Below are 56,923 nucleotides of genomic sequence, written 5' to 3'. Positions count from 1 at the left end.
GCAGTGTCGATTCAACCACCAAGACCACGAAGATCACGAAGGCGCTGCAGATGAGCTGAGCGCGGCGCGCTTCCCGGACCTCTTCGTGGTCTTCGTGATCTTCGTGGTGGGAATCAGGGGCGCCTGCGGCGCACGCTGCGCTTAGCGGATCGGCATCGGGGCGAGGACGGTCCCGTGGCCCTGGCCGCGCAGCCTGGCCTCGGCCACGCGGTCCAGCACGCCCTGCGCCCGCGGGTCGCCGAAGATCCAGGCGGCCGCGGCCAACGTCCGCGCCGACTGGGCCGAGACGCCCAGCATGTTCTGCAGCGCCTCGAACGCGCCTTCGGTCGGGGTCATCCGGCGGATCGGGATGTCGCCCGTGAGGCTGGCGAGCTGCTTGGCCTTGTCGATGGCCTGGTAGAAGCCCCCGACCTCGTCGACGAGGCCGAGGCCCCTGGCCTGGGCGCCGGTCCAGACGCGGCCCCTGGCGATCTCGCGCACGCGGTCGGGCGACAGCTTCCGGCCCGCCGCCACGCGGGCGACGAACTCGCCGTAGATGCGGTCCATCCAGCCGGCGAAGGCCGCGCGCTGGGCCGGCGTGAACGGCTGGCCCAGGCCGAACGCGCCGGCGTAGTCGCCGCCCACGCCCACCGGCCGCAGGTCGACGCCGAACCGCGACGCCGCCTCGCCCACGGCGAACTTGCCGCCGAACACCCCGATGGAGCCGGTGAGCGTCGTCGGCTGGGCCACGATGGCGGAGGCCTCCGAGGCGATCCAGTAGCCGCCCGAGGCGCCGTAGGTGCTCATGGAGACCACCACCGGCTTGCCCTTGGACTTGGCGAAGCGGACCGCGTCGAGGATCTGCTCCGAGGCCGTGTCGGAGCCGCCGGGCGAATTCACGCGCAGGACGATGGCCTTGACCGAGTCGGCCTTGCCGGCCCGCACGATCGCGTCGGCCAGGTCGTCGGAATAGATGGTGGAGCCGCGGGTGAAGGGGTTCGAGCCCTGGTCCCTGCCGGTGACGATCGGCCCCTCGGCTTCGATCAGGGCGATCGCGTTCCCGACCGGCTTGGCGTTCATCTTGCGGTCGTCGGCATAGTCGTCGAAGTCGACCGCGCGGGCGCCGTCCCCGGCCTTGTCGAGCAGCGCCTGCTCGGCCTCGCGCACTTGGCCGATCCGGTCGATCAGCTTCAGCTTCAGGGCGTCGTCGGCGAGGTGGGGGCCGGCCTCCAGCGCCGCCTTCAATGCGGTCGGATCGGCCTTGCGGTCGGCGGCCGCGAAGGCCAGGTTCGAGGCGTAGACCGACCCCATCCACGACAGCGTCGATTCCCGGTGCGCCGGGGTGAAGTCGGAATGGAGATAGCCGTTGACGGCGTTCTTGTACTCGTAGCGCTGCTCGTACTGCGGGTTCACCCCGTACTTGTCGAAGAAGCGCTTGAAGAAGATCTCCTCGGTGGCGATCCCGGTCACCTGCAGCGAGGCGCCCGGCTGCATCCAGAACTGGTCGGACGCGCGGCCCAGCATGTAGGTCGTGGTCACGATGCCGGCGGGATAGATGCCCTGGCTGTGGGCGTAGACGGGCTTGCCGGCGGCGCGGAAGTGGGCCAGCGCCAGGCGGATCTCGTCGGCCATGCCCGGCTCCAGCCCGCCCTCGGGCAGGCGCACCAGCAGGCCCTTGATGCGCCCGTCGCCCTCCGCGCGGCGCAGGGTCTCGATGATCGACATCACCGAGGTGGAGTTGCGGCCCAGGCCCCAGAGCGGGTTGCGCGGCGACTGGTCGGTGAGCGACTGGCGCAGGTCGAGCTCCAGCACCGTCCTGGCCGGGATCGGCGCCGGGGCGGCGGCGCCCAGCGCCATGCTGACCAGCACGACCGGGACGCCCACGAGGAAGATCACCAGGCCCGCGAAGACCCCGGCGGCCGTGATCAGGAACTGCTTCATTTCTAGCCCTAGTGTCGCAAACGTGCGCCCGCGCCCCGAGTGCGGCTGTCGCACACATTGGGACGCTGCGGAAGCGGCGCGGCCCTAGGTGTCGAAGTCCATGCCGCTCGTCCCGGCGAATGCCGGGACCCAGATGGCATGGCGCAAGAGGAGGGGTTCCGGGGGCTGCGAGGTCCTCCCATCAGCCTCCGCGAGCGTGGATCTGGGTCCCGGCATTCGCCGGGATGAGCGGAAGTCATTGAATTCCCTCAGAGAGATCGAGTCTGGACCCTAGGTGTCGAACTCCGCGACGAGATGCCCGGGCGCCACTTCCCGGAGCGCCGGCGGCAGGACCGGCGTCGAGCCGTCGGCGGGCAGGCGCGAAGGCGCGAAGCGGAAGGCCGCCCTGGGGTCCATCGGGCTGGGCGGCTCGCCGGCCAGGCGCAGCCGCTTGCGGGTGCGCTCGACCGCCGGGTCCGGGATCGGCGCGGCCGAGAGCAGGGCCTTGGTGTAGGGGTGCTGCGGCGCCTGCCAGATGCGGTCGCGGTCGGCGATCTCCATGACGCGGCCGAGGTAGAGCACCAGCACCCGGTGGCTGATCTCGCGCACGACGGCCAGGTCGTGGCTGATGAAGATCATCGAGAGCCCCATCTCCTTCTGGAGCTGGATCAGCAGGTCGATGATCTGGGCGCGGACGCCGACGTCGAGGGCCGAGACCGCCTCGTCGCAGATGACCAGGCGGGGCCGCAGGATCATGGCGCGGGCGATGCCGACGCGCTGGTTCTGGCCGCCGGAAAGCTCGTGCGGGTAGCGGTTGATGAGGCCGGGATCGAGCTCGACCTTGCGCATCATCGCGCGGACCTCGTCCTCGCGGGCGGCCGCATCGAGGTCGGGGCGGAAGGCGGTCAGGGGCTCGGCGATGGAGGTCCCGACGGTCATCCGCGGGTCGAGGCTGGCCAGCGGGTCCTGGAAGACGATTTGAAGATCCTTGCGGGCCGCGCGCATGGCGTCGCGGTCGGCATGGGTGATGTCGCGGCCGAGCAGGGTGACGGCGCCTTCGTTGGCGGGCCACAGGTTCAGCACCGCCCGGGCCAGGGTGGACTTGCCCGAGCCGCTCTCGCCGACGATGCCCAGCGTCTCGCCGCGGCGCACGGCGAACGACACGCCGTCGACGGCGCGCAGGGTCTTCGTCGCGCCCAGCAGGCCCTCGCGGATCGGGAAGTGGACCTTCACCTCGCGGCCCTCGACGATCGGCTCGGCGTCATCCGGCACGGGCGCGATCTCGGGACGGCCGCCGCGGTCGGCGCGGTCGAGGCGGGGGATCGCGGCCAGGAGGGCGCGGGTGTAGTCGGTGGCCGGCGCGGCGAAGATCTGGCCCACCGGACCCGCCTCGACATAGGCGCCGTCCTTCATCACGCAGACGCGGTCGGCGAGGCGGGCGATGACGCCCATGTCGTGGGTGATCAGCACCAGCGCGGTCCCCGTCTCGCGCTGCAACTCGGCCATCAGGTCGAGGATCTCCGCCTGCACGGTGACGTCCAGCGCCGTGGTGGGCTCGTCGGCGATCAGCAGCTCGGGCCCCGGCGCCATGGCCGCGGCGATCATCACCCGCTGGCGCATGCCGCCCGAGAGCTCGTGCGGATACTGGCGCAGGCGGCGCGCCGCGTCGGGGATGCGCACGCGGTCCAGCCACTCGCGGGCGCGCGTCTCCGCGTCGCCGGCCGACAGGCCGAGATGCAGGCGCAGCGGCTCGGCGATCTGCTCGCCGATCCGCACATGCGGCGTCAGCGCCGTCAGCGGGTCCTGGAAGATCATGGTCATCTTCGAGCCGCGGACCTTGTTCAGCTCGCGGGGCTTCAGGGCCAGCAGCTCCTGGCCGTGCAGCTTCGCCGAGCCCGAGGCGCGGCCGTTGCGGGCGAGCAGGCCCATGACGGCCATGAAGGTCTGGCTCTTGCCCGAACCGCTCTCGCCGACCACGCCCAGCGTCTCGCCCCGCGCCACGTCCAGCGAGACGCCGCGGACGGCGTGGACCGCGCCGTCATGGGTGTCGAAGTCGACGGTCAGGTTCGAGAGGGTGAGCACGGAGCCGGTCGCCATCCGCCGACCATAGCCGCCCGCCGCCGACCGCAAAACTCTTCCGGACGCCAGTCGGAACTGGACTGACGCAGCGCGAGGGGCGCCGTAAATGAGCTTTTCTGCTGCAGACGGGAGCTGGCGTGAACCTCGAGCTCAGTGAATCCGACGAAGCCTTCCGGGCGATGGTCCGCGCCTACTTCGCGACGGAATACCCACAGGACATCCTGGCCAAGCTGGCCAACGGCCAGGTGCTGGAGAAGGCCGACCTGGTCGCCTCCGAGCGCGCCATGAGCGCGAAGGGCTGGCTCGCGCCCGGCTGGCCGATGGCCTACGGCGGCACCGGCTGGACGGTGGCCGAGCGCTTCATCTTCGACGAGGAGCTGGAGCGCGCCGGCGCGCCCAACGTCTCGCCGATGGGCCTGCTCTACGTGGCGCCGGTGATCTACACCTTCGGGACCCAGGCGCAGAAGGACCGCTGGCTGGACGACATCCTGCACGCGCGGACGTTCTGGGCGCAGGGCTATTCCGAACCCGATTCCGGCTCCGATCTCGCATCGCTGCGCACCCGCGCCGTGCGCGACGGCGACCACTACATCGTCGACGGGGTGAAGACCTGGACCAGCAACGGCCACTACGCCGACTGGATCTTCTGCCTCGTGCGCACCTCGGACGAGGGCAAGAAGCAGGCGGGCATCACCTTCCTCTGCATGGACATGGCGACGCCCGGCATCGAGGTGACGCCGATCGTCACCATCGACGGCGGCCACCACCTGAACACCGTGACCTTCACCGGCGTGCGGGTCCCGGTCGAGAACCGGATCGGCGACGAGGGGCTGGGCTGGACCTACGCCCGCCACCTGCTGAACCATGAGCGCACTTCCTACGCGCACGTGGCCGGCAAGCGGCGTCAACTGGAGGCGCTGCGCCGCGCCTCGGCCGATGCGCCCTGGGGCGACGAACTGACCGCGGACGGCTCTGCGCTCCGCCGCCGCACGGCCGAGGCGGAGATCGACCTGCTGGGGCTGGAGATGACGACGCTGCGGGCGCTGGCGCCGCTCTCCAACGGCGAGGCTCCGGGCGACGAGGCCTCGATCATCAAGATCGCCGCCACCGAGACGGCGCAGACGATCACCGAGCGCTATCTGGAACTGGCCGGCCCCTACGCCCAGCCGTTCTTCGCCGACCGGCGCGGCGCGGACTGGCGCGAGGGGCTGGAGGACATCCCGGCCTTCGCCGCGCCGGGGACGGCGAGCTATTTCTTCACGCGCGCCCAGACGATCTACGGCGGCACGACCGAGATCCAGAAGAACATCATCGCCCGCCAGCTCGGCCTCTGAGGCCGGCTGGGCCCCATCGGCGCCTCCAGAGCGCGTTCCGAAAAGGCCCTCAGTACTGCCAGGAGGGGATGCCCGCGGCGGCCTGTTCGCGGCGCTTGAAGTATTTGAGCGGGCCTTCGTCGGTCCAGCCGTAGGCGAGATCGGCGCCCAGGAGGCGCGCCAGCCGGTCGTCCTGGCCGGGCTCGAGGAACCCTTCCGGCACGGTGTAGCGATAGTTCTCCTGCGGCTGGATGTACTCGCGGCAGAAGTAGTTCGAGAGGTTGATGCGCAGGCCGGGGTTCTTGCGGGGGAACGAGCCGTGCCAGGTGTTGCCGTGCCAGATCACCGCTGAGCCGGCCTTCACCTCGACCGGGATCACATGCTCGTAGCGCTCGTTGCCGTCCAGGCCGCGCTCGTACTGGGTCGGCTGGCGGAAGTGGCGGTGGCTGCCGGGCACCATGGCGAGCGCGCCGTTCGCCTCGGTGTAGTCGGTCAGGGCGTAGTTGCAGTTCGCCACGTGGCTGTAGGGCGAGAACGGGTCGGGAATCCCGTTGCTGGTGTCGCTGTGCAGCAGCAGGCCCTTGCCGCCCGGGCCCTTCAGATGGCAGCCGAGGCTCGACAGGATGCAGTGCTTGCCGAGCAGATAGGTGATGAGCGCCAGGGTCTTCGGGTTCGTCACCGATTCCTTGAACCGCTTGTCCTTGTAGAGCAGGAACGGGATGAACTCCGTTTCCACATGCTCGGTCTCGTTCTCGAGGTCGAGCTTGGAGCCCTTGCGCTCCTCCGCGATCTCGAGGATGCGGCCGCGGAAGTGCTGCACCTGCTCGTCGCTCAGGGCGTCCTCCACCACCGTGAAGCCGAACGCCTCGAGTTCCGCCAGGTTGGACTCCAGCCCGAGCTCGCGGATGTCGCGGTAGATGTCGTTGAGGTCGGGCGTCGCCGACCACTTGCCAATTTCCATCCCGCCGTCTCCGTCAAGCCTCGTGCCTGATCCATCGAACAATTGGTGTCACTCAGTGTCAAGTGGAGTGAGGTGACATATGGATCCCAATCGTCGATTGACAAATGCGTCCGACGCCACTTTGTCACTGAGTGACATTATAAGCGCGCCGCACGCCCTGAAGCGGACGACCCCGGGGCGTGCTCGAAAAAAGGATGGATATGATGAAGTACGCATTCGCCAGCCCGGGCTGGATGGCCTTCATGCATGGCCTGATCGTCGAGCGCGTGCAGCGTCTGAAGGTCGAGGCGCCGGGGGTCGGCTGGTCGATGTGCGAGGTCTTCACCGACCCGCCGCGCGACCTGTCGCCCGACGGCTCGCCGCTCTGCTGGCACGTGGTGGTGAAGGATGGCGAGGTGCGGTTCGGCGCCTACGAGATCGACGACGTCGAGTTCAAGGTGATCGTGGACTACGCCGCGTGCGTCCCCCTGGGCCGCTATGACACGCGTGGGGATCCCGCGCGCCGCGCCGAACTCACGGGCATGAGCGCTGTGCTCCGCGAGGCGGGGAAGATGCGGATCGTCGGCGACCGGTCGAACCGCGACCCGCGCATCGGCGACTTCCACGACATCATCGCCCGCGTGACCGCCTAGGCGAGGAGGGTGTCGCGCACCAGGCTGATGACCTGCACCTCGGCGTCTTCGAGCTCGTCGTACGCCTCGCGGCTGAAGATCATCGCGCCCACGGCGTAGTTGCCGGCCACCAGCGCGGAGGCCGCGACCCGGGCGAGGATCTCGCAGTTCTCCCGGCCGGCGAGGTCGACCAGGAGGCCGCCGAGCACCAGGGCCTGGTACTTGGCCTGGATCGACAGATAGGCGCCTTCCAGCGCGGGCTCGGTGCGGGCGATCTTCCGGACGTTGGCCAGGGGGCCGCGTCGCGCCATGCGGCGCGCACTGGACTCCACATGCGCCTGCCAGACCTCGACCGTCGGCGTGTCGCCGCGCGCCTCCATCTGCGTCCGGAACTGCTCCAGCGAGCTGTGATAGCCGTGCAGCACCAGGTGCGATTTCGATGGGAAGTAGCGGAGCAGGGTTCGCTTATGCACCTCTGCCCGGTCGGCGACCTCCTCCAGCGTCGTCGCGTCGTAGCCGCGTTCCAGGAACAGGTGCAGGGCGGCCTCCGCGATCTGATCGCGGGTCCGCGCCATTTTCCTCGCCCGAAGGCCCACGTCGTTCATCACAACCTCGAACCCACAGAACAACCACCTTGACAGGGAACGCGCAACCCCGCCTCGTGCCACCGAGTGGCGATTGTCACTCGAAACTGCAAGGCGCGGAAAGACGCCTGGGGAAGGGAGGTGACGATCATGGCGACCGAGGCGGTTTCCCTGGACCTTGCGGCCCGGCCGGCGCCGCACGCCGCGCTGCCGCTGCGCATCAAGCTGTTCTACGGGCTGGGCGAGGCCGGGGAAGGCGTGAAGACCGCGGCGCTCGAGACCTTCCTGTTCTTCTTCTACGCCCAGGTGGTCGGGCTCTCAGGGGCGCTCACCGGCCTGGCGCTGTTCGTGGCCCTGCTGTTCGACGGCGTCGTCGATCCGATGGTCGGCGCCTGGTCCGACCGCACGCGCACCCGACTCGGCCGCCGCCACCCGTTTCTCTACGCCGCGCCCGTGCCGCTCGCGATCGCCCTGTGGTTCCTGTTCACGCCGCCCGCGCTGCCGCAGGTCGGGCTGTTCATCTGGCTCACGGCCTTCGCGATCGCCGCGCGTTTCGCGATGACCCTCTATTTCGTGCCGCACATGGCGCTGGGCGCCGAGCTCAGCCGTGACTTCGCCGAGCGGGTCTCCGTGGGCGGCTACCGGGTCCTGTTCGGCTACGTCGGGCGCATCATCGCGCTGGCGCTGGCCTTCTCGGTCTTCTTCGCGCAGCGGCCCGGCTTCGGGAACGGACAACTCGACCCGGCGGCCTATCCCGGCTTCGCGATCGCCGCGGGCGTCCTGGTCGTCGCGTTCGTGATCGTCTCGGCGCTCGGCACCCAGAAGGCGACCCTCGCGCTGCCGTCGAACACGTCCACCCGTCCGGAGCTGCACAGCGGCGTCCTGCGCACCCTGGGACAGGCGATGCGGCTCCCGTCGTTCCGTGCGCTCTTCGTCGCCCTGCTGGTCATGTACCTCTACAACGGCGTCCAGTTCGCGCTGGCGCTGCACATGAACACCTACTTCTGGCAGTTGCCGCCGGAGCAGGTGCAACTGGTCTTCTACGGCAACATGCTGGGGTTCATCGTCGGCATCCCGCTGGCCCGCCCGGCGGCGGCGCGCTTCGACAAGAAGGCCGCCTACATGTTCGGCGTGGCCGCCTCCTGCATCTGCAGCTCCGCGCCCACCGTCCTGCGATTGCTGGATCTCGCGCCGGCGAACGGCTCCGACGCGCTGCTGCCCTTCCTGCTGACGCTGAACGTCGCGTCGGGCCTGCTCGGTTCGCTGCCCGTGGTGCTGGCCGCGGCCATGCTCGCCGACGCGTCCGACGAGTACGACCTGGCCTACGGGGGACGGGCCGAGGGTCTCTTCTTCGGCGCCAACGCCTTCTGCCGGAAGGCCTCCCTCGGGCTCGGGGGCGCATTCGCGGGCATCGTGATCGACGTCATCCGCTTCCCGGCCAAGACCGAGCCCGGCGCGGTCCCGGCCGAAGCGCTGGTCCGCCTGGGCGTGACCTATGGTCCGGTGATGCTGGCCGTCCTGTTCGCGGGGCTCGCCATCATGATCCCCTACAACTTGCACCGGGCGCGGCATGCGGAGATCGCCGCGGCCCTCGCGCGCCGGGAGGGCGGCGGGACGCCGATCTGAAGCCGGCCCGCCGAGGCCCTCGTCCGCAGGCTACGACGCGGCGGCCGCCTTGACGCCCGACCGGGCCGCCCGTGTCTTCGTGGTCTTCGACCGGCCCGACCACCTGGCCGGCATCGCCTCGCGGCGCAGCGTCGCGGCGAGGTCGATGAGGCTGTCGCCGGCGTCCGGCACCTGATCGTCCATCCCCTTGCTGATCAGCCCGCGCGCCACGTCGGTGTTGCCGAACACGAGCAGGCTTGCGAGCCCGCGGGCGAACACATCGGTCTCCGGCTCGACGCCGGCTTCCTCCGACAGCGCCGCCGCCAGGGTGTCGCGGTAGCGTTCGTTGAGCCGTAGCTGGTAGGCGTAGAGCCGGTCGTCGGTCGCGAGGAACGCGAACCAGGCGCCGAGGGCCTTCGACTTCATGGCCGGTCCCGCGACCGACCTGATGTAGTCGCGCCAGTATTCCAGCACCGTCCCGGTCCGCGTCTCCAGCCCGTCGCGGAACGCCTCGTAGATCCGGACGCGCCAGGCGAAGGCGATTTCCTCCTTGGTCTTATAGTAGCGCAGCACCGTCTGCCGGTGGACATCGACCGCGTCGGCGATCTGGTCGAGTGTGGTGGCGTCGAAGCCCTGTCGCTGGAAGAGTTCGGCGGCCGCCGTTGCTATGGCCCGCCAGGTCTTCTGCTTCTTGCGCTCTCTCAGGGACGTGGTCATCAGCGGCGAGACCCAGACTTCGGAAGGCGGGAACGATACAGTCCAACTTCAGGATGCTCCATCCTGCTAACCCGCAGCCGGCACGTCGTCGCCGCAGACGCCGGCGGCCAGGAGTTCGTCCAGCGTCGCTTCCGGAACGCCCAGCCGCTCGCACAGGATGAGCCGGTTGTGCTGGCCCAGCGTCGGGGCCGGGCGCACGATCGGATACACCGCGCCTCGCTCCCGGAAAGGCGCGCTGGGCATTAGCTGGGGCCCGGTCCAGGCCCGGTCGACCTCCTGCCAATAGCCTCGCGCGTGGAGGTGCGGATCGTCGTAGATCTCGCTCGGCCGGGTGGCGACGCCCGCGGGCACGCCGGCCGCTTGCAGCGCATGCATCGCCTCGCCGGGCGGCCGCCCGGCCGTCCAGGCCGAGACCGCGGCGTGGAGTTCGTCCGCGGCTGCGCGGCGGCCCCGGGCGGTGGCCAGTTCGGGCCTGGCCGCCAGGTCGTCGCGGCCCAGCGCCACGCAGAGCGCCGGCCAATGGCGGTCGTCGGTGACGGTGACGACGATCCACGCGTCGTCACCCCGGCTGCGGAACACGCCGTGTGGCGCATGCAGCGGATGATGTGCGCCGTGTCGTGTGACGGCGCCGGTGAGCGACTGCTCGATCATGGCGTTCGCCGCCAGCGGCAGCATGGCCTGGACCTGGGAGAGGTCGATGTGCTGGCCCTGGCCCGTGTGCTTCTGATGGAAGAGTGCGGCGACCAGGGCCGCCGCGCCGTTGAGCCCGCCGTTGGGATCGCCGTAGGCGGTGTGCGACAGCATGGGCGGCTCGCCCGGCCCGCCCGCGACGAGCGGCAGACCCGAGGCGTGTTCCAGGGTCGTGCCGTAGGCGCGCACCGACCTCCACGCGCTGTGACCGCTGAAGGCCGGCATCGACAGCATCACGACACGGGGGTTCAGCCGCCGGACCTCGTCGTACGACAGGCCGAGCTTGGGCATCACGTCGGCGGCGAAGTTCTCGACGACGGCGTCCACGCGCCGGATCGCGTCGCGGATCACCGCGATCCCCTCGGCCCGGTACATGTCGACGGCGGCCGCCAGCTTGCCGCGGTTCATCACCGCGAACGGCGGGTTCTGTTCGTGCGGCCGCGGCTTGTCGGTGAGACTGGGCCGGAACCAGTCGGGATAGGCGCAGGCCTCGATCTTCAGCACCTCGGCGCCGAGGTCGGCGAGCTGCCGTGTCGCGAGCGGTCCGGCCCAGCCCATTGAGAGGTCCAGCACCGTGACGCCGGCCAGGGGACGCGTCTCGGCGGACGGGGCGGACAGGGGCGGCCGGCGCGCCGGCGCGTCGGGCGGCGGCAGGGGTCGGAGGCCCGGCGCGCGTCCACGGCGCAGCGGCGGCGTCAGGCTCAACCGCAGCGGCGTGGCGGGGGCCTGGAACGAGGCGTCCCCCGCCTCGATCTCAGCGAACGCACCCGTCTCGCGGTGGGCGGCCTGGCTCAGGAGCTCGCCCATCGTGGGCGTGACCACGATCGGCAAGCGCCGGGCGCGCGTGATCTCGAACCACTCGGCGGCGGTCTTCTCCTTCACCCGCGCGGCGATGCGCCGGTCCATCTCGGCCATGCGTGCGATCCGATTGACGCGTAGCTCCAGCTCGGGGTCGGCCGCCCAGTCGTGGAAGCCGAAGACGTCGCAGAAGGCGCGCCACATCTTGAGGTTGCCCACCGACAGGCCGAGCCAGCCGTCGCGGCAGGGGTAGACGCCGAGCGGGTAGAGATGGGGTGACTTGTCGGCGCCGATGCGCCGCTCCACGCCGCCCCGGTAGCGCGCGTCGGACGCCGGATGCTGCTGCAGGACCGCGGCCGCCTCGAAGACGCTGACCTCGAATTCGCGCTCCGGCCTTTCCGAGATCAGGCCCGCGACCGCGGCCGTGAAGGCGCAGAGCCCGGCATGGACGCTCGCTTGGTGGTCCGGCAGCATCCCGGGCGGCCCCTCGACCGGACCGGCGAGCTTCACGAGGCCTGCGAGGGCGCGGCAGACGGCGTCGGAGCCCTGGAAGCTGGCGTAGGGGCCGGATCGCCCGAACCAGCTCATCGACACCACCAGCAGGTGGGGATGGGCGGCGCGCAGGCGTTCGGCCCCGGCGGGATCGCTCGCACGGGCGTCCAGCAGCACGTCGGCCCAGGCCAGGGCCTTGGCGAGGTACGCCGCTTGCGCGGCCGGGTCCTGCGGCAGGACGGCCGCCTGCTTGCCCGCGTTCAGCCAGGCGAAATGGGCGCTGCCGCCGCTGGCCGCGATCAGCGGCGGGCTCCGGCGCAGCGGATCGCCCTCGGCGGGTTCGAGCTTCAGGACCTCCGCGCCCATGTCGCGGAACAGCTTTGCGCAGTAGCTCGTGGCCTCGAGGCTGCCGATCTCGACAACGCGGATGCCCGCCAGGGCCGAGGGCGGCGCGGCGTCGCCGAACGGCGTGTCGTCTGTTCGCATGGGGCCGCTCAGGGCCGGATGCCGACCGACATCGGGCCAGTCTTCCGCAGCTTCGCAGCGAAGTTGGCGAACTCGCACAGCACCTCGCGGGTGGCGCGCGGATCGATGATCTCCTCGATCATGAAGTGCTCGGCCGTGCGTAGCGGCGACCTGAGCTGGTTGAGGTTGTCCTCGATCTCCTTCAGCCGGGCGGCCGGATCGGCCGCGGCGGCGATGTCGGCGCGATATGCGGCCTCGATGCCGCCTTCCATCGGCATTGACCCCCAGTCGCCCGACGGCCACGCATAGCGGTACTGTAGCTTGGCGTGGTCGGCGTGGGCGCCGCCGGCGACGCCGAAGCACTTGCGCAGGATGATCGTGCAGGCCGGACCCTGGGCCTGGCTGACGGCGGCCATCGCCCGGCAACCGGCGCGGATTGTGCCGGCCTTCTCGGCCTCCACGCCGATCACGAAGCCCGGGACGTCGACCAGGTTGACCAGCGGCAGGTGGAACAGGTTCGCAAGATCGACGAAGCGCATCGCCTTCTCGGACGTGTCGGCCGTCCAGCCCCCGCCGTAGATGTGCGGGTTGCTGACCATGACGGCCACGGGCCATCCATCGAGCCGCGCGAAGGCGGTGATCAGAGACCCGCCGAACTGCCGGCCGATCTCGAAGAACGAATCCTTGTCGAAGTGGGCCTTGGCGACCTTGCGGGCGTCGTAGACCTTGCGGCGATCCCGGGGGATAGCCGAGATCAGCCAGTCCTCGCGCCGGGTGACGGGATCGTCGCAGGCGGCCCGGGGCGGCAGTTCGTCGACCGACGCCGGGAGGTACGACAGGAAGCGGCGCGTGCGCTCGAAGGCCTCTTCCTCGCTATCGACGACGTCGTCGACATTGCCGGCGCGGGCCTGCAGGTCGGCTCCGCCGAGTTCCTCCTTGGTGACGGTCTGGCCGAGCCGGGCGACGACCGGCGGTCCGGCCATGAACATGAAGGACCGCTCGCGGACCATCATCGAATAGTGGCTCGTGGCCAGCTTCACCACGTTGTAGCCGGCGACGATGCCCAGCCCCAGCGCCACGACGGGCGCCCTGTTGAGGTTCTCGAGCAGCGTGTTGAACCCGGGGTTGTTGGGGATGTAGGTGCGCCCCAGCCGCTCGATGGTCCGCACGTTGCCGCCGACGCCGTCGATCAGGCGCACGAGCGGCAGGCCCAGTTGGCCGGCCATGCGCTCGAGGTAGGCGGACTTCTCGCTGCCCCCCGGGTCTTGTCCACGCGGCCCGATGGTGAAGTCGTTCCCGCCCACGACGACGGGCCGGCCGTCGATCCGGGCGCGGCCGAAGATGAATTGAGACGGCGTGTAGCGAACCCGCTCGCCGGCTTCGTCGTACTCGACCGAGCCGGAGATCGAGCCGATCTCATGGAACGAGTCGGGGTCGATCAGGCCGTCGATCCGCTCGCGGATGGTGAGCTTGCCGTCGGCGTGATGTCGCGCCACGCGTTCGGGTTCGCCCATCTGCCGGGCGATCGCGCGTCGGCGTTCGATTTCGTCGATCTCGGGTTGCCAGGACATCGTCGGCGGCCTTCCGTCAGTTCGGGTTCGATGGCGTCGACGCCAGGGCGTCGTCGTGCGCGGGCCTGGCGTGCGCGACGAGCGGCTCGCCGAACCTCTCCAGGAACGACGTGTCGACGTCGCCGGCCCGGAAGGCCGGGTGGATGGCGACGGCGTGCAGCAGGTCCAGATTGGTGGCGACGCCTTGGATGCGGCAGGCCTCCAGCGCGCGCGCCATCGCCTCGGTCGCCTCCAGCCGTGTCGGCGCGGACACGATCAGCTTCGCCAACAGGGAATCGTAGAAGGGCGTCACCTCGTCCCCGGCCGTCACACCCGTGTCCACGCGTGCGCCGCTGGAGGGGAACGTGACGCGGGACAGGCGGCCGGGTGAGGGGAAGTACTTCTTGCGCGGGTTCTCGGCGCAGATCCGCGCCTCCAGGGCATGGCCGTTCAGCGCCAGCTCCGACTGCCGGCGGGGCAACGGCTGGCCGGCCGCGATCCGGAGCTGCCACTCCACCAGGTCGACGCCGAGCACGGCTTCGGTGACGGGGTGCTCGACCTGCAGGCGGGTGTTCATCTCCATGAACCAGAAGCGGTCCGCCCGCAGGCCTTCGGAGACGTCGGCGATGAACTCGACCGTGCCGGCGCCGCGGTAGGCGATGCGACGGGCGACGGCGACGGCCGCCTGGGTCACCGCCTCGCGCATCTCCGGCGAAAGTCCGGGGGCGGGGCATTCCTCGAACACCTTCTGGTGGCGTCGCTGGATCGAGCAGTCGCGCTCGAAGAGATGCACGACCTCGCCGGCGCCGTCGCCGAACACCTGCACTTCGATGTGCCGCGGGCGCGTCAGGAACTTCTCCACCAGGACGCGGTCGTCGCCGAAGGCCGCCAGCGCCTCGCGCCGCGCGCCGGCCAGCGCCGCCATGAACAGGTCCGCGGCGTCGGCGCGCCGCATGCCGCGGCCGCCGCCGCCGGCGATCGCCTTGATCAGCACCGGGAATCCCACGGCCTCGGCCGCGGCCAGCAGAGCCGCATCGGACTCTGCGGGTTCGCCCTCGCCCAGCACGGGGACGCCGGCGTCGCGGGCGATGCGCTTGCCGGCGTCCTTCAGCGCCATCTGGCGGATCGTCTCGGGGCGCGGCCCGATGAAGGTGAGGCCGGCCGCCTCGCAGGCCTGGGCGAAGTCGGCGTTCTCGGAGAGGAAGCCGTAGCCGGGATGGACCGCGTCGGCGCCGGCCGCGATCGCCGCGCCCACCACGCGCTCGATGGAGAGGTAGCTTTCCCGCGGCGGAGGCTCGCCGATGCGGATCGCCTCGTCGGCGGCCTGGACGTGCTGGGCCCGGGCGTCGGCGTCGGAATAGATGGCCGCCGTGGCGATGCCCATCCTGCGGCAGGTGCGGATGACGCGGCAGGCGATCTCGCCGCGGTTGGCGATCAGGACCTTGCGGAAGAGCGGCCGCGCCATCCCCTCAACGCTCGAGGATCGCGACGATCTGGCCCTCGGCGACCGACTGGCCCTCTTCGACATCGATCGCCGCGACGACGCCGGCGCATGGCGCCGCGACCGGGATCTCCATCTTCATGGACTCGAAGATCATCAGGGTGTCGTCGACCTCGACCTTGTCGCCGACGGCGACTTCGACCTTCCAGACATTGGCGGCCAGTTCGGACCTGACGACTTGTTGAGCCACGTGCGACGATCCCTGTGCCTGCTCGCTCGCCGATCAACGAGATCGAGTCACATTTCCATAGAAGTATCGGATGGGCCGGTGACCGTCCGGAGCGCCTGCGCGCGGAATGGTGCGCGCCGGTCGCCTGGCCACACCGTCATGTCGCGCCACCCCTTCGGTCAGGTCGGGATCAGTCGAAAATGCCGACGGGCGCCATCCTGGCTCCGGAGTTGTCGGGCCCTTCCTCTCGCCAGCCGTTGTAGGTGTTCTCGCCCAGCAACTGGGCGAACCGCGGCTCGTTGGAGTAGCGGTTGAAGACCTCGGGATAGCGGTCGTCGCCCTTGCGTTCCTGGGGCAGCATGTGCTGGCGGCACATGTAGGTGGCCAGGTTCATGCGCACGCCCGGCAGCTCGCGCCGCCAGCCGCCGTGCCAGGTGTTGCCGTGCCAGATGACCGCGTCGCCCGGCTTGAGGTCCAGGGTCACGGCGCCGGGCGGGCACTGCCAGTCCAGCGCGTCGATCTCTTCCTCGGACAGGTTCTGCGAGATGACCTCGGCCATCGTGCGGTCGCCGACCATCCAGTTCTCGTGCGCCGTCGGCTGCCGTTCCGCGAGGTGGCTGCGCGGCACGATCGCCAGCGCGCCGGCCTCGCGGCTGTACGGCGTCAGCGCGTAGTTGCAGTTGGCGACCATCGAGGTCTTCGACATCAGGCCGGTCGCCGAGCCGTCGGCGTGGAAGGCCAGCGGCAGGCCGCCGGGGCCCCTGAAGTGGCTGCCCATCGACGAGAGGACGCAGCTCTCGCCCAGGAGGTAGGTCATGAGCGCCAGCGGCCGCGGCTCCATCAGGATCTCCTGGAAGACCGGGTCTTCGAAGAGCAGGTAGTGCTGATAGGCCATGCCGGCGAAGTCGTCCGACGTCGCGGTCTGCGGGTCGATCGGCCGGCCAAGCTTGCTCTCGACGCGGCGAAGGATGGCCGCCTTGGCGCGGTCGATGCGGTCCTGCGACAGCACCCCCGGCACGACCGTGTAGCCCACCGACAGCAACTCGAGCAGGTTCTCGTTCAGCCCGAGCTCGGCGATGTTGTCCATGATGCGCTGGAAGGCCGCCTCGTCGCTTCTTCCAAGTCGGCGGGAGACCACCGAGAGCGGAGTCCGCTGCCTGGTCGCCGGTCGGGTGAGGGTCTCAGACATCGGTCTCTCCGAGCAGAATTACGAGTATGTCCGAGAATTATGTCACTCGGTCTCACTCGATGTCGAGTCTCAAAATCGTCTCGGGTCCGCCGGGCTTCGGGTCCGGGCCTGCCCGGTTACTTCGCGGTCGGGCGCGGCCTGCGCGCGGCCTTGGCCGGCTTGGCGGGCGGGATGGTCTCGCGGCGAAGCGTCTGGGCCAGGTCGATGACCTGGACGACGTTGTGGGCCACATCCTTGTCGCGGCCGCCGCGGATCGTCATCCGCGCGACGTCGGCGTTGCCGCCGACCAGCATGGCGGCGATGGCGTGCGCGAAGACGTCGCTGTCGGGATCTGTCCCCGCCTCGACGGCGAGGGCGTCGGCCAGGACGTCCTGGTAGCGCTGGTTCAGGCGCAACTGGTAGGCGTAGAGGCGATCGTCGGGGCCGATGAAGTCCAGCCACTTGCGCAGCGCATTGGTCTTGCTGGCGTATTTCGACGTCTCTTCGATGTAGCCGCGCCAGTAGTCGAGGACGCCGCCCTGCCGCCCCTCGAGCCCGCGAACGAAGTCGTCGAACAGGCGGTTGCGGTGCGCGAACGCGATGTCTTCCTTCGTCTTGAAGTAGCGCAGCACCGTCTGCTTGTGGATGTCGGCCACCTCGGCGATCTGCTCGAGGGTGGTCGCGTCGAAGCCCTGGGCGTCGAACAGCTCTGAAGCGGCCTTCTCGATGGCCTGGGCCGTCCTGACCTTCTTCCGCTCGCGCAGAGGCAGCTTCATTCCCGAACCCATGCCCACCGACCTTCGCTCAGACGTCACATAGCGAGAGTCGGTGGCGCGGCTAAATCCGTTCGGGCGGACCTGGCCAACGCCGCGCGGCGCGCCGGGGGGAGGGGCGCGCCGCGGGCGGCTACGCCTCAGTTGCCGAAGGCGTAGCGGACTTCCAGGCCGTAGGTGCGAGGCTCACCGTAGATGACGGTGCCGGTGCCCAGCGAGTGGAGCTGCGTGATGGCCGTCAGCTTGTAGTTCGCATCGGTCAGGTTGTTGACGAAGGCGCCGGCGCTCCAGGTCGTGCCGCGGATGTTCTTCCAGTCGGCGCGAAGGTTGATCCGGCTGAAGCCGCCCTGCGAGAGCGCGCCCAGCACGCCCGGCCCGTACTGCTCCAGGTTCCGCGCCCCCGCGTCGCTGAAGTAGCGGCGCGACTGGGCGTAGAGCGTGCCCTGGACGGACGCCTGGCCCTGGTCGTCGGCGAGGGGCAGGGCGTACTTCACCGTCACGCTGCCCTGGTGCTTGGAGATGTTCGGGAACGGGTTGTTCGACAGGTCGATCAGGCAGAGCGACGCCGTCGACGGCGGGATGCAGCGCGCGTTGCCGGGCGTGATGAGCGCCAGCGGGTCGGCGCCGACCCAGTCGGTGAACTTCGCGTCGGCGTAGGCGTAGGTTCCCGAGACGCTCCAGTCGCCGAACACCACCTGGCCCTGGAACTCGGCGCCCTTGATGACGGCGGCCGAGGCGTTCACGACGTAGGTGGTGGTCACGCCGGCCACGGCCGCGTTGAACGTGCGCTGGATGTTGGAATACTCGGTCCGATAGAGCGCCGCGTTCAGGCGCGCGCGGGCGTCGGCGACGTGGAAGTCCCACTTCGCGCCGAGCTCGTAGTCGCGGACCGTCTCGGGATCGTACTCGGGCTTGAAGTTGGGCAGGCCCGCCGAGTTCAGCACGAGGTTGAGGCCGCCCGGGCGGTAGCCCTTGCGGGTGGCGCCGTACACCAGCAGATCCGGCGTCACCTGGCCGTCGAGCGAGAGCGTGGTGTTCACGCCGTCGCTCTTCGTGAACGACCGGTTGCGCGCGGCCCCGGGCACGTAGCGGCCCGAGGGCAGTTCGGTCACCACGGGGCGGGTGAACAGCTCCGCCTTGTCCCAGGACTTGCGGTACCCGTAGGTGAAGTGCAGCGCCTCGATGAACGGCGCGACGAACGAGACGTCCGCCGTGCCCTGGGCGTAGACCGCGCGCTGCGTGGTCTGGCCCCCGTCCGAGAACGGGAAGGACGGGTTGTAGCCGAGCGTGGCGAGGCCGATGCCGGAGTTGGTGCGGCTGATGTTCCGGACGCCCTCCAGGTTATGGGGGTTCGGGTTCTTCTGGTAGTAGCCGCCCATGCTCCAGACGAGCAGGCCGTCCTTGACCGAGCCGCGGAGCTGCGTCTCGTTGGTGTAGACCTTCTGATAGGGCCCGACGCCCACCAGCCCGATGTTGCCCTGCTGCTGCGCCGCCACCGAGAAGGCGTAGGCGGTGAGCTGTCCGACAGAGACGGACGACTGTATCAGGCCGCCCATGCCGTCGGTGTCCCAGCCCGTGGCGCCGCGGGCCGCCTGGTAGCTGAAGATGTTCCGCAGGCTGACGGTGGTGAAGTCGAAGAGCGTGCCGAAGTCGATGGCGCTCTGGTTGACGAACGTCCACTTGCGCAGCAGCTCGGCCTGCTCGAGCGACGTGTCGCCGGGCGTGCTGCGGACCGCGTCGTGGCCGCCGTTGCGGATCCGCTCGTACTCGGCGATCAGCGCCGGCTTGAGGGTCGCCGCGATCCGCAGCCGCTGGTCGATGCAGGCATTGAGGTTCGGCGACAGGCCGGCCGCGACGGCCTGGGCGCAGGGGGCGCCGAAGCGCTGCGTGCCGATGGTGAGGCCGTTCGGCGCATCGATGGACGCCGGCAGGTTCAGGAGCGCCACGTTCGGATTGATGGCCGCGAGCGTGACCCCGGACGCCGCCTGGTCGACGTCGTAGTAGTCGAGCACCGAATAGCTGGTGAAGCGGTCGTTGAACGCCTTGAAGTTGACGCTGAAGCGGGCCTCCTGCGAGTTGCTGCTGGAGAGGCGGCCGATGTCGGGGAAGGTTTTGACGTAGCCGTCCAGGTGGTCCTTATGCACCGCCAGGCGCACGGCCAGCATGTCGGGGATCACCGGGACGTTCACGATGCCGGTGGCGCGGAACAGGTCCAGGTTGCCGTAGGCCGCTTCGACGCTGCCGTAGAACCGGTCGAACTCGGGCTTGGCCGGTTCGACGAGGACGGCGCCGGCGGTGTTGGCGCGGCCGAACAGCGTGCCCTGCGGGCCGTTCAGCACCTGGACGGACGCGATGTCGTAGAACGGCGCGGCGCTTTCGGTCGGCCCGCCGGGCACTTCGGCGAAGTAGGTCTGGGTGCCGTTCGCCAGTCCGCGCACGCTGAAGGCGCCCGACAGGCGGCCGAACGTCGTGGTCATCTGGACGGACGGTGCGGCGAACATCACGTCGGTGGTGCTGACGATGCCGCGTTCCTTGACGGCCTCGCCGCTGATGGCGGTGACGGCCACGGGAACCTCCTGCAGGTTCTCCGCGACCCGTCGGGCGGTCACCACGACCTCGTCGAGCTGCGCCTCGCCGCGCGCCTGCGCGTTCGACGCCGCCTCCTGGGCGCCGGCCGCGGACGCGATGGCCGCCAGAGCCACCCCACAAAACAAGGACGCATGGCTGCGCGACTGCCGAATTGGCATGCTGGTCACCCTCCCTCTCCGGCGGCTCGGCCGCTTCTGTGATCTAGTCACAAATTCACTAGCGGCCGCATGCGTGTCAATAAGGAAACTCAGAACAAAATGACACTTAGGTGCATATCTTGGCCCGGGGCGCAGCGTTGTGGCGAACACGCCGCGAAAACGCCCGTTCCGCCGGCGGCGCGGTGGCCGGTCCGGCGCCGCCCTGCCGGCCTATTCGAAGTTGGTCCGGCCGCCCGACGTCATGCCGCCGTCGACGACGAGGTCGTGGCAATTGATGTAGGCGCCCTCGTCCGAAGCCAGGAACAGGGCCGCGGTCGCGATGTCGTGCGGCAGGCCCGAACGACGCAGCGGGGTCGCCTTCGCCAGGTTGTCCGTCAGCTTCCGAAGCTTCGCGTCGGCGTGGGCCGCGTCCAGTTCGGCCGCCGCCTTCGACCCGCCGAAGAAGATCGGCGTGGCGATCGCGCCCGGCGAGATGCAGTTCACGGTGACGCCGTACGCGCCGAGCTCCAGCCCCGCCATCTCGGTGGCGCGCTTCACCCCCGCCTTGGCGACGGAATAGAGATAGCCGCCCATGTGGCCGCGTAGCGCGGCGACCGACGAGTTGTTGATGATCGCGCCGCGGCCCTGGGCCTTCATGATCGGCGCGGCGTGGCGGATCCCGAACAGCACGCTGCCCAGCAACAGGTCCATGGCGTGGCGGTAGTCGTCCCAGGTGATGGTGTCCGCCCGGCCGGCGGAGGGGCCGCCCGCGTTGCTGAACAGGCAGTCGAGGCGGCCGAAAGCGTCGACCGTGGCCTCGATCGCCGCCTTGATGTCGGCTTCGCGCGAGACGTCGGTCTGGACGAAGCGGGCGTTCGCGCCCAGGCGCTCGACCATCTGGGCGCCCTTGCCGCCGTTGCGGCCGGCGATCGCCACCTTGCAGCCCTCCGCCAGGAAGAGCTCGACGGTGGCCTCCCCGATCCCGCTCGTGCCACCCGTGATCAGGGCGACTTTCCCATCGAGGCGTCCCGGCATCTTCCTGCTCCTTGCTGGCGCGCCGGGAAGGTCCCCGGGCGCGCATGAATGTTGGGTCCCGAAACGACAGGCCGACGGCTTCAGCCGCCGCCCGCCGCGTCGCGCCCGGCCAGTTGGCTGGCGATGGCGGCGTGCTTCTCGCGGGTCAGGTCGTAGCGGAACATGATCGACAGCCCGGCGAGCAGGATCACCAGCAGCACGGGCCCGTACACGATTCCGAGGTGGGTCACGATCTCGGGCGACGGCGGCGACGTGTCGGGCGGCCGCGGGAAGCGGATGATGTCCAGCAGCACGCCGGCGATCGCGCCGCCCAGGCCGATCGACGCCTTGCTCGAGAAGGCGATGGCGCCGAAGAACAGGCCCTCGGCGCGGGTGTTGTGGCGCAGGTCGTACTCGTCGGCCACGTCGGCCAGCATGGCGGCCGAGAACACGCCGGAGTTGGCGCCCAGCAGCCCGAAGCCGAGGTTGCCCAGCACCGCGCCCATCAGCGCCGGGGTCTGGCCGTCACCCGGCAGCACGCCCGCCAGGTTCAGCACGATCGGCAGGGTCATCGCCACGCAGGACGAGCCGACGCAGAAGCAGTAGGCCCACTTCTTGTCGAGCCGCGCGGCCAGCGGCCGGCCGAAGGGCAGGCCGGCGATGAAGCCGAAGATCTGGGCGTAGAAGGCGAACTGGCTCTGCTGGGGCGTCAGGCCCCAGAAGTAGGTGTTCATATGCACGGCCAGGACGTTCTGGGTGCCCGAGAACAGATACATGATCAGCAGGGCGACGAAGTAGCGACGGAAGTTCTTGAGCCGTAGCGCCTGGATGAACGAGGTCAGGATGTCGGCCGGCGCGTGCGCCGACGGACCGCTGGGCGCACGCGCCGCGCCCAGCACGCGGCGCTGCGTGCCCAGCGCCGAGGCCAGCACGAAGATCGCCACGCACACGCCGCAGAAGATCGAGAACCCCAGATAGGCGTCCGGATTGAGCTGGCCGTTGGGGCGCCCGGCCGAGGGCGTGAAGAACAGGCCGAAGGCGCCGGCGAGGCACACGATCCGGCCCACCTGGGTGAACAGCATGCGGTAGGTGCTCAGCGACAGGCGTTCATTGAAGTCGCGGCTGAGTTCGGCGCTGAGCGCCATGTGCGGCACATAGTAGAGGCTCATCGAGACGCGCGCGCACAGGCTGAAGAACAGCAGCCAGGCGAAGAGCGCGCCCTGCGAGCCTCCGACGGGCGGCGAGAACAGCAACCAGATGCTGATCCCCAGCGGCAGCGGGGCGGTGTAGAGGAACGGATGGCGACGCCCGATCCGCGTGCGCACGCGGTCCGACCACGCGCCGATCGCCGGGTCGGTGACGCCGTCGATCACAAGGGCGAGAAGCAGCGCCAGGCCGCACAGGGCGCCCGACATCCCCACCACCTGGACGTAGTAGAAGAGCAGAAAGGTCTGCAGGGCGGTGTTCTTGACGCCCTCGCCGCCCTCGCCGAAGCCGTACAGGATGCGTTCGCGGAGGCGGAGCGGAGCGGCGGCGGCCACGAGGCCGTCGCGTGACGTGGTCACAGATCCCGCTGATGGGTCAGTAGACCTGATACTCACGCCCATTTCCAACTGTGTCGATTTTGTTTCGCAGTATCATGTTTGCGTGCGCGCGCAGGTCAAGGCGCATTCGTCGCCCGCGGCGTTCGCTGGCCGCCGCCGCGTCAGGCGGGCTGTGCGGTCGGCGGCGCGGGAGGGATGGTGGCTCTGTGGCCCTGCACGACCCGCACGAGGTCTTCGCGCCCGAGGCCGGTGACGGCCTTCGGCCTATAGGGACGCTCGAGCGTATCGATCTCTTCGCGGCTCAGCGGCAAGTCGAGCGCGGCCAGCGCATCCTGCAGGTGCCCGGGCTTGTTCGCCCCGATCACGGGAGCCGTCACCGCCGGGTTGGTCATCATCCAGGCCAGCGCGACCGCCGCCGGCGTGGCCCCGCGCGCCTGGGCCACCGAAGCCAGGGCCTCGGCCACGTCGAAGTCAGCGTCGCCGTAGGCGCCGCGCCCGACGGTCTGATTGTGCAGGTCCCGAGCCGAGCCGGCCCGTCCGTCGCGGGTGTAGCGGCCCGTCAGGAACCCGCCGGCGAGGGGGCCCCAGGGAATGACGCCGACGCCCTCGTCGAGGCAGAGCGGCAGCATCTCGCGCTCCTCCTCGCGGTGGATCAGGCTGTACTGCGGCTGCATCGAGACGAACCGCGCCCAGCCGTTGCGGCGCGAGGCGTGGATCATCTTGCTGAACTGCCAGGCCCGCATCGACGAGGCGCCGATGTAGCGGACCTTGCCGGCGCGCACGACGTCGTTCAACGCCTCGAGCGTCTCCTCGATCGGGGTGTCGTAGTCGAACCGGTGGATCTGGTAGAGGTCGATGTAGTCCGTGCCCAGGTTGCGCAGGGAGCGGTCCACCGCCTTCATGATGTGCTTGCGTGACAGGCCGCCTTCGCCCGGCGCATGGGTCTGGGGGAAGAAGACCTTCGAGGCGATGACGATCTCGTCCCGCGGGACCATCTCCCCCAGCACGCGGCCGACGACCTGCTCCCCGACGCCGAGCGAATACATGTCGGCCGTGTCGAAGAAGGTGACGCCGGCCTCGACGGCCGCCTTCAGGACGGGGCGGCTGGCGGCCTCGTCGAGGATCCAGGGCATCCAGTCCGGCGATCCGAACCCCAGGCAGCCCAGGCAGACGCGCGAGACGGTGAGGCCGGTCGCGCCGAGCTTGACGTAGTCCATTCCCGCTCCGCTGCGCCGACCCCGATAATGTGGGATCGAAGTGGGAATGCTACTGAGTGTCAAGTGTTTCGCATGCGCATTGAGGGTCGGCGCCACATCCCGGCATTCGCCGGGATGAGCGGAAGTCATTGAATTCCCTCAGAGGGTATTGCGCGCGGACCCTAGTCGAGCTTCAGTTGCGTGGCGACATCGGCCCAGGAGACGAACTTGAAGTTCTGGTTCTCGGAGGGGCTGACGTTGTAGCCGTCCTGCGTCACCAGCAGGCCGCGCGGGAAGCCCGGGAGGGGCGCGCTCACCACGTCGAGGCCGTCGGTCTCGGACACGCCGTCGATCCCGCTGGCCGGGTCGGGCGCGATCGCGAACGAGCCGCGGTAGCGGTTGCGGCCGCCGCGGTCGAACACGGCGTAGGTGTTGTCGCCCTGGCTCGACACGACGATGTAGCCGCGGCCGCCCTTGCCCGCCCAGAGGCCGACGCCCTCGAAGTCGGCCTTCCACATCGGGTTGTCCTTGATGGCGGCGACCAGGCGGCGCCTGTCGCCGGCGTTCGGCGCGGCGCCGAAGCGCCAGAGGCCCACGTCCTCCTCGCCGATGTAGAGCGCGCCGGTCTCGTCGTCGGCGACGCAGCCTTCCACCTGGCTGTTCAGGGCGAACGAACGGACCACCTCGGCGCGGACCTTCCCGGCCGGCGTCGCCACGAGCCGCCACTGGCGCACCAGCCCGGTGGGATCGTTCACGAACACATAGGTCTCGCCGCCCTTGCGGTCGCGGTACATGCACAGGCCGTAGGGGTCCGAGAGGTCGGACTCCTGGACGCCGTCGGCGACGTCGGCGAGCTGGCGGGTCTCCGGGTCGAGCGTCAGGATGGCGATGGCCTTGTTCGTCCGGTCGCTGGCCGTCACCAGCACCACCTCGCGGCCGCCCAGCCTGAAGCCCGCGCGCAGGTCGACGTTGTTCATCCGGCCGTTGGCCAGGAACTGCAGCGGCTTGCCCGCGAGGTCGTAGACGTAGAGCCCGCCCTTCTTGTCCGTGCCGATCACGGCGCTGAGGGCCGGGTCCTTCGGGTTCACCCAGATCGCCGGGTCGTCGGCGGCGTCTCCCGCGCGGGCCACGGGCGCGGTCTCCACCCTGGCCACGACGGTGGGCGTCCCCTCGGGGAACGGCAGGTCGTGCGTCGGCGCCACCTCGGCCGCGCCGGCCGCCCCGCTCAGGATCATGGCGGCGGCCGCGGCCGCGAGGGTCGGGAAACGGGCGGGCGTCATCGGGGTGTCATCTCCCTATGCAATTGCCGCCCGACTGTCGTTCGAGCGTCGCCTTGAAACTAGTCGGCCATCCGGTCCTTGCAAGAGAAATTCCATTTCACTTGAAACTTGGAATTTTTGTTCGTATCGTGGCCATGCTGGCGTTCGATAGACTCGCATTTTGTCTGCGGCGGGGACGCCAAGGGGGAGACGACGATGAAGGTTGAGGCCGCGACGCTTCGCAGGGCTTGCCTGCTTGGAACCAGCGCCCTGGCGCTGAGCGTGGGGATCGGCGTGGGCGCCGCCCAGGCGCAGGCCCGGGCCACGCCGTCCGACGTGGAGGAGATCGTCGTCACCGGCCAGCGGGCCGCCGACAAGAAGGCGCTGGACACCAAGCTCAACTCCGACGCCCTGGTCGAGAGCCTGTTCGCCGACGACGTCGGCAAGCTGCCCGACCAGAACGTCGCCGAGGCGGTGAAGCGGCTGCCGGGCATCTCGGTGGCGAACGACCAGGGCGAGGGCCGCTACGTCATCATCCGCGGCGTCAGTCCCGACCTGGCGAACGTGACGCTGAACGGCCAGACCGCCGCGGCCCCCGAGCCCGGCAGCCGTCAGGTCAAGCTGGACGACATCCCCTCGTCCCTGATCGGCAACGTCGAGGTGGTGAAGAGCCTGACGCCGGACCGCGACGCCAACGCCATCGCCGGCCAGGTGGACATCAACACCCTGACCGCCTTCGACCGCAACCGCACCTTCGCCAACGCGCGCGTCGCCTACGGCCAGTACAACATCAACGACAAGCACCCGCGGTCCGGCGACGTCACGGCCGGCACGGTCTTCGGGCCCGACAGGCAGTTCGGCGTCGTGCTGTCGGCCAGCTACGACAAGCGCCCGATCGAATCGCAGAACACCCAGGGGGCGTCGAACTACCGCACGATCGGCGGCTTCAGCGGCGTGCCGGACGACTTCCGGATCCGCGACTACAACCTGGTGCGCAAGCGCGAAGGCTATGTCGCCAACTTCGACTGGCGGCCCACCGACGACGCCACGCTGTTCCTGCGCAACACCTACTCGAAGTTCGGCGACAACGAGAGCCGCGACCAGGTCCGCTACGAGATCCCCACGGCGATCACGAACCAGACGGCGACGTCGGGCACGTTCAACACCCGCGCCTCGCGGCTGATCCGCCGCCGGATCGAGGACGACCACACCTATTCGATCTCCGGCGGCGGCGACTTCAAGCTGTGGGACGGCGACCTGAAGGCGGTGGCCACCTACACCCGCGCGGTGAAGGAGGACCCGCTGCGCAGCGAGTTCAACTTCCGCACCGCCAACAACGCCTTCTCGGCGAGCTACGACCTCTCGGGCGATCCGTTCATCGTGACCCCGGCGGCGGCGGCGTTCGATCCCACGCGGTACGTGGCCAACACGGTCAACTACGACCAGCGCAAGGCGCAGGAGGACCTCTACCAGGTCGCGGTCGACTACAAGCATCCGATCGCGTTCGGCGACGACGGCAGCTACGTGAAGTTCGGCGCCAAGTACCTGAAGCGCGACAAGACCAACCGGCGCGACTTCCAGCAGTACAGCCTGTCCGGCTTCACCCTGGCCGAGGCCTCCTACCTCGGCAAGGAGGCCACCTTCGACGGCCGCTACGTGTTCGGGCCGCGCATCGACTACGACCGCGCCCAGGCCTACGTCGTGGGCCACCCCGCCCAGGCGGTGTTCAACCTGGCGGGCTCACGCGTGAACTCGCTGGCGAACGACTACCGGGTCCACGAGAAGATCACCGCCGCCTATGTGATGGGGAGCTTCAAGACCGGCGCGCTGACGGTGATCCCCGGCGTCCGCCTCGAGCACACCTCGGAGGACTTCGCGGCCAAGACGATCACCGCGGCCTCTCCGCTGGACATGGACTTCAACACCTTCGACAGCCGTTCCTACACCGACATCTTCCCGGGCGTGAACGTCCGCTACGACATCACGCCCACGTTCGTCGCCCGCGCGGCGGCGACCACGGCGATCGGGCGGCCCAACTACGCCGACCTGCCGCCGTTCATCTCGGTGGACGCGGCCGGCAACTCGGTCTCGCGCGGCAACCCCGACCTGAAGCCGCTCAAGTCGGTGAACCTGGACGCGTCGCTGGAATATTATCTGCCGACCCAGGGCGTGCTCTCCGTGGGCGTCTTCTACAAGACCATCGACAACCCGATCTATTCCGAGGCCGTGACGCAGTCGGGGACGTTCGGCGGGATCGCGCTCACGAACGCCCTGGTCACCACGCCCCGCAACGCCGACAAGGCGGTGGTGAAGGGCATCGAGTTCAACGCCCAGAGCTACTTCACCTTCCTGCCCGGCTGGATGAGCGGCTTCGGCGCGGCGGCCAACCTCACCTTCGTCGACTCCGAGGAATCCGGCCTCGCCGGCCGCCCCGACAAGATCCGCTTCACGCTCCAGTCCAAGCGCGTCGGCTCGCTGCAGCTCTTCTACGAGAAGTACGGCCTGCAGGCGCGCGTGGCCTACTCGTACCGCTCGCCCTACCTCGACCTGGTGGGGACCGATCCCACGACCGACCAGTTCACCGACAAGAACGGGTCCTGGGACGTCCACGTGAGCTACGAGGTGAACGAGCGCTTCGAGGTGTTCGCCGAGGGGACCAACCTCAACGACGAGCCCTGGCGGCGCTACATCGGCAGCAAGAACCAACTCGTCGAGATCGAACGCTACGACTGGTCCGCGAAGGTCGGCTTCCAGTTCAAGTACTAGAGGGGCGGAGCCGATGACACGACGGGTCCTGATCGCGCCGATCGCGGCGCTCGCCCTGCTCGGCGGGCCGGCTGGCGCGGCCCCCGCTGCGGGGCCGCCGCTGAAGCTCGAGCGGGTGGTCATGCTGATGCGCCACAGCGTGCGGCCGCCGACCAAGGCGGCCGTCACCCCGCCGGGGTGGGCGGCCCAGCCCTGGGGCGCCTGGACGACGCCGTTCGGCGAGCTCACCCCCCACGGCGCCGCCGGCGCCCGGCTGATGGGGCAATACGACCGCGTCGCCTTCGGCGCCCGGGGGCTGCTGCCGGCGCAGGGTTGCCCGGCGCCCGGGGACGTCGCCGTCTGGGCCAGCGGCAAGAGCCGCGCGATCGAGACGGCGCAGAACTACGCCGAGGGCATGTTCCCCGGCTGCGACGTGGCCGTCGATCACCCCGCCGACGAGAACAACGACCCGGTCTTCCACCCGCTCGATTCCGGCGCGGCCATCGACGGCGCGCGGGCGATGGCCGCAGCGCAGGCCCGGCTCCCGCGGGGCGGCCTGAAGGCGGTGCAGGCGAAGCACGCGGCGGACTTCGCCGTGCTGCAGCGCATCCTCGGCAAGCCCGAGGCCTGCGCCGTCCCGAGCTGCCGGCTCGCCGACGTCCCGTCGGCGCTGGAGCCGCAGGCGCACGACGGCCCCGATCTGGGCGGCGCCCTCGGCGTGGCCTCCACGGCGGGCCAGTCGATCATGCTGGAGTACGTCGAAGGCAAGCCGATGGAGCAGGTCGGCTGGGGCCGGGCCGCCAAGGCCGACCTGACCAGGCTGCTGCGCTTCCACTCGACCAAGTTCTACTACGAGGCGCGCACGCCCTACGTCGCCGAGCGGGCGGCCGCGCCGATCGCGCAACGCATCCTGGCGGCGCTCGGCGGCGAGGCGGGCGCGGGGCGGCTCACGCTCCTGGTGGGCCACGACACCAACATCGCGCAGTTGGGCGGCATGCTCGACCTGCACTGGCGGATCGCCGAATACCCGGCCGACGATCCGCCGCCGGGCGGCGCGCTGGGCTTCGAGCTGCTCTCCGACGCCGGCGGCCGGTCGTTCGTGCGCGCCTTCTACCAGGCCCAGTCGATGGACCAGCTCCGCAACCTGGCGCCGCTGACCGCGGACGCCCCGCCGGCGCACGCCTACCTGCCCATCCCGGGCTGTACGACCTCGGCCTCGGACCCGTGCCCGCTCGCCCGGTTCCAGGCCATCGTCCAGCGCAAGCTGGACCACCCCGCGCCCTGAGCAACCCCGAAATACACGAAAGAGCACCGCGCCTTTCCCACGAGCCTTCGCGCCAGCGGAGGCTCAGTCATTTCGAACCACAGAAGGACACAGAAAACACAGAAGTCGGCGGCGGCCCCTTCTGTGATCTTCTGTGTTTTCTGTGGCTTATCGAATCGGAAGTCGCCGCTTCGCGGCCTCTCCGAACAGGCCCGCCTTTTGTGTATTTCGTGGTTCAAAAGAGCACGCGCGCCGCGCAGCTCCGCTGCTACAGCAGGCTGACGGGTTTGCCCGAGGCCAGCGACCGGGCGGCGGCTTCGGCCAGGGCGAGGGCCGCGACGCCGTCGGCGTAGCCGATCTCGGGTTCCGCCCGGCCGTCCAGGATATCGGCGAAGTGGGCCATCTCGGCGCGATAGGCGGCGGCATAGCGGTCGAGGAAGAAGTTCTGGAAGCGGTCGGCCTGGCTGCCGGCCTCGGTCCAGACCCGCACCGTGCTCTCGACGACGTTGTCGGCGCGGATCATGCCCGACGCGCCGTAGGCCTCCAGCCGCTGGTCGTAGCCGAAGCCCGAGCGGCGGCTGTTGGCGATGACGCAGAGCCGGCCCGACGCGGTCTTCAGGACACAGCGTGCGGTGTCGATGTCGCCGGCCTCGCCGATGGCGGGATCGACCAGGCAGCTCCCCCAGGCGAACACCTCGACCGGCTCCTCGCCCAGGATCCAGCGGGCCATGTCGAAGTCGTGGATCGCCATGTCCTTGAAGAGGCCGCCCGAGACCTTCACGTAGGCGACCGGCGGCGGCGAGGGGTCGTTGGAGGTGATCTGCAGGCTCTCGATCCCGCCCACGCGGCCGGCGTCCAGCGCCGCCTTCAGCGCCCGGAAGTTGGGATCGAACCGGCGGTTGAAGCCCAGGAACAGGCGCGCGCCCTCCAGGCTGGCGGCCGCCGCGCGGGCGCGGTCCAGGTCCATGTCGATGGGCTTCTCGCAGAACACCGCCTTGCCGGCCCGATGCGCGCGGACGCTGTAGTCGAGGTGGGTGTCGGTGGCGCTGGCCACGATGACGCCGGCCACCGTTGGGTCGGCCAGCACCGCGTCGAGGTCGGCGACCGTCCCGCCCAGGTCGTGGGCCGCGGCCCGGGCGTTCTCCGCCAGCGGGTCGACGACGTGGCTCAGCGCCAGGCCGGGATGGGCGGCGACGTTGGCGCCGTGGATGCGGCCGATGCGGCCCGCGCCGATGAGAGCGATCTTGTGCATCGGAAGCTCCTAGAGGCGCACCGGCGCGCCGGCCCTGGCCGACTCGGCCGCCGCTTCGGCCAGCTCCAGCGACCGCAGGCTGGCGTCGTAGCCGGTCTCGGGCGCCGCCGTGCCGGCGAGGATGTCGGCGAAGTGGGCCATTTCGCCCGCATAGGCCTCGGCGTAGCGGGCCATGAAGCCGGGGTGCAGGGCCGCGCCGCGGGCGCCGTCCTCCCGCCAGACCTGCACCGTGTCCTGCACGAGGTCGCCGGCGACCGCCATGCCCTTCGAGCCGAACGCCTCGATCCGCTGGTCGTAGCCGCAGCCGGACCGCCGCGTGTTGGAGATCACGCAGAGGCGGCCCCTGGCGTCCTTCAGCATCACGCGGGCGGTGTCGACGTCGCCGACCTCGGCGATGGCCGGGTCCACGAGGCAGCTCGCCCAGGCGAAGATCTCGGTGGGCGCGTCGGGCATCAGCCAGCCGGCCATGTCGAAGTCGTGGATGGTGAAGTCCTTGAAGAGGCCGCCGCTGGTGGGCAGGAAGTGGGCGGGCGGCGCGGCGGGGTCGTGGTTGACGATCTGCAGCGTCTCCAGCTCGCCGACCTCGCCGCCGTCCAGCTTCGCCTTCAGCGCCCGGAAATGCGGGTCGAAGCGGCGGTTGAAGGCGACGAACAGCGGCGCCGCGGGCCGGGCCAGGACGCTCTCGAACGCCCTCAGCCGCCGCGCGTCCAGGTCCAGCGGCTTCTCGCAGAAGACCGCCTTGCCGGCGTCCAGCGCCGCCAGCGCGTGGTCGAGGTGGGCGTCGGTGGAGCTGGCCACGATCACGCCCTCCACCGACGGGTCGGCCAGCACGTCCTCCAGCCGCGCGGGCCGCGCGCCGACACCGGCGGCGACCTCGGCCACGTCGGGACGCGGATCAACCACGAAGGCCAGGTCGAGGGCGGGATGGGCCGCGGCGTTCCTGAGGTGGACGGAGCCCATCCGTCCGGCGCCGATCTGGGCGATTCTGTGCATGGGGCCTCCCTCGCCGCCGTTCTATGGAACAAAATTTCCGTTCACAAGAGAAATGGAACGAAGCGCGCGGCGCGTTGCGGTTCGGGGCGGAACAGATATTCTAGATCAGGAATATCCGATCCGAGGCCGCATGACCGACGCGCAGATCCCGCCCACCACGGCCGAAGAGCTGCGCGCCGCGATCCTGGCGCGCTACGACGGCCTCTCGAAGCGGTTGCAGCAGATCGCCCGCTACGTGCTGGACGAGCCCAACGAGCTGGCGCTGGAGACCCTGGCGGTGATCGCCGAGCGCAGCGGCGTGCAGCCGTCGGCCATCGTGCGCTTCGCCAAGAGCTTCGGCTTCGACGGCGCCAGCCAGATGCAGCGGCTGTTCCGCGACGGCCTGCTCTCGGGCCACGCGGCCCTGGGCTATTCCGAGCGGGTCCGCAACTTCAGCCGCGCGGTCGACAACAGCGCCGCCTCGGGCGGGGCCGAACTGCTCTCGGAGTTCGTGGAGGGCAACACGATCGCCCTCCAGAACCTGCCGCAGACGGTCAGCGACGCCGACCTCACCGCCGCGGTGAGGCTGGTCGAGGCGTGCGACACGGTGTTCGTGGTGGGCGTGCGCCGCGCGTTCCCGATCGCCGCCTACCTCGCCTATTCGCTGCAGCAGGCGGGCAAGCGCACGACCTTCGTGGATGGCGTCGCGGGCCTGGCGCGCCAGCAGGTGGGCATGATCCGGCCCGAGGACCTGCTGATCGCCGTCAGCTATCAGCCCTATGCGGAGGAGACGGTCCACGCGGTGGAGGCCGCCGCCACGCGCGGCGCGCCGGTGCTGTCGATCAGCGACAGCCTGGTCAGCCCGATCGCGAAGCCGGCGACGGTGACCCTGCAGGTCCGCGAGTCGGAGATCCGCGCCTTCCGCTCGCTCTCGGCCTCCATGTGCCTGGCCCAGGCGCTGGTGATCGGCTTCGCCTTCGAGGCCTCGCGCAAGGAGGACGCGAAGAACAGGCGGAAGCGTTGAAACATCCGTTCCGAGTATGAAATGAACATTGCAGACATGCCAATGTTGGAATACACGTTCCAAGACGCGTCGCGATGAGTGCGGCGGGGAGGGGCGTGTTGGACCGGGCAGCGGAAGACAAGTCGATCGATCTGCTCGCCATCGGCCGGTCCAGCATCGATCTCTACGGCGAGCAGGTCGGCGGCCGGCTCGAGGACATGGGGTCCTTCGCCAAGTACGTCGGCGGCAGCCCGACCAACACCGCCATCGGTGTCGCCCGCCTGGGCCTGAGGAGCGCGCTGCTGACCCGCGTCGGCGCCGACCACATGGGCCGTTTCATCCGCGAGCAGCTCGTCCGCGAGGGCGTCGACGTCACGAGCGTCATCTCCGACCCCGACCGCCTGACCGCGCTGGTCGTCCTGGGCATCCGCGACCGCGAGACCTTCCCGCTGATCTTCTACCGCGAGAACTGCCCCGACATGGCGATCGCCGCGGACGACGTGGACGAGGCCCAGGTGCGGGCCGCCCGCGCCGTGCTGGTGAACGGCACCCACCTGTCGCAGCCCGGCGTGTTCGCCGCCTCGATGAAGGCGGCCGAGCTGGCGAAGGCCTCGGGCGGCAAGGTCGTCTTCGACGTCGACTACCGGCCCGTGCTCTGGGGGCTGACCTCGCGGGACATGGGCGAGGACCGCTTCGTGGCGCACGATGCGGTCACGGCGATCCTGCAGCAGGTGCTGCCGCTGTGCGACCTCGTGGTCGGCACGGAGGAGGAGATCCACATCCTGGGCGGTACGACCGACACCGTCGCGGCGCTCAGGGCCGTGCGCGAGCGGACCGGCGCGCTCCTGGTCTGCAAGCGCGGGCCGCAGGGCTGTTCGGCCTTCCCGGGCGCGATCCCGGACAGCCTGGACGACGGCGTCGTCGGGCTGGGCTTCGAGGTCGAGGTGTTCAACGTGCTGGGCGCCGGCGACGCGTTCATGAGCGGCTTCCTGCGTGGCTGGCTGCGCGACCTGCCGCTCCCGCGCTGCTGCGAGCTGGCCAACGCCGCGGGCGCCATCGTGGTCTCGCGCCACGGCTGCGCGCCGGCCATGCCGACCTGGCCCGAGATGGAGGCGTTCCTGGCCCGCCGCGACCGCCCGTTCCGCCTGCGCGAGGACGCCGGGCTGGAGCACATCCACTGGGCCACCACGCGGACGGGGACCTACGACGAGCTCGCCGTCCTCGCCATCGACCACCGGGTGCAGCTCGAGGAGCTGGCCGTCGAGGTGGGCGCCGATCCGGCCCGCCTGCCGGCGTTCAAGACCCTGGCGCTGGAGGCGCTGCATCAGGTGGCGGGCGGCGACCCGCGCTTCGGCATCCTGCTCGACGGCCGCTACGGCTTCGATGCGCTGGCCGCCGCCGCCGACCATCCCTACTGGATCGGCCGCTGCATCGAGGTCCCGCGTTCGAACCCCGTGGCGTTCGAATGCTCGGACGACGTGGCGACGGAACTGGCGACCTGGCCTCTGAACCATGTGGTCAAGGTGCTGGTCTTCTACCACCCGGACGATCCGGCCGACCTGCGCGAGCGCCAGGAGCGGCAGGTGCTCCGGCTGTTCGACGCCTGCCGCAAGACCCGCCACGAGCTGTTGCTGGAGATCATCGCCCCGCCGGACACGGCGTGCGACGCGGCCACCATCGCCCGCGCCGTCGACCGGTTCTACGATCTGGGCGTGAAGCCCGACTGGTGGAAGCTGGAGCCCCTCGACGATCCCGCCGCCTGGCGCAACATCGAGGCGGTGATCGCCGCGCGCGACCCCTGGTGCCGCGGCGTGGTGCTGCTCGGCCTGTCGCAGCCGCTGGACACCCTGGTGGCTGCGTTCGAGGCGACGGCGAAGGCGCCGGTCGTGAAGGGCTTCGCGGTGGGGCGGACCATCTTCTACGAGCCGGCCCGCGCCTGGCTGGCGGGCGAGATCGACGACGCTGCGGCCGTGCGCCGGCTGGCCGAGACCCTGTCGTTCCTGTGGGACGCCTGGCGCCGCGCCCGCGCCGGGGTGGGACGCGCCGCATGAGCACACTGCGCCTCACCGCGGCCCAGGCGACCGTCCGCTGGATGACGCGCCAGTTCGTCGAGGTCGACGCCGCCGAGGTCCCGTTCTTCGCGGGCGTCTGGGCCATCTTCGGCCACGGCAACGTCGCGGGGCTCGGCGAGGCGCTGGAGGGCCTGCGCGACACCCTGCCGACCTGGCGCGCGCACAACGAGCAGGCGATGGCCCACGCCGCCATCGCCTACGCCAGGCAGATGCGCCGCCGCCGCGCGATGGCCTGCACCACCTCCATCGGGCCGGGGGCGACCAACATGGTGACCGCCGCGGCGCTGGCGCACGTGAACCGCCTGCCGGTGCTGTTCCTGCCGGGCGACGTCTACGCCTCGCGCCGGCCCGATCCGGTGCTCCAGCAGGTCGAGGACTTCGGCGACGGCGCGGTGAGCGCCAACGACTGCTTCCGCCCGGTCTCGCGCTACTTCGACCGCATCACCCGGCCCGAGCAGCTCCTGGCGGCCCTGCCGCGGGCGATGGCGGTGATGACCGACCCGGCCGACTGCGGGCCGGCGACGCTCGCCTTCTGCCAGGACGTGCAGGCCGAGGCGTTCGACTGGCCGAAGGCCTTCTTCGCCCGGCGCGTCTGGCGCATCCGCCGCCCCGGTCCCGACGTGCGCGAGCTGGACGACCTGGCCGCGGCCCTGAAGGCGGCCGAGCGGCCGCTGATCGTGGCGGGCGGCGGGGTGCTCTACGCCGGCGCCGAGGGACGCCTCGCGCGCCTGGCGCAGACGCTGGGCGTGCCGGTGGCCGAGACACAAGGCGGCAAGGGCGCGCTCGCCTGGGACCATCCGATGAACCTGGGCTCCATCGGCGTCACCGGCTCCAGCGCCGCCAACGGTGCGGCCGCCGAGGCGGACCTGGTGGTCGGCGTCGGCACGCGGTTGCAGGACTTCACCACCGGCTCGCGCGCGCTGTTCGCGGCCAGGGACCGGCGGCTCATCCAGGTCAACGTCGGCGCCTTCGACGCCCACAAGCACGGCGCGGCCGCCGTCGTCGGCGACGCCGACGTGGTGCTGGAGGGCCTGGAGGCCCGGCTCAACGGCTGGCGCGCGCCGCAGGCCTGGCGCGCCCTCGCCCGCGACGCGGTCGTCGCCTGGACCGCCGCGGCGGACGCCGTCACCGCCACCCCGGCCGGCGATGCGCCGCCGTCCGACGCCCAGGTGATCGGCGCCGTCCAGCGCGCGGCGGGCCCCGACGCCGTGGTGGTCTGCGCCGCCGGCGGCCTGCCGGGCGAACTGCACAAACTCTGGCGCACGCAGCGGCCCGGCGGCTACCACGTCGAGTACGGCTATTCCTGCATGGGCTACGAGATCGCCGGCGGCCTGGGCGTGAAGATGGCCGCGCCGGATCGCGACGTCCATGTGATGGTCGGCGACGGCAGCTACCTGATGCTGAACTCCGAGATCGCGACCTCGGTGATGCTGGGCAAGAAGCTGACGATCACCGTCCTCGACAACCGCGGCTTCGGCTGCATCAACCGCCTCCAGCAGGCGACCGGCGGCGCGCCGTTCAACAACCTGCTGGCCGACGCCGCGCACGAGACCCTGCCCGGGATCGACTTCGCCGCCCATGCCGCCAGCCTGGGCGCGCGGGCCGAGAAGGTGGGCGGGATCGCCGAGCTGGAGGCCGCCCTGGCGCGCGCCCGCGAAAGCGACCGCACCAGCGTCGTCGTCATCGACACCGACCCGACGATCTCGACCGAGGCCGGCGGGGCGTGGTGGGACGTGGCGGTGCCCGAGGTGTCCAGCCGCCCGGCCGTCCGCGCCGCACGCGCCGCCTACGAAGCCGCCGTCAAAGACCAGCGCACCGGAGACTAGCGCATGTCCATCCGCTTCGGCGTCAGCCCGATCGCCTGGGTCAACGACGACATGCCCGAACTCGGCGCCGGCACGCCGCTGGAGACCATCCTCGCCGACGCGCGCGACATCGGCTTCTCGGGCGTCGAGCTCGGTGGGATCTTCCCGCGCGACGCCGCGGTGCTGAAGCCGAAGCTGGACGCCTACGGCCTGGATCTCGTCGGCGGCTGGTTCAGCGGCGCCCTGCTGGCGCACGACGTCGACGCCGAGATCGCGGCGGCGCAGGACCACCTGAAGCTGCTGAAGGCCATGGGCTCGACGGTCTGGGTCCACGCCGAGACCTCCAACGCCATCCACGGGCAGAAGGGGACGCCGCTCAGCGGGACGCCGCGCCTGGACGCCGAGGGCTGGAAGACGTTCGGCGCGCGCCTCACCGCCTTCGCCGACCACATCACCGGCCACGGCCTGCGCTTCGCCTACCATCACCACCTGGGCACGGTGGTGGAGCGGCCCGACGACCTGGAGGCGTTCATCAGGGCGACGGGCGAGACGGTGGGCCTGACGCTGGACACCGGCCACGCGGCGCTGGGCGGCGTCGATCCGGTGATGGCCATCCGCACGCATCCCAGCCGCATCGCCCACGTCCACTGCAAGGACGTCCGCGGCCCGGTGTTCGCGGGCGTGCGCCGCAACGGCCAGAGCTTCCTGGACGGCGTGCTGGCCGGGATGTTCACCGTGCCGGGCGACGGCGGCATCGACTACGCCAAGGTGATGCGCGCCCTGGCCGACATCCGCTATGCGGGCTGGATCGTGGTGGAGGCCGAGCAGGACCCCGCCGTCGCCAATCCGCGCACCTACGGCGAGCTGGGCCTGCGCACCCTGGAGCGCGAGGCCGCGGCCGCCGGGCTGGAGGAGGCCGCCTGATGCCCGACCTGCGCGTCCGCCCGCACGCCCCCGACGCCAACGGCCAGGTGCTGGAGGTCAGCCCGCAGAGCGCCGGCTGGCGCCACGTCGGCTTCGCGGTGCATCGCCTGGCCGACGGCCAGGCCGCCCGCGGCGGCGAGCGCGGCCGCGAGGCCTGCCTCGTCGTCCTGACCGGGACGGCCGACATCCAGGCGGGCGACGCGGACTATCCCGGCGTCGGCGGCCGCGGCAGCGTCTTCGAGGACAAGGCGCCCGCTGCGGTCTACGTCCCGGCCGGCGCGGCCTGGACGGTGACGGCCAGGGGCCCCGTCGAGCTCGCGGTCTGCACCGCCCCCGGGACCGGCGCCGGCGCGCCCCGGCTGATCGACCCCGCCCGCATGAGCCGCGAGGTCCGCGGCAAGGCCACCAACACCCGCTACGTCCGCAACATCCTGCCCGAGACCGAGCCCGCCGAGAGCCTGCTGGTGGTCGAGGTGATCACGCCCGGCGGCCACTGGTCGAGCTATCCGCCGCACAAGCACGACACCGCCACGCCGGCGGAGGAGACCGCGCTGGAGGAGACCTACTACCACCGCCTGGACCCGCAGCAGGGCTTCGCGATCCAGCGCGTCTACACCGACGACCGCAGCCTGGACGAGACGATCTCGGTGGAGGACGGCGACGTGGTGATGGTGCCGCGCGGCTACCACCCGGTCGGCGCGCCGCACGGCTACGACCTCTACTACCTGAACGTCATGGCCGGGCCGAAACGCCAGTGGATCTTCCGCAACGACCCCACCCACGACTGGATCGCGAAGAAGGCCTGACCCCGTGCGCAACATCCCCCACTTCATCGGCGGCCGCCAGGTCGCGGGCGCCTCGGGCCGTTTCGGCGACGTGTTCGACCCCAACACCGGCCGGGTGCAGGCGCGAGTCCCGCTGGCCAACGCCGCCGAGCTCGACGCCGCCGTCGAGGGCGCCCGCGTGGCGCAGAAGGCCTGGGCCGCCGTCAACCCGCAGCGCCGCGCGCGGGTGATGTTCGAGTTCAGGCGCCTGCTGGAACTCCATATGGACGAGCTGGCCGCGCTGCTCTCGTCCGAGCACGGCAAGGTGGTCGCCGACAGCCGCGGCGACATCCAGCGCGGGCTGGAGGTGATCGAGTTCGTCTGCGGCGTCCCGCACCTGATGAAGGGCGAGTTCACCGGCGGCGCCGGGCCGGGCATCGACGTCTTCTCCAGCCGCGAGCCGCTGGGCGTGGTGGCCGGGATCACCCCGTTCAACTTCCCGGCCATGATCCCGATGTGGATGTTCGGGCCGGCCATCGCGGCGGGCAACGCCTTCATCCTCAAGCCGTCCGAGCGCGACCCGTCCGTGCCCGTGCGCCTGGCCGAGCTGATGCACGAGGCGGGCCTGCCGCCGGGCATCCTCAACGTCGTGCATGGCGACAAGACCGTGGTGGACGCCATCCTCGACCACCCGGCGGTGAAGGCGGTGAGCTTCGTGGGCTCGTCCGACATCGCCCAGGCCGTCTATGCCCGCGCCGCCGCCAACGGGAAGCGCTGCCAGGCCATGGGCGGCGCCAAGAACCACGGCGTGGTGCTGCCCGACGCCGACTTCGACCAGGCCGTCGCCGACATCGTGGGCGCCGCCTACGGCTCGGCCGGCGAGCGCTGCATGGCGCTGCCGGTCGTCGTGGCGGTGGGCGAGCGGACCGCCGACACCCTGCGCAGCAAGCTCGTCACGGCGATCGAGGGGTTGCGGATCGGCGTCTCCACCGACCCCGACGCCCACTACGGCCCCGTGGTCTCCGCCGCCCACAAGGCCCGCATCGAGGGCTATATCCAGATGGGCGTCGACGAGGGCGCCGAGTTGGTCGTCGACGGCCGCGGCTTCACGCTCCAGGGCTCCGAGGGCGGCTTCTTCGTCGGCCCCACGCTGTTCGACCGCGTGACGCCGGCCATGCAGGCCTACCAGGACGAGATCTTCGGCCCGGTGCTGCAGATCGTGCGCGCCGGGAGCTTCGCCGAGGCGGTCGCCCTGCCGACCCGCCACGCCTACGGCAACGGCGTGGCGATCTTCACCCGCGACGGCGACGCCGCGCGCGAGTTCGCCGCCGAGGTCGAGGTGGGGATGGTCGGCGTCAACGTGCCGATCCCCGTGCCCGTCGCCTACCACTCGTTCGGCGGCTGGAAGCGCTCGGGCTTCGGCGACCTGAACCAGTACGGCATGGACGGCGTGCGCTTCTACACGCGCCAGAAGATCGTCACCCAGCGCTGGCCGAAGCGGGCCGCGGGCGGCGAGGTCGCCGACCAGAGCTTCGTCATCCCGACCATGCGCTAGCGGCAGACCCGGGGGGAAACCGATGCCGAACCCGTTGGCCTTCTTCGCCCCGGCCGCCGCCGCGCCGCCGATCGACGACCCGGCGCGCACCGACACGCTGTATCGGCGCTACCGCTTCCAGGTGATGATGGCGATCACGCTCGGCTACGGGCTGTCGTACACCGGCCGCCTCGCCATCGGGGTGGTGAAGAAGCCCCTGATCGACGGCGGCGTCTTCACCGCGGCCGACCTCGGCCTCATCGGCTCGGCGCTGTTCTACAGCTACGCCATCGGCAAGCTGTTCAACGGCTTCCTGGCCGACCACGCCAACGCGCGCCGGTTCATCGCCGCGGGCTTCATCGGCTCGGCGCTGTGCAACCTCGGCATGGGCTTCTCCACCAGCGTGGTCGCCGCGGCGGTCTTCTGGGGCCTGAACGGCTGGTTCCAGAGCTTCGGCGCCCCGGCCTGCGTGGTGGCGATGACCTCGTGGTTCTCCAACCGCGAGCGCGGCCGCTACTACGGCATATGGTCGACGGCGCATTCCATCGGCGAGGGCCTCAACTTCCTGATGACCGGCGCCATCGTGGCCGTCTTCGGCTGGTCGATGGGCTACCACGCGCCCGCCGCCATCTGCGCGCTGGCCGGCGTCTGGATGCTGTTCTGGGTCAAGGACGCGCCGACGAGCTATGGCCTGCCGCCCGTGGCCGACTACCGCGACGACCACTGGCAGAACCCCGATGCGGCGAAGGCCGAGGCGCCGCTGCTCGCCACCCAGCTCTCGATCCTCAGGATCCCCGCGGTCTGGATCCTCGCCCTGGCCAGCGCCATGACCTACGTCACCCGCTACGCCATCAATAGCTGGGGCGTGCTCTACCTGCAGGAGGCGCGGGGCTACGGCCTGCCCGCCGCCGGCAGCCTGCTCTTCGCCTCCACCCTGGCCGGCATCGGCGGGGCCGTGGCCTTCGGCTACATCTCGGACAAGTTCTTCGCCGCCCGGCGCCCTCCGGCCAACCTGATCTTCGGCCTCGTCGAGCTGGCGGGCCTGGGCCTCATCTTCTTCGGGCCGCAGAACCACCTCGTGCTGGTGGCCGGGATGGTGCTGTTCGGCCTGGGCATGACCGGCCTCGTCACCTCGGTCGGCGGCCTCTTCGCCACCGACATCTGCCCGAAGCGGGTGGTCGGCGCGGCCATGGGCCTGATCGGCGTCTTCAGCTACCTGGGCGCCGCGGTCCAGGAGCAGGTCTCGGGCATCCTGATCGACCGGGGCACGACGATGGTCGCGGGCGTCCGCCACTACGACTTCGGCCCGGCCATCGCCTTCTGGATCGGCGCGTCGGTCGTATCGCTGGTGCTGGCGTCGAGCCTCTGGCGCGTGAAACTGAGGGACTGATGCCGTCGCAACTGCTGACCAGCATGATCGAGGCGGCCCGCGTCGCGGGCGAGCGCCTGAAGCAGGACTTCGCCGACCTGGCCTCGCTGGACGTGCGCTTCAAGAACGGCGCGGGCGACCCGTTCTCCGAGGCCGACCTGCGCGCCGAGGAGACGGTGAAGTCGATGCTGGCGCGGGCGCGGCCGGCCTACGGCTTCCTGGGCGAGGAGGGCGGGCTGGTCCCGGGCGCCGACCCCGACCACGTCTGGGTGGTCGACCCGCTCGACGGCACCATGAACTTCATCCGCGGCGTGCCGTTCTTCGCGGTCAACATCGCCCTGGCGAAGGCCGGCGACGTGATCGCCGGGGTCACCTACGTGCCCATGATGGGCGAGATGTTCTGGGCCGAGCGCGGGCAGGGCGCGTTCCTGGACGGCGCGCCGATCCGGGTGGCCGGGACCGCACGCCTGGAGGACTCGATCCTGGCCATCGGCATCCCCTTCGCCGGCAAGCCGCGGCAGGCACAGTTCCACCACGAGATCGCCCAGCTCACCCCCCGCGTCGCCTCGGTGCGCCGCCTGGGCGCGGGCGCGATCGACACCGCCTACGTCGCCTGCGGCCGCTTCGACGCCTACTGGGAGCAGTCGGTGAGCCCGTGGGACATGGCCGCCGGCGCCGTGCTGGTCCGCGAGGCGGGCGGCGTGGTCACCGACACCCTGGGCGGTCCCCTCGACATCATGGGCGGCAATGTCCTCAACTGCGCCCCCGGCATCCACGCGGCCCTGCTGGAGGTCCTGCGCCCCGTCGACCGCGCCTGAGGCGGGGTCAGGCGAGGAGGCGGGTCAGGCGCCGGCGATGTAGGCGGTGTCGAACGTAATCCGCGTCACTCGTAGAGGCTCTCGCGCCGCCACGCTTGGAGTCGGCGGCGCGGCAGGCCGGCGACGAAGTCCAGCAGGGTGTCGATCGCGGGACGCTGGCGGTCGAGGTCATCGACGGGCGTGACCTTGGCGACCGGCCGGCCCCGGGAGGTCACGACGAAGCTCTCGCCCTCCTGAACCGCGCGCAGCAGTTCGGAGAAGCGCTGGTTCGCATCGCCCGCGCTGATTGTGCGCTTCATCGCGAAGGCCTCGCTAGCGGTCGCGCCTAGATATGAGATGTGTGGCCCTGCGTCGAGGCGGGCCAGCTCACCGCTACGCGCAGGCCGCCCAGGGGCGAGCGGTCCAGGGTCACCGCGCCGTCGGTGGCCTCGACCAGGTCGCGGACGATCGCCAGGCCCAGGCCGTGGCCGGGCCCCGCCTCGTCCAGCCGGCCGCCGCGGATCAGCGCCGCCTCGGCGCGCTCGGCGTCCAGGCCCGGCCCGTCGTCCTCCACGGTGAGCGACACCGCCTGGTCCGACGGCGCGGCCGTGAGGCGCACCTGCCGGCGCGCGAAGCGGGCGGCGTTCTCCATCAGGGCGCCCAGCACCTCCGCCAGCACGTCGGCCGCGACAGGGACGCTCAGCGCCGGGTCGATCTCGGGCGCGAACACGATCCGCTCGCCGGCGGGCGTGCGTTCCAGCACCGCGATCAGCCGCTCCACGACCGCGGCGGGCGACGAGCACTCGTCCTGCGCCGCATCGCGGGCCGCCGCGGCGCGGGCGCGGGCCAGTTCCGCCTCCAGCGCGGCGGCCATGGCGGCGATGGCGCCGTCGAGGCCGTCGGCGGCCTCCGTCGCGCCGGCGTCGCGCGCCAGCCGGCTCTGCGCGGCCAGGGCCGCCAGCGGGGTCTTCAGGCTGTGGGCCAGGTCGCCGGCCCGGCGCCGCGCGCGGGCCAGGTCGGCCTGCCGCGTCTCGGCCAGGGCGTTGATCGCCGTGACCAGCGGGGCGACCTCGCGCGGGTGGTCCGCGTCCAGGCGCGCGGCCGGATTGCGCCGCATGCGCTGCAGCCGGTCCCGCAGCGGCGCCAGCGGGGCGAGGCCCAGCCGCACCTGCGCCAGGGCCGCCAGCGCCAGCACCGCCCAGAGGCCCGCCAGGAACAGCGCCAGCTCGCGGCCGAACTGGGCGCGGGCCTCGGCCAGCTCGCGCGCGTCCACGCCCACCTGGATCACGGCCGGCGCGTCGGCGCCCGGCGCCCGGACGGCGCGCGCCACGCGCAGCAGCCGCCGGCCGAACGGTCCGCGCGTCGTGTCGGCCGCCCAGTCCGAGGGCGACGCCCCGGCCGGGACCGGCAGCGCCTCGTCCCACAGCGAGGGCGAGCGCACCACGCCGCGCGGCGTGCTGACCTGCCAGTAGAAGCCGCTGGCGGCGCGCAACGCCCGCGGGTCCAGCGGCGTCTGGTCCAGCGCCGGGCGCCCGGCCGCGTCGATCGTCAGCGCGGCGGCCAGCGCATCGCCGGTGCGGGCGAGCTCGGCGGCCTCGCGCCGCTCCACATGGCGCTCGAACAGCCACGTCATCGCCAGCCATGCGACGGCCAGGGCCACGAACACGGCCACCGCGGCGCTGGCCAGAAGTCGGAGCTGCAGCGACCGGGCCGCCACGCCTCAGGCCGCCGCCAGGGCGTAGCCGAACCCGCGCCGGGTCACGATCGCATCCGCGCCGACCTTGCGGCGCAGGCGGGCCACCAGCGCCTCGATGGCGTTGGCGTCGCCGCTGTCGCCGGCGCCGTACAGGTGGTCGGCCAGCTCGCCGGCCGAGACGGCCCGCCCGGGGTTGTGCGCCAGGCAGTCCAGCAGGCGGAACTCCAGCGGCGAGAGCCGGAGCGGCGCGCCGTCCAGGGTGGCCGAGCGGCGCTGGGTGTCGAGGCTGAGCCGGCCCACGCTCACCACCGGCGTCAGGCGGCCCGCGGCGCGCCGCACCAGGCCGCGGAACCGCGCCACCAGCTCGCCCATCTCGAAGGGCTTGGCCATGTAGTCGTCGGCGCCGGCCTCGATGCCTTCCACCTTCTCGGTCCAGTCGCCGCGCGCCGACAGGATCAGCACCGGGAACGCCCGCCCCTCGGCCCGCCAGCGCCTCAGCACCGACAGGCCGTCCAGCCGCGGCAGGCCGAGGTCCAGCACCACGGCCGCATAGTCCTCGACGGAACCGCGGAACGAGGCGTCCTCGCCGTCGCGGGCGAGGTCGACGGCGAAGCCGGCCGCCGTCAGCGCGCGGACGAGGTCCGGCCCGACGTGCGGATCATCCTCGACGACCAGGGCGCGCAATCAATCGTCCTCGACCTTCAGCACCGCGGCGGTGCGGGCGTCGAGCTCAATTTCGCGCACGCGGCCGTCCCGTCCCAGGATCTTCACCTCATAGATGAGGCGGCCCTTCTCGTCTTCGAGTTCGATCTTGATGACGTCGCCGGGCGCCCTGGCCTGGGCGGCGGCCAGGATCTTCGTCAGGGGCTGGATCTCGCCGCGCGCCAGGGCCGCGCGGGCGGCCTCGTGGCCCTTGGGCTTCTTGTGATCGCCCGCGGCGGCGGGGACAGCGGCCAGCGCCAGCAGCGCGGCGGCGGTCAGGGAGGTGAGGAAGCGTTGGGTCATGGCGGCCTTCCTATCGCGCCGTCGCTGACATCCCGCTGACGGCCGTCGTGGCCGGGCCGTCAGGCGCGGGGGCGCAGGAGAGGCTTCGGGGACGCCCACGTCCCCGCACGAGGGGCCTCATGTCTTCCATCCGATCCTGCGCCGTCGCCGCCCTGCTGCTGGTCCCGCTCGCCGCCCATGCACAGGAGGGGCCGGTCACCGCCTATCCCGCCGCCTTCTTCGCGCCGGCCCAGCCCTATTCGGCGTTCGACATGCTGCAGCGGCTGCCGGGCTTCACCTTCGACCCCGGCGACGCCGAGGTGCGCGGGTTCGGGGGCGCGTCGGGCAACGTGCTGATCGACGGCAAGCGGCCCACCAGCAAGCAGGAGGGCCTGGAGGCGATCCTGCGCCGCATCCCGGCCCGCTCGGTCGAGCGGATCGAGCTGGTGCGCGCAGGCGCCGCCGGCTTCGACCTGCAGGGCCGGCCGCTCGTGGCCAACGTCGTGCGCCGGGGCGAGGCGGTGATGCGGGGCCGCGTCGAGGCGGGGCTTGGGGCCTACCCGGGCGAGCGCCAAGCTCCTCGGTTCGCGGGCGAGGTCAGCCGCCGCAGCGGCGAGCGCCTGCTGGAAGCCTCGGCCTCGGTCGCCCGCGAGATCGACGCGGAGAAGGGCGAAGGGCCGCGCGACCGTATCGATCCCTTCGGCGCGCCGCTCCGCCACGCGACCTACCGCGAGAACAAGTGGACCGACGTCGCCGAGGGCGCGGCCGGCTACGAGCAGGGCCTGGCCGGCGGCAAGCTGCGCCTGGACGCCTCGGTGCGCGCCGAGCGCAAGCGCGCCAACATCCTGGAGACCGCGACCTTCCCCGCGCCGTCCGCCGAGGTCGTGGGCGAGCGGGAGAACGTCACCGAGGGCGAGCTGGGCGGCCACTACGAGCGCGCCCTCGTCGGGCCGTGGGCGCTCGAGGCCCTGGCGCTCGGTCGCTGGAGCCGCACCCGCGCGCGGGACCAGGCCGACGAGGGGCCGGACCGCGAAGTGGCCCGCGTCGCGCTGGACGCCCGCGAGAGCATCGTCCGCGCCGTCGCCCGCCGCGCCGGCCCCGCCACCACCCTGGAGATCGGCGGCGAGGCGGCGCTCAACACGCTCGCGAGCCGCAACGGCCTCAGCGAGAACGGGATCGACGTCGACCTGCCCGCCGCGCGCGTCCGCGTCGAGGAACGTCGCGCCGAGGGGTTCGCGACCCTGACCTGGCGGCCGCGGCCCAGCCTGACGGTCGAGGCGGGCGGCCGCATCGAGGTCTCGCGCCTGACCCAGTCGGGCGACGCGTCGCTCGCCAAGACCCTCCTCTACCCGAAGCCCCGCGCCCTGGTGAGCTGGCGGCCCACGGCGCACGACGAACTGCGCCTAGCGATCGAGCGGCGGGTGGGGCAGCTCGACTTCGAGGACTTCGTCAGCTCGGCCTCGCTGACCTCCAACACCGTCACCGCCGGCAATCCGGACCTGGAGCCGGATCGCGCATGGCGCACGTCGCTGACGTGGGAGCGGCGCTTCGGCGGCGTGGGCTCGCTGGTGGCCACCCTGCGCCACGACGAGATCGGCGGCGTCGTCGACCGCGTGCCGGTGGTCGGGCCGGGCTACGCCTTCGATGCGCCGGGCAATATCGGCCGCGGCGTGCGCGACGAGGCGCAGGTCGCCGTGACCGCGCCGCTGGACCGGCTCGGGCTGTCCGGCGTCGTCGTGAAGTCGGACGTCACCTGGCGGCGCAGCCGGGTCACGGATCCGGCGACCGGCGTCTCGCGCGGCATCTCGGGCGAGCCGGACTTCCAGGGCGCGATCCACCTGACCCAGGACCTGCCGCGATGGCGCGCCCGCTGGGGCGTGGACGCCGTGCTGGCGCAGACCAAGGTCGAGTACCTGTTCAACGAGGTGAAGACCGATCGGGTGGACACGCGCCTGGGCCTCTTCGCCGAGTACCGGCCCACGCCCGCGTGGAACATCCGCGTGCAGGCGGACAACCTCACCGACGGCAAGGTCTACCGGCGGCGCGAGCAGTACGGCGGCGTGCGTGGCGCCGCGCCCCTGCGGCGCATCGAGACCCGCGCGATGGACTTCGGGCCGTTCGTGAGCGTCACGGTCCAGCGCGCCTTCGCTGGGGGCGCGCGATGACCCGCCCCGGGGCCGCTGCAAACGCGGTAGGCGCCGTTAACGGGTGCGCGCTAAGCTCGCCTCCGTGAACAGCCGCCGCGCCCTCGCCAGCCTCGCCATCGCCGTCGCGGCCCTCGCCGCGACGCCGGCCGCCGCGCGCATCTTCTACGTCATCCAGTCGAGCGCCGACTCCTGGTCGGTCATGGACCCGGAGGGCGTCGAGCGCGTGCCCGGCAGTCCAGTCCGCAAGGCCTGGGACGTGCGCGTCCAGCGCAACATCCTGTCGGGCGACCCGCCCCAGCCGGGCTATGTCCGCACGCTCACCGAATACGACTGCCAGGCCCAGCGCACCCGCTGGCGCGAGTTCTCGGCCTATTCGCGCTCGGGCGCGCTGCTGCTCAGCAAGGTGAACCCCAACCCCGAGTGGGGCCCGGCCGACGAGGCCTCCGACCCCTACGCCGCCTACCGCGTCATCTGCGAAGGGGCCGGGCAGGGCGCGGTGCTCTCGGCCGACAGCGTGGCCAAGGTGGTCATCCGCCTCATGGGCTCGTGGGACCCGCCGGCCCAGCCGATGGCGCCGGTCCTGCCGCCGCCCGCGCCCGGCGCGAAGCCGGCCGCGAAGGGGCCGGCGGCCGCGGCCAGGCCCGCCGCGGCCGCGAAACCCCGCTAACCTACTTCGAGAGCTGCCCGCGGATCGCCCCGGCGGGGAACTCCGCGTTGTGGACGTTGACGTAGTAGCCGGCCGGGTCGGCCAGGATCGCCTTCACCACGTCGGGCGCCACCGTCGCGCAGCCCGAGCTCTTGCCCGTGGCGTCCGGCTTGGCCAGCGGCACGGCCACGCCGCCCGACACGCCCGCGGCGCCGACGTGGATGTGGGCCATGGTCGCCGGCTGGATGTTCTCGACCATCAACTGGTAGCAGATCTCGTTCTTGGCGCTGTCGATGGTAAAGCTCGCGTGGCCCGCGCCGTCGGTGTCGGCCGAACCGGCCCCGCCCAGGTGCGCGGACAGCTTGTCGGCCGCATAGGCCGGCGCGCTCAGCGCCGCGGCCGCCGCGACGATGGCGATGATCGAACCCTTGGACATGTTCATCTCCCTTGCGCCCACCCCGACCTGAGCGGCCGGGATGGAAGCCCAGGGCGGGGATCGCGTCAATTCCGCTCGGGGATGATCACCGGCAGGTATTCATAGCCCTTCACGAACGACGAGTTCACCCGGCGCGGCGGGCCCATCACCTCGATGCGCGGGAAGCGGGCCAGGATCTCCTCCCAGATGATCTTGAGCTGCAACTCGGCCAGGCGGTTGCCCACGCAGCGGTGGATGCCGAAGCCGAACGACAGGTGCTGGCGCACCCGCGGGCGTTCGATCCAGTAGTCGTTGGGCCGCTCGATCACCTCGTCGTCGCGGTTGCCCGAGACGTACCACATGGCGACCTTGTCGCCCTTGCGGATGGTCTTGCCGCCGATCTCGTAGTCCGCGAGCGCCGTGCGGCGCATGTAGGCCAGCGGCGTCTGCCAGCGGATGGTCTCCGACACCATGGCCGGGATCATCTTCTCCGGGTCGGCGCGCAGGATGCGGTCCTGGTCGGGGTTCTGGTTCAGCGCGATCACCGAGCCGGTGATGGTGTTCCGCGTCGTGTCGTTGCCGCCCACGATCAGCAGGATCAGGTTCCCCAGGTACTCCATGCGGTCCATGTTCCGCGTGGACTCCCCATGGGCCAGCATCGAGATCAGGTCGGGCCGCGGCGGGGCGTTCACGCGTTCGTTCCATAGCCGCATGAAGTAGTCGACGCACTCGAACAGCTCCTGGCGGCGCTCCTGCTCGGCGACCTCCGGGTCGGTGGAGGAGAAGAGGCCGCTGTCCGGGCCCGCCGTCGCCACGTCGGACCAGCGGGTCAGCTTGCGGCGGTCCTCCCACGGGAAGTCGAACAGGGTCGCCAGCGTCATGGTCGTCAGCTCGATGGAGACCTTGTCCACCCAGTCGAACTGTTCGCCGATCGGCAGGCTGTCCAGGATCGCCGCCGCCCGCTCGCGGATGATCGGCTCCATGTAGGCCAGGTGCTGCGGCGCCACGATCGGGCTCACCGTCTTGCGCTGCACGTCGTGCTTCGGCGGGTCCATGGCGATGAACATGGGCAGGTTGAAGTCTTCCGCCGGATCGGGAAGCACGATCGTCGGGTCGGACGAGAACACCTGGTGGTTGGTGTCGATCGCCATGATGTCGTTGTACCTGGTCACCGACCAGTAGCCGCCGACGTCCTCGAACTCCGACTCGGCCCAATGCACCGGGTCTTCCTTCCGCAGCCGCTCGAAGTAGGGCCACATGGTGTCGGTCCGGAACAGCTCCGGGTCGGCCGGGTCGATCTGGTCGAGCGGCATCGAATAGGCGGCGTCGCGGGCCGCGCGCTGCAGGTCGATCGAAGCGTCGTCCATGGGTCACCTCCTGTTGCGGGTTCGTTCGCCCGCACTGCCTCAGTCGGGACGATGATCCTCGCGGAAGGGCGAGTCAAGAAAGGTGACGCTGGCGTCAACTTTCCAATGCTGGAAAATGCGCGGCGCCAGACGCAGGAGGAACCATGAGCGGGCTCGAAGGGGGATGCGCGTGCGGGGCGGTGCGCTACCGGCTGAAGTCCGGCCCCATGTTCACCAACTGCTGCCACTGCACCGACTGCCAGCGCCAGGTGGGCTCGGCCTTCGTCATCAACGCCATCATCGAGACCGACCGGATCGAGGTGCTGTCGGGGGAGATCGCGCCCACCGCCATGCCGACGGAGTCCGGCCGCCCGCACCTCGTCTACCGCTGCACGGCCTGCGGCACGACGCTGTGGTCCGACTACGGCGACCGCAAGACGATGAGCTTCCTGCGCGCCACCACGCTGGACGACCGCGCCGCCATCGCGCCGGACGCCCACATCTTCACGCGCTCCAAGCTGCCCTGGGTGCAGATCCCGCAGGACCAGCCGGCGTTCGAGGTCTTCTACGACCTGAAGACCCAGTGGTCGCCCGAGGCGCTCGCCCGCCGCGCCGCGCTCAACACGCGCTGAGGCCGGCGCCAGCTTTTCTCGCTGGCCGCCGCGCGCCGCTCGGCTAAACAATCGTTTGAAACCACGCTCCAGGGGATCGCATGGCCTCCGACGTTCTCTTCCAGCCCTTCGACCTGAAGGGCCTCAGGCTGCCCAACCGCATCGTCATGGCGCCCATGACCCGCTCGTTCTCGCCCGGCGGCGTGGCGACCGAAGATGTCGCCGCCTACTACGCGCGCCGCGCCAGGAACCAGGTGGGCCTGATCGTCACCGAGGGCACGGGCGTCGACCGCCCCGCCTCGCTGAACGACCCCAACATCCCGCGCTTCCATGGCGAGGCTGAACTCGCCGCCTGGAAGCGCGTCGTCGACGCCGTCCACGCCGAGGGCGGCCTGATCGCGCCGCAGCTCTGGCACGTGGGCGCGGTGCGCACCCGCAGCGAGACCTGGCAACCGCCGGGCCCCTACGACAGCCCCTCGGGCCTCTCCAGCCCCGGCAAGCAGTTCGGCCAGCCGATGACTGAGGCGGAGGTCGCCGACGCCATCCGCGCCTTCGCCGAGGCCGCCGGGGCCGCCAGGGACCTGGGCTTCGACGCCGTCGAGCTGCACGGCGCCCACGGCTATCTGATCGACCAGTTCTTCTGGGACGGCGTGAACGTCCGCGAGGACGCCTACGGCGGCAAGGACATCGCCGGCCGCGCCCGCTTCGCCGCCGACATCATCCGTGCGGTCCGAAAGGCCGTCGGCCCCGGCTATCCCATCGTCATCCGCATCAGCCAGTGGAAGCAGCAGGATTTCGCCGCCCGCCTGGCCGAGACGCCCGAGAAGCTGGAGAGCTGGCTGGGCGCCCTGGTCGACGCCGGCGCCGACGTCCTGCACTGCTCGCAGCGCCGCTTCTGGGAGCCGGAGTTCGAGGGCAGCGACCTCAACTTCGCCGGCTGGGCCAAGAAGGTCACCGGCGTCCCGACCATCACCGTGGGCTCGGTGGGCCTGACCGGCGAGTTCGTGGCGAGCTGGGGCGGCGAGCAGAGCCAGCCCGCCTCGCTGGACCGCCTGGAGGAGATGCTGGAGCGCGGCGACTTCGACCTCGTCGCCGTCGGCCGCGCCCTGCTGCAGGACCCCGAGTGGGCCGTGAAGGTCCGCGAAGGCCGCCAGGGCGAACTGATGGCCTACGACCGCGCGGCGTTGGCGACGCTGTCCTAGCCGCCGCTGTCGCCGCCGCGCGGGTCGGTGCTCTTCCGGTAGTCGCCGCCAAGGGCGGGGAAGATCAGGACGACGGCCACCGCGACGGCGATCACGGCAAGTCCGATCGCAATAGCGATCAGCTCGATCTTGTCCATGCCGGGGGCTCAGCAGCTCCCGCCGCCGTCCGTGCTGCAGCTCGCGCCGCCGCCGCCGTCGAAGACGCCGGCCGCGATGACGATCGAGCCTGCTGCAGCCGTGCCGCCGTCGTCGCCGCCGCGGCGATGGACGCCCGACGCGCGGCCACGCAGGACGAGCAGGCTGACGACGACGATGAGGGCGAACGCGCCCAGCAGGGCGATGAGTATGACGCTGTCCACGGACAGATCTCCTCTGCGGGAGCCTACGGCATCACAGTTTCACGACAGTTCCGTGACGCACGCTAAGCGTTGAAGTTCAGCTTCAGGCCCGGCCGCGGCCACCTGGCCTTGTAGAGCTTGCCGGTGGACGACGCCGTCACCCAGGCCGTGCGCATGTCGGCGCCGCCGAAGCAGATGTTCGTGCAGATCAGGTCCGGGAACGCGAAATGCTCGACCGTGCCGTCGGGGTCGAAGGCCGTGACGCCCCCATTGATGATCGTCGCCACGCAGACCTTGCCCGAGGCCTCCACCGCCAGGCTGTCCAGCAACTGGTAACCCGGCAGGTTGCAGATCACGTTGCCGGGCGCGAAGCCGGCGCCGGGCGCGAGCTGGCCCGTCTCGGCCACGTCGAAGCCCCAGAGGCGGCCGAGCTGCGTGTCGGCCACATAGACGGTCTTCTCGTCGGGCGACAGGCCGATGCCGTTCGGCGAGATCAGGTGCCCGCGCTGCTGGCTGATGTGGCTGCCGTCGGGCTTGGCGTAGTAGACCGCGCCGTTCTTGCGCCCCTCCGGCGTCGAGCAGCCGTGGTCAGTGAACCAGAGCCCGCCCGACCTGTCGAACACCAGGTCGTTCGGCCCCACGAGGCGCTTGCCGTCGCAGCTCTCGTAGACCGTCTCCAGCTTGCCGCTCTTCAGGTCGAAGCGCTGGATCATGCCGCCGGTGTGGGTGGATGGCGTCGGGCCGGGGATGGTCAGGCCGCCGTTGTCCAGCCAGACGAACGAGCCGCCGTTGTTGGTGATCCAGATCGCGCCGTCCGGGCCGATGGCCGCGCCGTTCGGGCCGCCGCCGGTGTCGACCACCGTCTCCTTCGCGCCGTCCGGCCTCACCCGCGTCAGCCGCTGGCCCTTGATCTCGGTCAGGATCACCGAGCCGTCGGCCATGGCGATCGGCCCCTCGGGAAACTCCAGCCCCTCGCAGACCAGCTCGATGTCCATGTGCGCTCACTCCCGTTTCTCGTTGGGCGCGACCATAGCGCGGCTGTCGCGCGCTTCCACGGTGACGCAGCGTCAGTCGCCGCGCCGTCATTTCAAACCGCGGAGATCGCAGAGATGCGCGGAGGAGTCCGAGGATGCGCCGTCTCTCTGCGTATCTCTGCGATCTCCGCGGTTTGGAAAAATGGGCGCTGGCGCGCGCACACGGCTTGAGGCTCGCAACGCTCAGCGCCGCTCCAGCACCCGGATCGTGAAGGGATGCTCGTCGTGCTCCGACGCCTCGTGGCGTTCGGCGCGCACCTCGGTCCAGCGGCTCTCGTCGATGGGGGAGAGGACCACGTCGCCCTCGACGTCGGCGTCGATGTCGGTGAGGTAGAGCCGCCGCGCCCGTTGCAGCGCCAGCTCGAACAGCGAGGCGCCGCCGATCACGCACACCTCGCGCGCGCCGTCCTCCCCGGCCTGCTCGCGCCCGATCGAGACCGCCTCGCCGAAGTCCTCGCAGACCACCGCGCCCTTGGGTTCGAACGAGCCGTCCTTCGACAGCACGATGTTGGTGCGGCCCACGAGCGGCTTCTTCGGCAGGCTCTCCCAGGTCTTGCGCCCCATGATCACCGGCTTGCCCATGGTCACGGCCCGGAAGTTCGCCAGGTCGGTCCGCAGCCGCCACGGCAGCGTCCCATCCCGCCCGATCACCCCGTTCCGGGCGCGCGCGATCGGACCGGCGGCGAGGATGATCTGGGACATGGGGCTCCTCTAATCCGCTTCCCCCAAAACGTCATGGCCCGGCTTGTCCGGGCCACCCATTGGGCTGTGAGCCGATGTCCGCGACCGCGACGCTGCGCGCCCTTCGCACGCCCAGCCCAATGGGTCCCCCGGACAAGCCGGGGGATGACGTTCGAGAGGCGGATGTCAGGCCGCCGAATCCAGCCAGCTCAGCCACTTGCGGCGCACCGCCTGGTCCACGTCGATGTCGAAGCGGCGGCAGTAGAGGAGGAGCTGGCACAGGACGTCGGCGGCCTCGTCGGCGCGGTCGTGCTCGCTGGCCTCGCCGCGGCCGCGGCTGGAGAGGCGCAGGTGGGCCTGGGCCAGTTCGCCGAGTTCCTCCTGCAGCTTCAGCATGTACCAGTCGTCGTCGCGGGCGATGGCGTGGTTGCGGGCGTAGATGTCGGAGATCCGCTCCGCCGAATCCGCCACTTCCGAAAGCGTCAGCGGGGTCTTCATCTCGGCCTACACCGCGATGGGAGCGGGAATGGACGGGTGGGCCTGGTAGCCCGCGAGCTTGAAGTCCTCGTAGTCGAAGCCGAACAGGTCGTCCTTGTCTGCGATGTGCATCACCGGCAGCGGCAGCGGCTCGCGTTCGAGCTGGGTGCGGGCCTGTTCCAGGTGGTTCAGGTAGAGGTGCGCGTCGCCGAGGGTATGCACGAACTCGCCCGGCTCCAGGCCGCAGACCTTGGCCACCATCAGGGTCAGCAGCGCATAGCTCGCGATGTTGAACGGCACGCCCAGGAACACGTCCGCCGAGCGCTGGTAGAGCTGGCAACTGAGCTTGCCGTCCGCGACGAAGAACTGGAACAGGCAGTGGCAGGGCGGCAGCGCCATGTCCTCCACCTCGGCCGGGTTCCAGGCCGAGACGATGTGGCGGCGGCTGTCGGGGTTGGTCCTGAGCCCCTCCACCACCGCGGCGATCTGGTCGATCACGCGCCCGTCCGGCGCGGCCCACGAGCGCCACTGCTTGCCGTAGACGGGGCCCAGCTCGCCGGTCGGGTCGGCCCATTCGTCCCAGATGCTGACGCCGCGCTCCTGCAGCCAGCGCACGTTGGTGTCGCCGCGCAGGAACCACAGCAGCTCCAGGATGATCGACTTCCTGTGCAGCTTCTTCGTGGTCAGCAGCGGGAAGCCCTGCGCGAGGTCGAACCGCATCTGCCGGCCGAACACGCCCAGCGTGCCGACGCCCGTGCGGTCGCCGCGCCGTACGCCGTTCTCCAGGATGTCGTCCAGCAGGTCGAGGTACTGCCGCTCCGGATGGGCGGCGTCGGCGCGGAATGCGGGCGCGATGGCGGCGTGGGCGTTCATCGCGCCCAGGGTCGCCTGCGCGGACCGATTCGGGAATCGGCGATTCGCCGTGATCCCCGCCTCATCCACAGGCGCCGCGCGCGACATCGTCGACCGTTGGTCGATTCCCGGCTTGGCGTACGACGTAAGGGCCGCTAAACGGCCCGGTCCCGTTCATACAGGTGAATCCGAATGCTGATTTCCGCCCTCGCGGCCGTCGTGCTGTTCGCCGCGCCCGAGACCGTCCAGTCGGGCGAAGCGGCGAAGATGGCCGTCCAGGCCAAGCCCGAGATGAAGCGGGTCTGCGAGACCATCGAGGTCAGCGGCTCGAACCTGCCCAAGAAGAAATGCCGCAACGTGCCGGTGAAGGCCGCCGCCAAGCCGGGCGAAGACGCCGCCGACAAGGCGCCGACCAAGCCGGAATAGGCTCCTCGGCGGCCCGGGACGAACCGGCTCTGACCGGCGTGCTCATCGGGCGCTTAGGGCCTCGCGCGACCTCTCCCCTCCTGAACGTCATCCCCGGCCTTGCGCCGGGGGCGAACCGCGCCGCGCGGACAAGCCGCCCCCAATCTCCGCATCCCGGGTATCCGCTCGCCCTACAGGCGAGCCGCATTGCGCCTCTTCCAGCTTAACCATAGCAGCTTGCGGCGCGCGGCGCCCCTCACGGCCCGCAGCGCCTTTTGAGGGAGCGTGGGCGGATGAAGGTCGGACACTGGATCGGCGGCGCCGTGGCGTCGGCTCTGTTGATCGCCGCGCCGGCCACGGCGACGGCTGCGGTGCAGTACATCCTCACCGACCTCGGCGACCTGCCGGGCGGAAGCGACTACAGCTACGCCAACGGGATCAACAATGCCGGCCAGGTGGTGGGCTACAGCATCGCCGCCACGGGATACCGGGCCGTCCTGTGGTCCGGGGGCGTGATGACCGATCTCGGCGACCTGCCGGGCGGGGACGACTACAGCTATGCCACCGGGATCAACGATGCCGGCCAGGTGGTGGGCTACAGCGCGGCCGCCACGGGCGTCCACGCCGTCCTGTGGTCCGGGGGCGCGACGACCGATCTCGGCGTCCTGCCGGGCGGGAGCGACTACAGCCTCGCCACCGGGATCAACGGCGCCGGCCAGGTGGCGGGCTATGGCGCGGCCGCCACGGGCGTCCACGCCTTTCTGTGGTCCGGCGGCGTGATGACCGATCTCGGCGACCTGCCGGGCGGGACCGACTACAGCCGGACCTACGGGATCAACGACGCCGGCCAGGTGGTGGGCGTCAGTGGCGCCGCCACGGGTAACCGCGCCTTCCTGTGGACGGCGGATGGCGGGATGCAGGACCTCGGCGACCTGCCGGGCGGGAGCGACTTCAGCGTCGCCACCGGGATCAACGCCGCCGGGCAGGTGGCGGGCTACAGCGACGCCGCCACGGGTACGCGCGCCGTCCTGTGGTCCGGAGGCGTGATGACCGACCTCGGCGACCTGCCGGGCGGGATCGACTTCAGCGCCGCCTTCGGGATCAACGGCGCTGGCCAGGTGGTGGGCCAGAGCGAGGCCGCCACGGGCGCGCACGCCTTCCTGTGGACGGCGGGCGGCGGGATGCAGGACCTGAACGACCTCATCGACCCGCTCGCCGGCTGGGTCCTCCAGGAGGCGCGCGGCATCAACGCCTCGGGCCAGATCGTGGGCTGGGGCGTCAACGCCGACGGCTTCACGCACGCCTTCCTGCTGACGCCCTTCACCGCCTCCGCCACCGTCCCCGAACCCGCCACATGGGCCATGCTGATCGCGGGCTTCGGCGCCGTGGGGACGGCCCTGCGCCGCCGCCGACGCGCGCCCGCCGCCGCCTGAGGTCCCCCGCTCATCACGCGGGGATGAGCGGAGGTTATCGAGTTCGCTGAGCGCGAATCGGGTCCCGACCCCAGGCTCCGTCCTCGATCGAGGCGCCCCGAAGCGCCGCCGTCATCCCGGCCGGAGTTCCCCGGCGACTCCGCCTGGGTCGAGGCGATCAGCCGGAGAAGCCGCCGTCGTCGAGGAACGCCTGCTCCTCGGCGGTGGTCGTGCGCCCCAGCGCCCGGTTGCGGTGCGGGAACCGGCCGAACCGCGCGATGATGTCGCGGTGGATCTCGTGCCATTTCAGCATTTCGGGATCGCCCAGGTCGCGGGCGAGCTCCAGGCCGTACTCCTGGTCGGCCAGGTCCTCGGAATGCTCGAAGGGCAGCAGCATGAACTGCCGCATCCCGGCCTCGACCTCGCGATGCCAGCCCTTCTCGGCCGCCGCCCGCGCGACGCTGCGCGCCTTGGGGTCGGTCGCCCACGCATGCGCGCTCTCGCGGAAGAGGTTGCGCGGGAACTGGTCGAGCAGGATCAGCAGCGCCAGCGCGCCGTCGGGTGTCACCGCCCAGTCGTCGTACTTGCCCTGGGCGGCGCGGTGGTGGACCGGCTCGAAGCGCAGCCGGATGGCGTCGTCGAACTTCGCGCTCTTGGCGTACCACTTCGCCGGGCCGGCGTTGCGCCAGAATCCCAGGATGTCGTTCGGCGTCGCAGCCATTCTCACCTCCCGCGCCTCACTAGAGCGCGTTCCGGAAAGTGGGAACCGGTTTTCGGAATAAACGCGCGACAAAACAAGAACCTAGAGCGGCGATCTGACTCCGTCGGATCGCAACCCGCTCTAGGACGTGCGGGCGGCGCCGTTCAAGCACGGTTCAGGCGAAGGCTGCGCATCTGTCCGGCGAAGGGACTGAGAGGCGACCTGCCTCCTGGGTGAGTAGACGACGATGAGAACGGCGATGACGGCCCTGGCCGTCGTATTCCTGGCGGCCACGGCCGCTCCGGCCCTCGCGGCGCCGGGCGACGGCGCCCGCGCCGGGCGCATGGAGAGCCGCGACCGCC

General features: G+C 70.9%; 50 protein-coding genes. 19 read left to right on the top strand and 31 right to left on the bottom strand.

Translation table 11 applies throughout. The features are described 5' to 3' along the window. Positions 1 to 141 precede the first annotated feature (141 nt). Positions 142 to 1,920, bottom strand: coding sequence for a signal peptide peptidase SppA (sppA, locus tag KF737_RS11505; protein ID WP_296454550.1), 1,779 nt, complete (start codon positions 1,918 to 1,920; stop codon positions 142 to 144). 270 nt (positions 1,921 to 2,190) lie between these two features. Then, positions 2,191 to 3,996 carry a dipeptide ABC transporter ATP-binding protein gene (locus KF737_RS11500; RefSeq protein ID WP_296454547.1) on the bottom strand — a complete coding sequence of 602 codons (1,806 nt, stop codon included), beginning with the start codon at positions 3,994 to 3,996 and terminating at the stop codon, positions 2,191 to 2,193. Positions 3,997 to 4,115: 119 nt separating this feature from the next. On the opposite strand from KF737_RS11500, the gene KF737_RS11495 reads away from it, so the two are divergent. Further along, positions 4,116 to 5,312 (top strand): acyl-CoA dehydrogenase family protein, encoded by a 1,197-nt coding sequence (locus KF737_RS11495; protein ID WP_296454545.1) that lies wholly within the window; start codon positions 4,116 to 4,118, stop codon positions 5,310 to 5,312. A gap of 49 nt (positions 5,313 to 5,361) precedes the next feature. Here the strand turns inward: KF737_RS11495 and KF737_RS11490 are convergent, their stop codons facing one another. After that, a complete protein-coding gene (locus tag KF737_RS11490; protein WP_296454543.1) occupies positions 5,362 to 6,252 on the bottom strand; it encodes a phytanoyl-CoA dioxygenase family protein in 891 nt (296 codons plus the stop codon). A gap of 203 nt (positions 6,253 to 6,455) precedes the next feature. On the opposite strand from KF737_RS11490, the gene KF737_RS11485 reads away from it, so the two are divergent. After that, positions 6,456 to 6,884, top strand: coding sequence for a hypothetical protein (locus tag KF737_RS11485; RefSeq protein WP_296454541.1), 429 nt, complete (start codon positions 6,456 to 6,458; stop codon positions 6,882 to 6,884). Here the strand turns inward: KF737_RS11485 and KF737_RS11480 are convergent. Beyond that, complete coding sequence (locus KF737_RS11480; protein ID WP_296454539.1) at positions 6,881 to 7,438, bottom strand: TetR/AcrR family transcriptional regulator; 558 nt, start codon at positions 7,436 to 7,438, stop codon at positions 6,881 to 6,883. The genes KF737_RS11485 and KF737_RS11480 overlap by 4 nt on opposite strands. 159 nt (positions 7,439 to 7,597) lie before the next feature. Between KF737_RS11480 and KF737_RS11475 the strand changes: the two genes are divergently transcribed. After that, entirely contained in the window at positions 7,598 to 9,073 is a 1,476-nt protein-coding gene (locus KF737_RS11475) for an MFS transporter (RefSeq protein ID WP_296454536.1), read from the top strand. A 30-nt stretch (positions 9,074 to 9,103) separates the two neighbouring features. Here KF737_RS11475 and KF737_RS11470 read toward each other — a convergent pair whose 3' ends face one another. The 12 genes from KF737_RS11470 to KF737_RS11415 form a co-directional block, all read right to left on the bottom strand. Continuing rightward, positions 9,104 to 9,769, bottom strand: coding sequence for a TetR/AcrR family transcriptional regulator (locus tag KF737_RS11470; protein ID WP_296454534.1), 666 nt, complete (start codon positions 9,767 to 9,769; stop codon positions 9,104 to 9,106). A gap of 66 nt (positions 9,770 to 9,835) precedes the next feature. Further along, positions 9,836 to 12,235 (bottom strand): CoA transferase, encoded by a 2,400-nt coding sequence (locus KF737_RS11465; protein ID WP_296454533.1) that lies wholly within the window; start codon positions 12,233 to 12,235, stop codon positions 9,836 to 9,838. 8 nt (positions 12,236 to 12,243) lie between these two features. Then, positions 12,244 to 13,785, bottom strand: a complete 1,542-nt coding sequence (locus KF737_RS11460) for an acyl-CoA carboxylase subunit beta (protein ID WP_296454532.1) — start codon at positions 13,783 to 13,785, stop codon at positions 12,244 to 12,246. A 16-nt stretch (positions 13,786 to 13,801) separates the two neighbouring features. Next, the gene (locus KF737_RS11455) at positions 13,802 to 15,229 is read right to left on the bottom strand and encodes a biotin carboxylase N-terminal domain-containing protein (protein ID WP_296454529.1); all 1,428 of its coding nucleotides are present in this window, start codon (positions 15,227 to 15,229) and stop codon (positions 13,802 to 13,804) included. A gap of 4 nt (positions 15,230 to 15,233) precedes the next feature. Then, positions 15,234 to 15,455 carry a biotin/lipoyl-binding carrier protein gene (locus tag KF737_RS11450; RefSeq protein WP_296454527.1) on the bottom strand — a complete coding sequence of 74 codons (222 nt, stop codon included), beginning with the start codon at positions 15,453 to 15,455 and terminating at the stop codon, positions 15,234 to 15,236. A gap of 169 nt (positions 15,456 to 15,624) precedes the next feature. Then, positions 15,625 to 16,623 (bottom strand): phytanoyl-CoA dioxygenase family protein, encoded by a 999-nt coding sequence (locus tag KF737_RS11445; protein ID WP_296454525.1) that lies wholly within the window; start codon positions 16,621 to 16,623, stop codon positions 15,625 to 15,627. Positions 16,624 to 16,739: 116 nt separating this feature from the next. Then, positions 16,740 to 17,378 (bottom strand): TetR/AcrR family transcriptional regulator, encoded by a 639-nt coding sequence (locus KF737_RS11440; RefSeq protein WP_296454523.1) that lies wholly within the window; start codon positions 17,376 to 17,378, stop codon positions 16,740 to 16,742. Between the two features lie 137 nt (positions 17,379 to 17,515). After that, entirely contained in the window at positions 17,516 to 20,077 is a 2,562-nt protein-coding gene (locus tag KF737_RS11435; RefSeq protein WP_296454521.1) for a TonB-dependent receptor, read from the bottom strand. Between the two features lie 255 nt (positions 20,078 to 20,332). Next, entirely contained in the window at positions 20,333 to 21,136 is an 804-nt protein-coding gene (locus tag KF737_RS11430; RefSeq protein WP_296454520.1) for an SDR family NAD(P)-dependent oxidoreductase, read from the bottom strand. 80 nt (positions 21,137 to 21,216) lie between these two features. Further along, positions 21,217 to 22,680 (bottom strand): MFS transporter, encoded by a 1,464-nt coding sequence (locus tag KF737_RS11425; RefSeq protein ID WP_296454518.1) that lies wholly within the window; start codon positions 22,678 to 22,680, stop codon positions 21,217 to 21,219. A gap of 140 nt (positions 22,681 to 22,820) precedes the next feature. Then, a complete protein-coding gene (locus tag KF737_RS11420) occupies positions 22,821 to 23,876 on the bottom strand; it encodes an aldo/keto reductase (RefSeq protein ID WP_296454516.1) in 1,056 nt (351 codons plus the stop codon). Positions 23,877 to 24,037: 161 nt separating this feature from the next. Continuing rightward, entirely contained in the window at positions 24,038 to 25,135 is a 1,098-nt protein-coding gene (locus tag KF737_RS11415) for a phytase (protein WP_296454514.1), read from the bottom strand. Positions 25,136 to 25,330: 195 nt separating this feature from the next. Here KF737_RS11415 and KF737_RS11410 point away from each other — a divergent pair, with 195 nt between their 5' ends. Both KF737_RS11410 and KF737_RS11405 read left to right on the top strand, forming a co-directional pair. Continuing rightward, on the top strand, positions 25,331 to 27,880 hold the full coding sequence (locus KF737_RS11410; RefSeq protein ID WP_296454512.1) for a TonB-dependent receptor: 2,550 nt from the start codon (positions 25,331 to 25,333) through the stop codon (positions 27,878 to 27,880). A gap of 13 nt (positions 27,881 to 27,893) precedes the next feature. Next, positions 27,894 to 29,144, top strand: coding sequence for a histidine-type phosphatase (locus KF737_RS11405; RefSeq protein ID WP_296454510.1), 1,251 nt, complete (start codon positions 27,894 to 27,896; stop codon positions 29,142 to 29,144). A gap of 247 nt (positions 29,145 to 29,391) precedes the next feature. Here the strand turns inward: KF737_RS11405 and iolG are convergent, their stop codons facing one another. Both iolG and KF737_RS11395 read right to left on the bottom strand, forming a co-directional pair. Then, positions 29,392 to 30,375, bottom strand: coding sequence for an inositol 2-dehydrogenase (gene iolG, locus KF737_RS11400; protein WP_296454508.1), 984 nt, complete (start codon positions 30,373 to 30,375; stop codon positions 29,392 to 29,394). A gap of 9 nt (positions 30,376 to 30,384) precedes the next feature. Beyond that, a complete protein-coding gene (locus KF737_RS11395; RefSeq protein ID WP_296454506.1) occupies positions 30,385 to 31,368 on the bottom strand; it encodes a Gfo/Idh/MocA family oxidoreductase in 984 nt (327 codons plus the stop codon). Between the two features lie 130 nt (positions 31,369 to 31,498). Between KF737_RS11395 and KF737_RS11390 the strand changes: the two genes are divergently transcribed. From KF737_RS11390 to KF737_RS11355, 8 genes are all read left to right on the top strand, one after another. Next, a complete protein-coding gene (locus KF737_RS11390) occupies positions 31,499 to 32,371 on the top strand; it encodes a MurR/RpiR family transcriptional regulator (RefSeq protein ID WP_296454503.1) in 873 nt (290 codons plus the stop codon). Between the two features lie 98 nt (positions 32,372 to 32,469). Continuing rightward, a complete protein-coding gene (gene iolC / locus KF737_RS11385; protein ID WP_296454501.1) occupies positions 32,470 to 34,401 on the top strand; it encodes a 5-dehydro-2-deoxygluconokinase in 1,932 nt (643 codons plus the stop codon). Beyond that, the gene (iolD, locus tag KF737_RS11380) at positions 34,398 to 36,248 is read left to right on the top strand and encodes a 3D-(3,5/4)-trihydroxycyclohexane-1,2-dione acylhydrolase (decyclizing) (RefSeq protein ID WP_296454499.1); all 1,851 of its coding nucleotides are present in this window, start codon (positions 34,398 to 34,400) and stop codon (positions 36,246 to 36,248) included. Before iolC ends, iolD begins: the two co-directional genes overlap by 4 nt. Positions 36,249 to 36,251: 3 nt before the next feature. After that, positions 36,252 to 37,151 (top strand): myo-inosose-2 dehydratase, encoded by a 900-nt coding sequence (iolE, locus tag KF737_RS11375; RefSeq protein ID WP_296454497.1) that lies wholly within the window; start codon positions 36,252 to 36,254, stop codon positions 37,149 to 37,151. Next, entirely contained in the window at positions 37,151 to 37,957 is an 807-nt protein-coding gene (iolB, locus tag KF737_RS11370) for a 5-deoxy-glucuronate isomerase (RefSeq protein ID WP_296454495.1), read from the top strand. The genes iolE and iolB overlap by 1 nt, the downstream gene beginning before the upstream one ends. Before the next feature lie 4 nt (positions 37,958 to 37,961). Further along, positions 37,962 to 39,470 (top strand): CoA-acylating methylmalonate-semialdehyde dehydrogenase, encoded by a 1,509-nt coding sequence (locus tag KF737_RS11365; protein ID WP_296454494.1) that lies wholly within the window; start codon positions 37,962 to 37,964, stop codon positions 39,468 to 39,470. A gap of 22 nt (positions 39,471 to 39,492) precedes the next feature. Next, on the top strand, positions 39,493 to 40,839 hold the full coding sequence (locus KF737_RS11360; RefSeq protein ID WP_296454492.1) for an MFS transporter: 1,347 nt from the start codon (positions 39,493 to 39,495) through the stop codon (positions 40,837 to 40,839). Then, a complete protein-coding gene (locus KF737_RS11355) occupies positions 40,839 to 41,636 on the top strand; it encodes an inositol monophosphatase family protein (protein WP_296454490.1) in 798 nt (265 codons plus the stop codon). Before KF737_RS11360 ends, KF737_RS11355 begins: the two co-directional genes overlap by 1 nt. Positions 41,637 to 41,701: 65 nt before the next feature. On the opposite strand, the gene KF737_RS11350 is transcribed toward KF737_RS11355, so the two are convergent. Genes KF737_RS11350 through KF737_RS11335 form a run of 4 tightly spaced genes read right to left on the bottom strand, consistent with a single transcriptional unit; the run spans position 41,702 to position 44,316 of the window. Continuing rightward, positions 41,702 to 41,935: a type II toxin-antitoxin system Phd/YefM family antitoxin gene (locus KF737_RS11350; RefSeq protein WP_296454488.1), complete on the bottom strand. Its 234-nt coding sequence runs from the start codon at positions 41,933 to 41,935 to the stop codon at positions 41,702 to 41,704. A 26-nt stretch (positions 41,936 to 41,961) separates the two neighbouring features. After that, positions 41,962 to 43,332, bottom strand: coding sequence for a sensor histidine kinase (locus KF737_RS11345; RefSeq protein WP_296454486.1), 1,371 nt, complete (start codon positions 43,330 to 43,332; stop codon positions 41,962 to 41,964). Between the two features lie 3 nt (positions 43,333 to 43,335). Further along, the gene (locus tag KF737_RS11340; protein ID WP_296454485.1) at positions 43,336 to 43,995 is read right to left on the bottom strand and encodes a response regulator transcription factor; all 660 of its coding nucleotides are present in this window, start codon (positions 43,993 to 43,995) and stop codon (positions 43,336 to 43,338) included. Beyond that, positions 43,996 to 44,316 (bottom strand): PepSY domain-containing protein, encoded by a 321-nt coding sequence (locus KF737_RS11335; protein WP_296454483.1) that lies wholly within the window; start codon positions 44,314 to 44,316, stop codon positions 43,996 to 43,998. Between the two features lie 119 nt (positions 44,317 to 44,435). Between KF737_RS11335 and KF737_RS11330 the strand changes: the two genes are divergently transcribed. Both KF737_RS11330 and KF737_RS11325 read left to right on the top strand, forming a co-directional pair. Further along, on the top strand, positions 44,436 to 46,460 hold the full coding sequence (locus KF737_RS11330; protein WP_296454481.1) for a TonB-dependent siderophore receptor: 2,025 nt from the start codon (positions 44,436 to 44,438) through the stop codon (positions 46,458 to 46,460). Between the two features lie 64 nt (positions 46,461 to 46,524). Further along, positions 46,525 to 47,109, top strand: a complete 585-nt coding sequence (locus KF737_RS11325) for a surface-adhesin E family protein (protein ID WP_296454479.1) — start codon at positions 46,525 to 46,527, stop codon at positions 47,107 to 47,109. A 1-nt stretch (position 47,110) separates the two neighbouring features. Here KF737_RS11325 and KF737_RS11320 read toward each other — a convergent pair whose 3' ends face one another. Together KF737_RS11320 and KF737_RS11315 are read right to left on the bottom strand one after the other, a co-directional pair. Continuing rightward, a complete protein-coding gene (locus KF737_RS11320) occupies positions 47,111 to 47,524 on the bottom strand; it encodes a CHRD domain-containing protein (protein ID WP_296454477.1) in 414 nt (137 codons plus the stop codon). Positions 47,525 to 47,589: 65 nt separating this feature from the next. Further along, complete coding sequence (locus KF737_RS11315; RefSeq protein ID WP_296454475.1) at positions 47,590 to 48,870, bottom strand: cytochrome P450; 1,281 nt, start codon at positions 48,868 to 48,870, stop codon at positions 47,590 to 47,592. 143 nt (positions 48,871 to 49,013) lie between these two features. On the opposite strand from KF737_RS11315, the gene KF737_RS11310 reads away from it, so the two are divergent. Then, a complete protein-coding gene (locus tag KF737_RS11310; protein WP_296454473.1) occupies positions 49,014 to 49,481 on the top strand; it encodes a GFA family protein in 468 nt (155 codons plus the stop codon). 80 nt (positions 49,482 to 49,561) lie between these two features. Then, positions 49,562 to 50,662, top strand: a complete 1,101-nt coding sequence (locus KF737_RS11305) for an NADH:flavin oxidoreductase (RefSeq protein WP_296454472.1) — start codon at positions 49,562 to 49,564, stop codon at positions 50,660 to 50,662. On the opposite strand, the gene KF737_RS11300 is transcribed toward KF737_RS11305, so the two are convergent. The 6 genes from KF737_RS11300 to KF737_RS11275 all read right to left on the bottom strand — a co-directional run bounded on the left by KF737_RS11300 (position 50,659) and on the right by KF737_RS11275 (position 54,065). Next, positions 50,659 to 50,799, bottom strand: a complete 141-nt coding sequence (locus KF737_RS11300) for a hypothetical protein (RefSeq protein ID WP_296454470.1) — start codon at positions 50,797 to 50,799, stop codon at positions 50,659 to 50,661. The genes KF737_RS11305 and KF737_RS11300 overlap by 4 nt on opposite strands. A 9-nt stretch (positions 50,800 to 50,808) precedes the next feature. Then, the gene (locus KF737_RS11295) at positions 50,809 to 51,021 is read right to left on the bottom strand and encodes a hypothetical protein (protein WP_296454468.1); all 213 of its coding nucleotides are present in this window, start codon (positions 51,019 to 51,021) and stop codon (positions 50,809 to 50,811) included. Positions 51,022 to 51,083: 62 nt separating this feature from the next. Continuing rightward, a complete protein-coding gene (locus KF737_RS11290) occupies positions 51,084 to 51,995 on the bottom strand; it encodes an SMP-30/gluconolactonase/LRE family protein (protein WP_296454466.1) in 912 nt (303 codons plus the stop codon). A gap of 222 nt (positions 51,996 to 52,217) precedes the next feature. Then, a complete protein-coding gene (locus tag KF737_RS11285; protein WP_296454464.1) occupies positions 52,218 to 52,736 on the bottom strand; it encodes a dihydrofolate reductase in 519 nt (172 codons plus the stop codon). A gap of 165 nt (positions 52,737 to 52,901) precedes the next feature. Continuing rightward, positions 52,902 to 53,213 carry a phosphoribosyl-ATP pyrophosphohydrolase gene (locus tag KF737_RS11280; RefSeq protein WP_296454462.1) on the bottom strand — a complete coding sequence of 104 codons (312 nt, stop codon included), beginning with the start codon at positions 53,211 to 53,213 and terminating at the stop codon, positions 52,902 to 52,904. A 6-nt stretch (positions 53,214 to 53,219) separates the two neighbouring features. Beyond that, complete coding sequence (locus tag KF737_RS11275; protein WP_296454461.1) at positions 53,220 to 54,065, bottom strand: thymidylate synthase; 846 nt, start codon at positions 54,063 to 54,065, stop codon at positions 53,220 to 53,222. A gap of 171 nt (positions 54,066 to 54,236) precedes the next feature. Here KF737_RS11275 and KF737_RS11270 point away from each other — a divergent pair, with 171 nt between their 5' ends. Both KF737_RS11270 and KF737_RS11265 read left to right on the top strand, forming a co-directional pair. Continuing rightward, entirely contained in the window at positions 54,237 to 54,470 is a 234-nt protein-coding gene (locus KF737_RS11270; RefSeq protein WP_296454459.1) for a hypothetical protein, read from the top strand. Between the two features lie 272 nt (positions 54,471 to 54,742). After that, positions 54,743 to 55,882: a PEPxxWA-CTERM sorting domain-containing protein gene (locus tag KF737_RS11265; protein ID WP_296454457.1), complete on the top strand. Its 1,140-nt coding sequence runs from the start codon at positions 54,743 to 54,745 to the stop codon at positions 55,880 to 55,882. A 157-nt stretch (positions 55,883 to 56,039) separates the two neighbouring features. Here KF737_RS11265 and KF737_RS11260 read toward each other — a convergent pair whose 3' ends face one another. Further along, on the bottom strand, positions 56,040 to 56,582 hold the full coding sequence (locus tag KF737_RS11260) for a DUF924 family protein (protein WP_296454456.1): 543 nt from the start codon (positions 56,580 to 56,582) through the stop codon (positions 56,040 to 56,042). Between the last annotated feature and the right edge of the window lie 341 nt (positions 56,583 to 56,923).

Source organism: Phenylobacterium sp., from assembly GCF_019636135.1.
GTDB lineage: Bacteria > Pseudomonadota > Alphaproteobacteria > Caulobacterales > Caulobacteraceae > Phenylobacterium.
This window is presented reverse-complemented; position numbering and strand designations above follow the sequence as displayed.

Bases quoted from the DNA above. Each gene is read 5' to 3' on its own strand.
- sppA (WP_296454550.1), bottom strand. From the start codon at position 1,920: ATGAAGCAGTTCCTGATCACGGCCGCCGGGGTCTTCGCGGGCCTGGTG.
- KF737_RS11500 (WP_296454547.1), bottom strand. From the start codon at position 3,996: ATGGCGACCGGCTCCGTGCTCACCCTCTCGAACCTGACCGTCGACTTC.
- KF737_RS11490 (WP_296454543.1), bottom strand. From the start codon at position 6,252: ATGGAAATTGGCAAGTGGTCGGCGACGCCCGACCTCAACGACATCTAC.
- KF737_RS11485 (WP_296454541.1), top strand. From the start codon at position 6,456: ATGAAGTACGCATTCGCCAGCCCGGGCTGGATGGCCTTCATGCATGGC.
- KF737_RS11480 (WP_296454539.1), bottom strand. From the start codon at position 7,438: ATGGCGCGGACCCGCGATCAGATCGCGGAGGCCGCCCTGCACCTGTTC.
- KF737_RS11475 (WP_296454536.1), top strand. From the start codon at position 7,598: ATGGCGACCGAGGCGGTTTCCCTGGACCTTGCGGCCCGGCCGGCGCCG.
- KF737_RS11470 (WP_296454534.1), bottom strand. From the start codon at position 9,769: ATGACCACGTCCCTGAGAGAGCGCAAGAAGCAGAAGACCTGGCGGGCC.
- KF737_RS11465 (WP_296454533.1), bottom strand. From the start codon at position 12,235: ATGCGAACAGACGACACGCCGTTCGGCGACGCCGCGCCGCCCTCGGCC.
- KF737_RS11460 (WP_296454532.1), bottom strand. From the start codon at position 13,785: ATGTCCTGGCAACCCGAGATCGACGAAATCGAACGCCGACGCGCGATC.
- KF737_RS11455 (WP_296454529.1), bottom strand. From the start codon at position 15,229: ATGGCGCGGCCGCTCTTCCGCAAGGTCCTGATCGCCAACCGCGGCGAG.
- KF737_RS11445 (WP_296454525.1), bottom strand. From the start codon at position 16,623: ATGTCTGAGACCCTCACCCGACCGGCGACCAGGCAGCGGACTCCGCTC.
- KF737_RS11440 (WP_296454523.1), bottom strand. From the start codon at position 17,378: ATGAAGCTGCCTCTGCGCGAGCGGAAGAAGGTCAGGACGGCCCAGGCC.
- KF737_RS11430 (WP_296454520.1), bottom strand. From the start codon at position 21,136: ATGCCGGGACGCCTCGATGGGAAAGTCGCCCTGATCACGGGTGGCACG.
- KF737_RS11420 (WP_296454516.1), bottom strand. From the start codon at position 23,876: ATGGACTACGTCAAGCTCGGCGCGACCGGCCTCACCGTCTCGCGCGTC.
- KF737_RS11415 (WP_296454514.1), bottom strand. From the start codon at position 25,135: ATGACGCCCGCCCGTTTCCCGACCCTCGCGGCCGCGGCCGCCGCCATG.
- KF737_RS11410 (WP_296454512.1), top strand. From the start codon at position 25,331: ATGAAGGTTGAGGCCGCGACGCTTCGCAGGGCTTGCCTGCTTGGAACC.
- KF737_RS11405 (WP_296454510.1), top strand. From the start codon at position 27,894: ATGACACGACGGGTCCTGATCGCGCCGATCGCGGCGCTCGCCCTGCTC.
- iolG (WP_296454508.1), bottom strand. From the start codon at position 30,375: ATGCACAAGATCGCTCTCATCGGCGCGGGCCGCATCGGCCGCATCCAC.
- KF737_RS11395 (WP_296454506.1), bottom strand. From the start codon at position 31,368: ATGCACAGAATCGCCCAGATCGGCGCCGGACGGATGGGCTCCGTCCAC.
- KF737_RS11390 (WP_296454503.1), top strand. From the start codon at position 31,499: ATGACCGACGCGCAGATCCCGCCCACCACGGCCGAAGAGCTGCGCGCC.
- iolD (WP_296454499.1), top strand. From the start codon at position 34,398: ATGAGCACACTGCGCCTCACCGCGGCCCAGGCGACCGTCCGCTGGATG.
- iolE (WP_296454497.1), top strand. From the start codon at position 36,252: ATGTCCATCCGCTTCGGCGTCAGCCCGATCGCCTGGGTCAACGACGAC.
- iolB (WP_296454495.1), top strand. From the start codon at position 37,151: ATGCCCGACCTGCGCGTCCGCCCGCACGCCCCCGACGCCAACGGCCAG.
- KF737_RS11360 (WP_296454492.1), top strand. From the start codon at position 39,493: ATGCCGAACCCGTTGGCCTTCTTCGCCCCGGCCGCCGCCGCGCCGCCG.
- KF737_RS11355 (WP_296454490.1), top strand. From the start codon at position 40,839: ATGCCGTCGCAACTGCTGACCAGCATGATCGAGGCGGCCCGCGTCGCG.
- KF737_RS11350 (WP_296454488.1), bottom strand. From the start codon at position 41,935: ATGAAGCGCACAATCAGCGCGGGCGATGCGAACCAGCGCTTCTCCGAA.
- KF737_RS11335 (WP_296454483.1), bottom strand. From the start codon at position 44,316: ATGACCCAACGCTTCCTCACCTCCCTGACCGCCGCCGCGCTGCTGGCG.
- KF737_RS11330 (WP_296454481.1), top strand. From the start codon at position 44,436: ATGTCTTCCATCCGATCCTGCGCCGTCGCCGCCCTGCTGCTGGTCCCG.
- KF737_RS11320 (WP_296454477.1), bottom strand. From the start codon at position 47,524: ATGTCCAAGGGTTCGATCATCGCCATCGTCGCGGCGGCCGCGGCGCTG.
- KF737_RS11315 (WP_296454475.1), bottom strand. From the start codon at position 48,870: ATGGACGACGCTTCGATCGACCTGCAGCGCGCGGCCCGCGACGCCGCC.
- KF737_RS11310 (WP_296454473.1), top strand. From the start codon at position 49,014: ATGAGCGGGCTCGAAGGGGGATGCGCGTGCGGGGCGGTGCGCTACCGG.
- KF737_RS11305 (WP_296454472.1), top strand. From the start codon at position 49,562: ATGGCCTCCGACGTTCTCTTCCAGCCCTTCGACCTGAAGGGCCTCAGG.
- KF737_RS11300 (WP_296454470.1), bottom strand. From the start codon at position 50,799: ATGGACAAGATCGAGCTGATCGCTATTGCGATCGGACTTGCCGTGATC.
- KF737_RS11290 (WP_296454466.1), bottom strand. From the start codon at position 51,995: ATGGACATCGAGCTGGTCTGCGAGGGGCTGGAGTTTCCCGAGGGGCCG.
- KF737_RS11285 (WP_296454464.1), bottom strand. From the start codon at position 52,736: ATGTCCCAGATCATCCTCGCCGCCGGTCCGATCGCGCGCGCCCGGAAC.
- KF737_RS11280 (WP_296454462.1), bottom strand. From the start codon at position 53,213: ATGAAGACCCCGCTGACGCTTTCGGAAGTGGCGGATTCGGCGGAGCGG.
- KF737_RS11275 (WP_296454461.1), bottom strand. From the start codon at position 54,065: ATGAACGCCCACGCCGCCATCGCGCCCGCATTCCGCGCCGACGCCGCC.
- KF737_RS11270 (WP_296454459.1), top strand. From the start codon at position 54,237: ATGCTGATTTCCGCCCTCGCGGCCGTCGTGCTGTTCGCCGCGCCCGAG.
- KF737_RS11265 (WP_296454457.1), top strand. From the start codon at position 54,743: ATGAAGGTCGGACACTGGATCGGCGGCGCCGTGGCGTCGGCTCTGTTG.
- KF737_RS11260 (WP_296454456.1), bottom strand. From the start codon at position 56,582: ATGGCTGCGACGCCGAACGACATCCTGGGATTCTGGCGCAACGCCGGC.